The following is a 57,333-nucleotide window of genomic DNA, read 5'->3' as shown; positions in this document are numbered from 1 at the left end:
CCGAGGCACCGCCCGGGATACGACCGGCCGACGGAACGTTGACCGTGATCTTCGAACCGTCACGGCCCTCGGCATCGAAACCGCCCACCACCAGGTTGCCCTGGGCGATGGCGTAGACGTTACCGTCGATACCTTTGAGTGGCGTCAGCAGCAAGGTGCCGCCACGCAGGCTCTTGGAGTTACCGATGGAGGACACGGTGACATCGACCTGCTGCCCCGGCTTGGCGAATGCTGGCAGATCGGCGCTGATCGACACTGCCGCGACGTTCTTCAGTTGCACGTTGCCGGAACCAGGCGGCACCTTGATGCCGAACTGCGACAGCATGTTGTTGAAGGTCTGCAAGGTGAAGGGTGTCTGGGTCGTCTGGTCGCCGGTGCCGTTAAGCCCGACCACCAGGCCGTAGCCGATCAACTGGTTGGAGCGCACGCCGGAAATGCTGGCGATGTCCTTCAGCCGTTCGGCTTGAACGTTGCAGGCCGCCGAAAGCAACAGCGCGGCCAGCATGAGGCGTTTGAAATTCAACGTAGCCACCTAGAAAGGGAACAGCGGGCTGAGGAAGAAACGGTCGAACCAGCCCGGCTGGCTCGCATCGGCAAAGGCACCGGTACCCGAATAGGTGATGCGCGCATCGGCGACGCGGGTCGAGGACACCGTGTTGTCGGTGGCGATATCGTCGGCGCGCACCAGGCCGGCAATCCGCACCAGCTCGTCGCCGGTGTTGAGGGTCAGCCACTTCTCGCCGCGCACGGCGATGATGCCGTTGGGCAGCACATCGGCCACCGTCACGGTGATCGAACCGGTCAGGCTGTTGCTCTGGCCGGACTTGCTGTCGCCCTTGGTGGCCCGGTCGCCGCTGTAGCCGACATCGAGGCTCAGGTCGCCGCTACCCACCGGGTTATTGGTGTTCAGGCCGCCACCGAAGAACGAGGTCAGGCCGATGCCGGTCTTGCTGTTCTTGTCGACCTGGGAGTTGGCGTTCTTGCTCGCCTGGGTCCGCTCGTTGAGGGTGATGGTAATGATATCGCCCACGCGGAACGCCTTGCGGTCGCTGTACAGGTTCTGCTCGAAGCCGGCCTGGTAGATCGAGCCATTGTTGGCCGCGGCCGGCAACGGAGTACGTGGCAACACCGGAGCGTAATACGGGTCATTGGGCTTCGGCGTCGGGGCCACGCAGCCTCCGAGCACGACGAACCCACTCAGTGCGAGAACAGATACAAAGCGATTCATGACCCTACCTCATGGTGCTGCAGGCGGCCGCTGGGCCGCCCCTAGGACTTGATTACAGATTCTGCGTGACGAACGAGAGCATCTGGTCGGCGGTGGAGATCACCTTGGAGTTCATCTCGTAGGCGCGCTGGGTGGTGATCATGTTGACCATCTCCTCAACGGTGCTGACGTTGGAGGTTTCCAGGGTGTTCTGCAGGGTGGTGCCGAAACCGTTGAGGCCCGGGGTGCCGACTTGCGGCGCGCCGCTGGCGGCGGTTTCCAGGAACAGGTTGTTGCCCGTCGCTTGCAGGCCGGCCGGGTTGATGAAGTCGGCGGTCTGCAGGTTGCCGATCACTTGCGAGGCCGGGTTGCCGGCGGTGGTGATCGAGACAGTGCCGTCCTGACCCACGGTGAAGGTCTGGGCATCGTTCGGTACGACGATCGCCGGCTCCAGGGTAAAACCGTTGGCGGTGACGATCTGGCCGTTGGAGTCCAGGTGGAAGGTGCCGTCACGGGTGTAGGACGTGGTGCCGTCCGGTTGCAGGATCTGGAAGAAACCGCGGCCGTTGATGGCCATGTCCAGCGGCTGCTCGGTGGTCTGCAGGCTGCCGGCGGTGAAGTTCTTCTGGGTGCCGACGATGCGCACACCGGTACCCAGTTGCAGGCCCGATGGCAGCTCGCTGTCCTGGGTCGACTGGGCGCCAGGCTGGCGCTTGATCTGATACAGCAGGTCCTGGAACTCGGCGCGATCACGTTTGAAACCCGTGGTCGAAACGTTCGCCAGGTTGTTGGAAATGGTGGTCAGGTTAGTGTCCTGGGCGGACAGACCTGTTTTGGCAACCCATAGAGCCGGAAGCATTCGATTCTCCTCGTGCGCCTGTTTTACGGCGCGACGTACTGGTAATTAGCTGATCTGCAAGACCCGAGCCATGGCCTGGTCGTCTTCTTTGGCGGAATTCATCATCTTGATGTGCAGTTCGAACTGCTTGGAGAGCGCCAGCACCGAGGTCATTTCCTCGACCGCATTGACGTTGCTCGACTCGAGGAAACCCGAGACCAGTTGCACATTGGCGTCAGCCGCTGCCGGCTTGCCGTCCTTGGTATGGATCGAACCGTCCAGACCCTTGGTCATGTTCTTCAGGTCCGGGTTGACCAGCTTGATGCGGTCGACCTCGGCCATCACCCGTGGGCCTTCGCCCATGGCGCGGATGCTGATGGTGCCGTCCTGGCCGACTTCCACCTGCTGCTCCGGCGGCACGGCGATCGGGCCGCCGTTGCCGATCACCGGCATGCCGTTGCCGGCGCGCAGCACGCCCAGGGCGTCGATATTCAGGCTGCCGGTGCGCACGTAGCTTTCACCGCCATCGGGGCTCTGCACGGCGATCCAGCCATTGCCGCTGACCGCCACGTCGAGGTCGCGGCCGGTTTCCACCAGCGAGCCCGGAGTGAAATCGGTAGCCGGGCGCTCGGACATGGCAAAGGCCCGCGCCGGAAAGCTGTCGCCAAACACCGGCATCGAACGCGCCTGCTCCAGGTCGCGCTGAAAACCGTTGGTGGAGATGTTCGCCAAGTTGTTGGCATGCGCCTTCTGCGCCAGCGCATTCTGGCTGGCACCGGTCATGGCCACATAAAGGTACTTGTCCACAGTCTTTCCTCTGCCTGTCGGGCGTTTGCCGCCCACCGCTGTACTGCTGAGCCATAAGCAATAAGCGCACCAACTTGTTTTTCGGGCGGTCGAAGGCAGGAAATCCGGGAACTTGAGGGCGGTCGAAGGGAATCGGGCGATTGTGTCAAAGACGAAAAACCGGCGCAGATATGCCGCTTACGGCAAGGCTCCGCCTCTCGTCCCCGACACAATCCTTGGCGCGCTTATTCTTCCGGGCCGTTGCCCTTGCCCACTTCGTATTCGCGCAGCTTGTTGGCGATGGTGGTGTGCGACACGCCCAGGCGCTTGCCCAGTTGGCGGCTGCTGGGGTGCTCGGAATACAGGCGTTCGAGCACGGCCTTTTCAAAGCGTCCGACAATTTCGTCGAGGCCGCCTTCCAGGGAGAAATCGCCAAGGGGTTGGCGCACGCCGTAGTCCGGCAGGCGGATGTGTTCGGCCTTGACCGTGCCGCCGTCGCACAGGGACACCGCCTGGAACAGCACGTTTTCCAGCTGCCGCACGTTGCCCGGCCAGTGGTAATGGCTGAGGCGCTCCATGGCCGCCGGCGCCAGCTTGGGCAAGCCGCAGCCGATCTGCCGGCTGGCCTGGTCGAGGAAGTGCTCCACCAGTGGCGTCAGGCCGTCGAGGCACTCGCGCAGCGGCGGGATATGCAGGGACAGGACGTTGAGGCGGTGGTACAGGTCCTGGCGGAACTCGCCACGGGCGCACAGTTCCGACAGGTCGACCTGGGTCGCGCAGATCACCCGCACGTCCAGGTACACCTCTTCGTCGCTGCCGACCCGGCGGAAGCAGCCATCCTGCAGAAAGCGCAGGAGCTTGACCTGCAAGCGCGGGCTCATCTCCCCTACCCCGTCGAGAAACAGCGTGCCGCCGGCAGTCAGCTCCAGCAGCCCGAGCTTGCCTTCGGCCCGCGCGCCCTCGAAGGCCCCCGGCCCGTAGCCGAACAGCTCGGTCTCGGCCATGGATTCCGGCAGGCCGGCGCAGTTGAGCGCCATCAGCGGTGACTGCCCGCGCGGGCTGGCCAGGTGACAGGCCCGCGCCAGCAGTTCCTTGCCGGTGCCGGTCTCGCCCTCGATCAATAGCGGCGCGTCCAGCGGCGCCATGCGCCGCGCTTCGCGCACCACCGCGGCCATGACTTTCGAACTCTGGAAGATGCTATCGAACCCGCGCAGTTCCTGCTTGCGCACGTTATAGATGCGCTCGCCGACCCGGTCCGCGCGATGCAAGGTCAACACCGCGCCGGCCATGGCCTCGCTGTCGTCGTGCTCCGATTGCAGCGGCGCGATGTCCGCCAGAAACACGTCACCCTTGACCTTGACCCGCAGGCCGTTGATCCGCGACTTGTTGGCCCGCACCAGCTCCGGCAGATCGAAATCCTCGGCATACCGCGACAGTGGAATCCCCGGCACCTCGTCCACCCGCACCCCCAGCAACTGCGCCGCCGCGCGGTTGGCGGCGACGATGGAACCGCCCATGTCGATGGACAACACCGGGAACTCCAACGCCCCGAGCAGGGCATTGAGCTCCATGTGCCGCCGCTCGCTGGGCATCAGCCCGACCCGCTTGACCCCGAACACCCCGGCGATCGACTCGAACTTCGGCCGCAGCGCCTGGAACTGCAGATTGATCAGGTTCGGGCAATGCAGGTAGATGGCATTGCCATGCTCGCCGCCCACCTCGCCCCGGGCGACGTTGATGCCGTACTCCACCAGCAGGTTGAGAATGTCGCGCAGGATGCCGATGCGATTCTGGCAATGGACTTTGATACGCATAAAGGAAGGCCTGGAACAGGTAATGGAGGGCGTGAACGCCAGAAAGCGGCACTTTTGGCACCTCCTGGCACGAACTTTCTGCGGTGTGACGCAGATAATCGTCAAGATTATGTGACAGTCACCGGTCTTTTCAAATCGACTATTCTCAGTAATAGCGGCGCTGCGGCGCTTTCGTAACGAAAACTTTACGAAATCACCCCAAATCCGCCCATTACGTTCACGTCAACCTGCTGCATGGGCTGCAACCTTGAGTTATCTCTAGCGTCAACTGATAACAAGAACGCAGCCCCTGACAGGAGAGCAGCATGAAGCAGACGCAGTACGTGGCCCGCGAGCCCGACGCCCAAGGTTTTATCCACTACCCCGATGAAGAACACGCGGTGTGGAACACCCTGATCACTCGTCAGCTGAAAGTGATCGAGGGTCGTGCGTGCCAGGAATACCTGGATGGCATCGAGAAACTCGGCCTGCCCCACGACCGCATCCCGCAGCTGGGCGAAATCAACAAGGTGCTGGGCGCAACCACCGGCTGGCAGGTAGCCCGGGTACCGGCGCTGATCCCCTTCCAGACCTTCTTCGAATTGCTCGCCAGCAAACAGTTTCCGGTCGCGACCTTTATTCGTACCCGCGAAGAACTGGACTACCTGCAAGAGCCGGATATCTTCCACGAGATCTTTGGCCACTGCCCGCTGCTGACCAACCCCTGGTTCGCCGAATTCACCCACACCTACGGCAAGCTCGGCCTGCAGGCCACCAAGGAAGAGCGGGTGTACCTGGCGCGCCTGTACTGGATGACCATCGAATTCGGCCTGCTGGACACCCCGCAAGGCCAGCGCATCTACGGCGGCGGCATCCTCTCCTCGCCGAAGGAAACCGTCTACAGCCTGTCGGACGTGCCCGAACACCAGGCCTTCGACCCGCTGGAAGCGATGCGCACCCCGTACCGCATCGATATCCTGCAACCCATCTACTTTGTGCTGCCCAACCTCAAGCGCCTGTTCGACCTGGCCCATGAAGACATCATGGCCCTGGTGCACCAGGGCATGCAGATGGGCCTGCACGCACCCAAGTTTCCGCCCAAACCCAAGGCGGCCTGAGCGCCCTGCCCTCGCGCGGCGCTCATAAAACCCGTAATTTCCAACAAGAATCGATTTCAGGAACCCACCATGACCGCTCTCAACCAAGCCCATTGCGAAGCCTGCCGTGCCGATGCTCCACAAGTCAGCGACGAAGAACTGCCGGTACTGATCAAGCAGATCCCCGACTGGAACATCGAAGTGCGCGATGGCGTCATGCAACTGGAAAAAGTCTTCCTGTTCAAAAACTTCAAATTCGCCCTGGCCTTTACCAACGCAATGGGTGAAATTTCCGAGGCAGAAGGTCATCATCCTGGCCTGCTCACCGAATGGGGCAAGGTCACCGTGACCTGGTGGAGCCACTCCATCAAGGGCCTGCACCGCAACGACTTCATCATGGCCGCTCGCACCGACGAAGTGGCCAAGACCGCAGAAGGACGCAAGTAATGCATTTCGACGCCATAGGCCGAGTACCCGGCGACCCGATTCTTGGCCTGATGGAGGCCTATGCGTCGGACAGCAACCCACGCAAGTTCGACCTCGGCGTCGGTGTCTACAAGGATTCCCAGGGCCTGACGCCGATCCCGCAGTCGGTCAAGCTGGCCGAGCAGCGCCTGGTCGACCGGCAGACCACCAAGATCTACATCGGTGGCCACGGCGACGCGGCCTTTGGCAAGGTGATCAATGAACTGGTGCTGGGCGCCGATTCGCAGCTGATCGCCGAGCGACGCGCCGGCGCCACCCAGACCCCGGGCGGCACCGGCGCGCTGCGCCTGAGCGCCGACTTCATCGCCCACTGCCTGCCGGGCCGTGGCGTGTGGTTGAGCAACCCGACCTGGCCGATCCACGAAACCATCTTTGCCGCCGCCGGCATCCAGGTCAGCCACTACCCTTACGTCGGCAGCGACAACCGCCTCGACGTCGAGGCCATGCTCGCGACCCTGAACCAGGTGCCCAAGGGCGACGTGGTGCTGCTCCACGCCTGCTGCCACAACCCCACCGGTTTCGACCTGAGCCACGATGACTGGCATCGGGTGCTGGACGTGGTGCGCAGCCGCAATCTGCTGCCGCTGATCGACTTCGCCTACCAGGGCTTCGGCGACGGCCTGGAGCAGGATGCCTGGGCGGTGCGCCTGTTCGCGGCCAAACTGCCCGAGCTGCTGATCACCAGTTCCTGCTCGAAGAACTTCGGCCTGTACCGCGACCGCACCGGCGCGCTGATCGTCTGCACCCGGGATGCCGAAAAGCTGTTGGACGTACGCAGCCAACTGGCCCACATCGCCCGTAACCTGTGGTCCACCCCGCCGGATCACGGCGCCGCGGTGGTCGCCACCATCCTCGGCGACCCGGAGCTGAAAAGCCTCTGGGCCGACGAAGTAGAAGCCATGCGCCTGCGTATCGCCCAGCTGCGTTCGGGCCTGGTGGAAGCGCTGCAACCCTTTGGCCTGGCCGAACGCTTCGCCCACATCGGCGTACAACGCGGGATGTTCTCCTACACCGGCCTGACGCCGGAGCAGGTCGGCAAACTGCGTAGCCAGCACAGCGTGTACATGGTCAGCTCCGGCCGGGCCAACGTCGCCGGTATCGACGCCACCCGCCTGGACCTGCTGGCCGAAGCCATCGCCGAAGTCTGCAAAAACTGAAAAAAGCTATCGCGGGCAAGCCTTGCTCCTACGGATGTCACCTGACTCTGTAGGCGCGAGCGGGCGGCGATCCGACTTGCCCGCGATGCCGTTAAAAAATCCCCCGCTGCATGAAACACCTTTCATCCCAAAACCCCAGATAAAAATCTTTTTGTCATTTCCAGTGCTGTATCCTGCCCAGGCTTTTTAAAAGCGCGGATCTACCCAGCGATTTAAAAAACAGACCTTGCGAGGAGCAACGAACATGCACGAGATTCCTAATCTCCCCTTCCCAAGCCTGCACGAAACTGAGCAGACAACCCCGCAACAAGCTGGCGCCCAACAGCCCGAGCCGAAAGAAGCCGCCGCCGGCCACAAGGCCGACAGCGAAGACTGACCGCAACACCCAGACAGTGTGGAAAGCGCTCTTTGATGCGCTTTCCACACCGCCTGAAACCCGCTTTCGAGAACCGCCTCCATGACCGACGCCTTCAGCGAAACCCAAGCCAGCGTGCTGATCGGCACCGCCGAAAAGATGATCGAGATCTGGAACCGCCTGACGCCGGAAAAACAGGCCGCCCTGCTGGCGCGCTTCGGTACCCAGGAAAACGCCCTGGCCGCCCTGGTCACCACCCAATTGCTGGCACCCGCCCAGGCCTGAACCTGCGACGCGCAAAAAACTTGCGCCAGCCCATCGATTTCTCCACCTGAATCGTTTCAACCCTCGGTATCATAAGCAGCCTATCTATTTCTGCCGCGCCCGTGGACCTTTCCCATGCCAGATACCCAGCGCCCCTTGGCGGTCACGCTGCAAGTCGTCTCCATCGTCCTTTTCACCTTTATCGGCTACCTGAACATCGGCATCCCCCTGGCCGTGCTGCCGGGCTACGTGCACAGCGAACTGGGCTTCGGCGCGGTGATCGCCGGACTGGTGATCAGCGTGCAATACCTGGCCACCCTGCTCAGCCGTCCCTATGCCGGGAAGATCATCGACAACCTGGGCAGCAAGCGCGCGGTGATGTACGGCCTGGCCGGCTGCGGCCTGAGCGGCGTGTTCATGCTGCTGTCGGCGTGGCTGAGCAGCTTGCCGGTGCTGAGCCTGGCCAGCCTGCTGATCGGGCGCCTGGTGCTGGGCAGCGCCGAGAGCCTGGTTGGCTCGGGCTCCATCGGCTGGGGCATCGGCCGCGTCGGCGCGCAGAACACCGCCAAGGTGATTTCCTGGAACGGCATCGCCAGCTATGGCGCGCTGGCCGTCGGCGCGCCGCTGGGGGTGTTGCTGGTGGATCGCCTGGGGTTGTGGAGCATGGGCGTGAGCATCATCCTCCTGGCGCTCCTCGGCCTGGCGCTGGCCTGGCCGAAACTGGCGGCACCGATCGTCGCCGGTGAGCGCCTGCCATTCATCCATGTCCTGGGCCGGGTGTTTCCCCACGGCTGTGGACTGGCCCTGGGCTCGATCGGTTTTGGCACCATCGCCACCTTCATCACCCTGTATTACGCCACCCAGAACTGGTCCAACGCGGTGCTGTGCCTGAGCCTGTTCGGCGCCAGCTTTATCGGCGCGCGCCTGCTGTTCGGCAACCTGATCAACCGCCTTGGCGGCTTTCGCGTGGCGATCGCCTGTCTGTCGGTGGAAACCCTCGGCCTGCTGCTGTTGTGGCTGGCGCCGGATGCCCACTGGGCCCTGGCCGGCGCGGCGTTGAGCGGCTTCGGCTTCTCCCTGGTATTCCCGGCGCTGGGGGTGGAAGCGGTCAACCTGGTCCCCGCCTCCAGCCGTGGCGCGGCGGTGGGTGCCTATTCGCTGTTCATCGACCTGTCGCTGGGGATCACCGGACCGCTGGCCGGGGCGATCGCCGCCGGTTTCGGTTTTGCCTCGATCTTCCTGTTCGCCGCCCTCGCCGCCTGCAGCGGTTTGCTGCTGAGCCTCTACCTGTACCGCCAGGCACCGAAGTATCGCGAGGAACGTAGCGAGCGCTAGGTCCGTACTTGTCGTACAGAGCCTAGTAGTCGACCTTGCCGCGGCCGGCCTTGATGTTGCCGCGCTTGCTCTTGGACTCCAGGCGCCGGGTCTTCGAGCCCAGGGTCGGCTTGGTCGGCCGGCGCTTCTTCTCCACCTTGATGGCGCCGAGGATCAACTCCACCAGGCGCTCCAGGGCATCGGCGCGATTCTGTTCCTGGGTCCGGTATTGCTGGGCCTTGATGATAATCACCCCATCGCTGGTAATGCGACTGTCGCGCAACGCCAGCAGCCGCTCCTTGTAGAACGGCGGCAGGGACGAGGCCGGAATGTCGAAGCGCAGGTGCACCGCGCTGGAGACCTTGTTGACGTTCTGCCCACCCGCGCCTTGCGCGCGAATGGCGGTCAACTCGATCTCGGCATCCGGCAGATGCACGTTGTTGGAAACCCTCAGCATTGCGTTCTCATAGCGATTCCTAAAACCTCTCTACGCCCACAAACCCCTTGATTATTAGGGTTTAGGCGCTCTTCTATTACCTCAGTGTTTCACAATACAACGTGGCTTTTCAGGTAAAACGGGAAAATGGCCGAGCGCATTCGACTGACAGAAATGAAAGCCTACAACGTCAAAGACAAGAAATCTGAACCGATATGTACGCTGGTCTTTCGGCTTAAAACGCTACGCCCAGCCAGACCCTGTGCAGTTCCTTTGCAAAGTCTTGCACAAAGTGAAATGGGCTATGACCTACAAGGCCCCACGGCCAGTCTGGGCTAGCCCTCTGATTCCACTACCTCTGGAATTGCACAAAAAAATCACGCAGAGCACGTCGGCGGGAGGGGGGATAAGTGCTTTTTCATGCTGTTTTTTTCTTCCCCCAGATTTTGGCACCCTATGGGGCTAGCTAATGCGAGTCAGGCACGACACAAAAAATAAGCACCTTGCCAGCGGGTGCAGGTGAAGTCTGGGAGGTTTTGATGCATAGATTGAGCAGCGAGGAAAGAGAGTTAGGTAACGACTGGTGTTGTTACCCCCTATTCCACTAAAAAGCTCTTGTCGCTAAAAAAGGGGAGTTGCATTTTTTCGAACAATTATACTAATCTAATTTCACACAATCAGGAATATGATATTCATGAGCCTAGAAAATTTTCGTTACTATTTATCTGTATCCCTTTTGGTTTTCGGCTGCTCAATCCCAATTATGGGGATAATTGTTTGGGCCATAACAGAATTAATCCCACTAGATGGGCATGCGTTAAAAATCGCATACGTGACCACATACATTCTTGTCGTTATATTAGGTTTACGCTTCTATATCCCAAGACTACGTGGCGCGGCATAATATTTATTATGCCGCACGATATCACTTATTTTCCATCATTGGTCTTTCTTCTTTGACCATAGAGTTCAAAGTTATAGAGTCGACCAGCCCTTCGAAAAATAAGGCCAGCTTTCCGGCTTGTCGGTAGGCTTTTTCATTGTTGACAGGGTCGTATCTAAATAGTTGTACCGATCCTGGAGCTCGTACTGATCTGAACATGCCATACCCCGACAAAAACAAGTCTGTAGAGTAGTACGCCATATCACCTTTATACGTATCCCTGAAAAGGGTTTGATAAACGCGCCTCATAGGCCCTTGCGCGCTTAGCGCATTGGGGCCGTTATAGATATTCGCCACACCTTCGGCAATGTTGTTAGCCCCATGACCGACTAGAAGCGCGCCGGGCACAATCCCAATCCCACCCGATGCTCCTGTAATCGCGATACCTGCTTCAATTTGCATTCCCCCAGCCAAGACCCCTATACCGTTTTGGGCATAAAAAAGCGCCGTGGACGATAGTTCTGCATACTCGGCCCTGATCTCTTATAGTCCCTGCCACGCACTGATTACTCCATCATCAACAGCACGGATAATCTCATTAACATAGTCTGAAACAATCGAGCTAAATTGAAGTCGCGTAAACCCATCAAGGAAATGCGTCATACCTATATCGCATCCGACCGAAACTAGATCGGATGCAGCCTTTGTCACGTCGTGAATGTCACATGAAGTTTCATTCACGCTCATTTCCCCAAGTACTCTGCGCGCTTGTGCCCCCTGGAATATGCACCCAAGCAATATCTCTATACCGAATGGACACCCTTTCTTGCGGTTCCGCATCATTCATATGAATAGCGTGAGGGACCTGCTGGCTGATATGCGCAATACGCGCACCTGTAAGGCGTATTGAATAGTATTTTTCCTGCCCCCCTACCGGAGAAGTTCGGTAAAGATTGATCGTACACTCTACTTCTTCGCGCTCATGTAGCGCATTCGCCAATAATGGCGAGGCTTTGTCTATACCCTTGGTTATTATGATAGGCATATGCTGACCACGACCGCCCGCCACGCTGCCATCATTGCCCGTAATCATGTCGTGTGTGTAAGCCAGCACCATGATTTCGTCTTGGTGACCGATCTGGCATTTGTTACCGATAGAGCTTGGACCCGAGCAACCGGAAGAAATCAATCCTTGTCGTTTACCGGAAATGCTCATATAGCTATGACTTGCCATCCGTACCACTCCTTATCTTCGGAGGGCTAGACTGATAAAGAAAGCACCAAACCTGATATAGGAGAAGTCCTAATAAAAAGGTGCACTATCTCATTTATAAAAAGAAACGTAGGCTATGCCGCCGTCTGAGCACGAACAAAAAAGCTCCACCGAGCATCACACGGCGGGGCCTTTTTTTGGTCTTCTGGCTTTGTTCTGTGTACTTGACAGTGGATAGATACGGGATCAAAACGGGAAAAAATAAAAAGATACCAAACATTTTCCTCTCATCAAAAAACAATAAACCCTTATATTAAAGGGGCTTACGGTTTTTTTTTTACAAATCAGAGTAAGTGATTGGAAATCACCAGCATGGAAAAGGAATCCGCTTTCAGGGCGTTCAGGATACCGCGCCTACGGATTTGCAGCGCCCACAAAAAACCCGGCCGAAGCCGGGTTTTCCGTTATTGCGCGGACCTCACTTCAGCGAAGCGTTGGCCGCCTGCAGGTTGTTCTGCGCGCTGCGCTTGTTCTTGATGCCGTAGCAGACCCACATGAAGGCGACCCAGACAGGAATCGCGTACACCGAGATCTGGATGCCCGGAATCATCAGCATGATGCCGAGGATGAACACCACGAACGCCAGGCAGATGTAGTTGCCGTAGGGGTACCACAGCGCCTTGAACAGCGGCGATTGTTTCGTGCGGTTCATGTGCTGGCGGAACTTGAAGTGCGAGTAGCTGATCATCGCCCAGTTGATCACCAGGGTCGCGACCACCAGCGACATCAGCAGCTCCAGCGCATGCTGCGGGATCAGGTAGTTGAGCACCACGGCGACGAAGGTCACCACCGCCGAGGCCAGGATCGACATCACCGGCACGCCGCGCTTGTCGATCTTCGCCAGGACTTTCGGCGCATCGCCCTGCTCGGCCATGCCCAGCAGCATGCGGCTGTTGCAGTAGGTGCCGCTGTTGTACACCGACAAGGCCGCGGTCAGGACCACGAAGTTGAGGATGTGCGCCGCGGTGTCGCTGCCCAGCATCGAGAATACCTGGACGAACGGGCTGCCGCTGTAGGCATCGCCGGAGGCATTCAGGGTCTCCAGCAGGCTGTTCCATGGGGTCAGGGACAACAGCACAACCAGGGCACCGATGTAGAAAATCAGGATGCGGTAGATCACCTGGTTGATGGCCTTGGGAATCACGGTCTTCGGCTTGTCGGCCTCGGCCGCGGTAAACCCGAGCATCTCCAGGCCACCGAAGGAGAACATGATGATCGCCATGGCCATCACCAGGCCGCTGACGCCATTAGGGAAGAACCCGCCGTGTTCCCACAGGTTGCTCACCGAGGCTTGCGGGCCGCCGTGACCGCTGACCAGCAGGTAGCTGCCCAGGGCGATCATGCCGACGATGGCCACCACCTTGATGATCGCGAACCAGAACTCGGCTTCACCGAAGACTTTGACGTTGGCCAGGTTGATCAGGTTGATCAGCACGAAAAACGCCGCGGCCGAGGCCCAGGTCGGCACGTCCGGCCACCAGTAGTGCACGTACTTGCCGACCGCGGTCAGCTCCGACATGCCCACCAGGATGTACAGGATCCAGCAGTTCCAGCCCGAGAGGAAACCGGCGAAACCGCCCCAGTACTTGTGCGCGAAATGGCTGAAGGAACCGGCCACCGGCTCTTCGACGATCATCTCGCCGAGCTGGCGCATGATCATGAAGGCGATGAAGCCGCAGATGGCGTAGCCGAGGATCATCGACGGGCCGGCGGACTTGAGCACGCCGGCGGAGCCCAGGAACAATCCGGTACCGATCGCGCCGCCCAGGGCGATCAGTTGAATATGGCGATTTTTCAGGCCGCGTTTCAGCTCGCCTGAATGCGGGTTTTGTCCACTCATGAAAAGGGTCTCACGCAAGGTTTGATGATGTTCGATAGACGTTGCAGCCGACAGCAGGCTTAAGCAGCGCGGATCAAACCCCAGCGCAGGCACCAGGAGTTCAGCCTTTGTTTAACAGTCATGCGTCACCTGTTTGTTTTTATCTGTGACGAAATCGAACCCACCACGCTTGTGACGCGGCGGAGTGAACAAGGCGGATAGCCTTGAGATTATTGGCCTTGGGAGCGTGTTTCGAGCATTCGAGCCAGGGCTCGTCATGCGTTGAAACCAGTCGTTGGGGCGCAAAATGCGCGGATACGCAGTTGGGTCACAGTTAAAACGCCGCGCATTGTACACCCCTGACTCCCTGCCGCCAGACGCGGCTTATCAGCGCGTCGGGTGCCGGAATCGCACGGGGCCTGCTCGATGCTTGGCATCGGCGGCAAGGTTCGGGACAGACCCATCGGGGTCGTCGACGAAGGTACGACAGCAATCGCCCTTCGGAGGGAATCGGTTGAGGTGAGCCATGGCGTTCATTGCGCCTCCTTCTTGTTATGCACCTGCACACAGGCATGGGCTGCATCACACCTGCCTTGAGGCCGCGGAACAAGCGGCTTGGAGCCCGGCGGCGGGCAATATCCAGGCAGCGACGGAAGGTTTCTCTTACAGCGCTGGACGAAGCTCGATTCCATGACTCGATAGCGGGTTTTTCGTAAGCATTTCTTTACAAGGCGGAACGTATTTTTTCCACTTCAGATCGGCATCCGCGGCGACTGCAAATTGACGGCCAGTGGTTTTTTATCTGTCTGTTCGCTCAGCTTTTTGTTTTTTCTTGATAATTTTCCAGCGCAAAAACAGAACAAAAAGTTCAATAAAAATAATTCAATTATTTTTTTGCATTTCAAAAAGCCCTGGACTAGGTTTCCAGCCACTTGCCGGACCACACCCCCGACAAGTCGAGCGGCCACGTTGAGCAGCTGGGGGTTTCACGCACTCCTCCGTAGAACACCCGAGCCGCCTCACCGACTGCTTTTATCCGAAAAAGTCATCTAGGAGATTCACGATGCAAGCACTGGAAAAAGACTTGGACACTGAACTGCAACTGGACGATTGGTTTGAAGCAGCGACCCACGAGGCCGCGGTGGAAATGATGCAGGCCGACGCGGTAGTACCGTTCGGCACGGCGATGTGGCCTTTGTAAAAACGGCCATCAGGCAGGAGCGGCCCGGCGGCCGCCCCTGTCTCCACTCGCTGTCCGTCAGGGAGGATCCATGGACAACACCGCTGCCATCCGGCATTTTCTTTACTACCTCGAACACCATCCGGCCCTGGCCGACCGCCAGAGCGCAAGGGTCCTGATCGGCCACACCGCCGAATACACCGCCACCAGTGCCGCCATCATCGAACAGGCCGGTGAGCCCTTCCGCTTCACTGCCCTGCGCCTCGACCTCGAGCCCACCTCGGTGCTGACCCAGGCCATCGCCGACTGCGATCTGTATATCTTTTTCTACGACTCCTCCACCCTCTCGCCACCCCGCCCGCAAGGCCCGGAGTTCATCCAGGCGCTGCAGGGCGTGATGGCCGAGAACTGGAAGAAGTCGCTGCTGTTCAAGGACTACGGCGACTACTTCTACGACACCTTCAGCGTCGAGCCGCAACGCATCGCCGAGCTCAACGCAACCCTGATCCAGCATATGTCCGAGGCCACCACCCTGAGCTTTCGCGACGACCACGGTTCGTACTTCGAAGCGCCGCTGGACAGCATCAAGAAGTGGACCAACATCAACGGCGTGGGCAACTACGATCTGGCCCCCGGAGAAATCGCCAGCCACAGCGAGGCCATCAATGGCCGGGTGAAATTCGTCGGCACCTTCCTTGGCACTATCCCCTTCGCGCGCAAGTACGGCGTGCTGCAATCGCCGCTGGAACTGTGGATCGAGAACTCCACCATCAGCCGCATCGCCACCGACGTGCCGGGGCTGGCGGATGACTTCAACAAGTACCTGGATGCCAACCCGTCCAACCGGCGCATCGAGGAGCTGGGCATCGGCACCAACGAAGGGGTGAAAGACCTCTACGCGCGCAACTCGGGATTCGAGGAGCGCCATTGCGGCCTGCACCTGGGGCTGGGCGGCGGTGCCAAGGGTAGCCACCACCTGGACCTGATCTTTGCCAGCGGGGTACTGGCGCTGGACGACAAGCCGGTGTTCGATGGCAGGTTCGTGTTCTGAGCCGGTAGCCCTGTAGCCCTGTAGCCGCTGGCGCAGCCTGCGATCGGTCGCGCAGCGACCGCAAGATGCCTGAACGCGGATTGCCTGACAGATCACCGTTGCCGTTTGGCGGCTGCTACGCAGTCGATCGCAGGCTTCGCCAGCGGCTACATAGAGGCAAAAAAAAACGCCAACCCTGAGGTTGGCGTTTTTTCTTGTCGCTTACAGCTTGCAGCTCAAGGCTGCCTCACTCGGGCTTGCGGCGACCGAAACCCGGGCGCTGGCCGGAACCGGCCGGGGCGCCGCGGCGCTTGCCCGACGGTGCGTCCTTGTCGACTAGGACGATGCCCGGACGCTTGGACTTCGGCGCTGGCTTGGCCGGGCGCTTGGTGTCGCTCGGACGATCCGCCACTGGCGTACCGCGACCCGATTCACCACGACCGGCAGCCGGACGCGGCGCCCGTGGAGCGCGCTCGCCATCCTGGCGTGGCGCGGGTTTGCGGCCTGGACGCTCGCCTTCGATCTGCGGCTCGCGCGACGGGCGCGGGGCACCGGCGGCAGGCGCGCCATGGGCCGGGCGCAGGGTCCGCACGCGCTCGCTCTTGCCCACCGGGCGCGAGGATTTGCGCTGCATGCGCTCCAGCTTGTCCTTGCTCTTGGCGTTGAGCTGCGGCATCGCCACCGGCGTCAGGCCAACCTCGGCGCTGAGGACGTCCACTTCGTACTGGCTCATTTCGCGCCAGCGGCCCATCGGCAGGTCGGAGTTGAGGAACACCGGACCGAAACGCACGCGCTTCAGGCGGCTGACCACCAGGCCCTGGGATTCCCACAGGCGACGTACTTCACGGTTGCGGCCTTCCATCACCACGCAGTGGTACCAGTGGTTGAAACCTTCGCCACCGGGTGCTTGCTGGATGTCGGTGAACTTGGCCGGGCCGTCTTCGAGCATCACGCCGGCTTTCAGGCGCTCGATCATCTCGTCGTCGACTTCGCCACGCACACGTACCGCGTACTCACGGTCCATTTCATAGGACGGGTGCATCAGGCGGTTGGCCAGCTCACCGTCGGTGGTGAACATCAGCAGGCCGGTGGTGTTGATGTCGAGGCGACCGATATTGATCCAGCGGCCTTCTCGTGGGCGCGGCAGCTTGTCGAACACGGTCGGACGGCCTTCCGGGTCGTCACGGGTGCAGATCTCGCCGTCGGGCTTGTTGTACATGATCACGCGGCGGACCGATTCGGACGCTTCTTCGCGCTTGATCACCTTGCCATCGATGGAGATGGCGTCATGCAGGTCGACGCGCAGGCCAAGGGTGGCCTCTTTGCCATTGACCTTGATCCGGCCCTGGCTGATCCAGGACTCCACGTCACGGCGCGAGCCGACGCCGATACGGGCGAGGACTTTCTGCAGCTTTTCGCCTGCTGGGCCGATTTCCTGGTGGTCTTGCTGATCATGTTCACTCATCTGGGCACCTCCCGGTGTGTCGATTCAGGCTTGAGCGGCCTGAAGGGTAGTAAAAACAGGTCTTGTGGCGAAGGGATCGCCAAAGGGTCGCGAATCATACGCTCATGGCGTCGGTTGCGCATCAGAGACTAGCTGATAAGTGGCGGCCTACCGGTTTTTCCGCTGGCCGGTGGCAGCGCGGGCACTTGGGCGGCGGACCTGTAGGAGCGAGCGGGCGGCGATCCGACTTGCCCGCGATCGAGAACGACGCGACATGCCTGGCACACCGCATCAACGTTCATCGCGAGCAAGCTTCGCTCCTACAGAAGCGTGGCCTGATCAGTCTTCCTGTTCGCGTCTTTCGTTCTCGATGGCCTCGGCCAGCGCCAGGGCTTCGGCCTCTTCGTCGCTCAACTCTGGAGCCGGCGGTTCCAGTGCCGCCACGGCGGCCAGCAGCTTGGCCCGGGCTTCGGCGACGCCGAGCACATCGTCATCGACCTCGTGCTCCTGCTCGTCGCCTGCATCCGCTTCGAGTTCGGCCTCGTGCTCGGCTTCCAGCTCCGCGTCGTGCTCGACTGGCACTCCAGCTCCAGCTCCAGCTCCAGCTCCAGCTTCGGCTTCGGCTTCGGCTTCGGCTTCGGTACGAGTTTGCGTTTCGGGGTTGATCCCGGCGTCCACCTCGGCGTCGGCAACAAAATCGTCCCCGGACGAATCCACCGCGCCATCGCGATGCAGGTCGTCGAAGTCGGTCTTGATCCCCTCCTCCATCGAATCCAGCTCCAGCAGCAAGGTGTGGAAACTGGTCTCTTCCTTGGGCTCTTCCGGCTCGGCGCTGGCGTCGGCCAGGGCTTGCAGGCTGGCGGGCACCGGCGCGTCGTCGAAGTCGAGGACCGGCTCGGTTTCGATCTCGCGCAGCTCGGCCAGCGGCGGCAGGTCGTCGAGGTTCTTCAGGTTGAAGTGATCGAGAAAGGCCTTGGTGGTGGCGAACATCGCCGGCTTGCCCGGTACGTCACGGTAGCCGACCACCCGAATCCACTCGCGCTCCAGCAGGGTCTTGACGATCTGGCTGTTGACCGCCACGCCCCGCACATCCTCGATCTCGCCACGGGTGATCGGTTGGCGGTAGGCAATCAGTGCCAGGGTTTCCAGCATCGCCCGGGAGTAACGCTGGGGCCGCTCTTCCCACAGCCGGCCAACCCAGGGCGCGAATTTTTCCCGCACCTGCAGGCGATACCCGGAGGCCACTTCCTTGAGTTCGAAGGCTCGCCCTTCGCAGGATTTGCCCAGAATGGTCAGTGCTTTCTTGAAGACCGCGGGGTCCGGCCGCTCGCCTTCCTCGAAGAGCTCGAACAGGCGCTCCATGGATTGCGGTTTTCCTGAGGCCAACAGAAAGGCTTCAAGCAGCGGCGCCAGCTCGCGGGGTTCATTCAGATTCATTGTTTCAGCTCGTTATTCGGCTCGCGCCCGCACATGGATAGCCGTGAAAGGCTCATTCTGTACCAGCTCGACCAGGGATTCCTTGACCAGCTCGAGGACCGCCATGAAGGTCACAACCACCCCCAGGCGTCCTTCTTCCGCGGTGAACAGCTCGACAAAAGGCACAAAACCACCGCCCTTGAGCCGCTCCAGCACCTCGCTCATGCGCTCGCGGGTGGACAGCGCCTCGCGGCTGACCTGATGGCTTTCGAACATGTCGCCACGGCGCAGCACCTCGGCCATGGACATCAGCACCTCTTCCAGGGCGACATCCGGCAGCAGCTTGCGCGCCCGGGCTTCCGGGGCATCGAGCTTGGGCACTATGACGTCGCGACCGACCCGGCTCAGGCCATCGATACCTTCGGCGGCGGCCTTGAAACGCTCGTATTCCTGCAGACGGCGGATCAGTTCGGCGCGCGGGTCTTCCTCTTCCTCTTCCACCTCGGCCGAGCGCGGCAACAGCATGCGCGACTTGATCTCGGCCAGCATGGCCGCCATCACCAGGTATTCGGCGGCCAGCTCCAGGCGCACCGACTGCATCAATTCGACGTAGCCCATGTACTGGCGGGTGATTTCCGCCACCGGGATGTCGAGGATGTCGATGTTCTGCTTGCGGATCAGGTACAGCAGCAGGTCAAGCGGCCCTTCGAAGGCTTCGAGAAAGACTTCCAGGGCGTCCGGCGGGATGTACAAGTCCAGCGGCATTTCCATGACCGCCTGGCCGTAGACCATCGCAAAGGGCAGCTCCTGCTGCGCTCCGGCCTGGTCGTCAACGTGTTCCACTGCGGACATTCAGGCCTCGACCATGAAGGGAGCCGGGTCGCCGCAGCCGATACGGATCACTTCCGGCTCGCCATCGGCCAGGTTGATCACGGTGGAGGCCATGATGCCGCCAAAACCGCCATCGATGATCAGGTCGACCTGATGCTCGAGCAGTTGGCGCATTTCATAAGGATCGTTCATCGGCTCGGTTTCACCGGGCATGATCAGGCTGACGCTCATCAGCGGCTCGCCCAGTTCGGCCAGCAGCGCCAGGGCGATCGGATGGCTCGGCACCCGCAGGCCGATGGTGCGTTTCTTCGGGTGCAGCAACAGCCGCGGCACTTCGCGGGTAGCGTTGAGGATGAAGGTGTAAGGCCCCGGCAGATGAGCCTTGAGCAGGCGAAAGGTGCCGGTATCGATCTTGGCGAACAGGCCCAGCTGCGACAGGTCGCTGCAGATCAGCGCGAAGTTGTGTTTGTCATCCAGTTGCCGCAGACGCCGCACGCGCTCGACCGCGCTCTTGTCGCCGATCTGGCAGCCAATGGCGTAGGACGAGTCGGTCGGGTAGATCACCACGCCACCTGAGCGGATGATTTCGACAGCCTGTTTGATCAGGCGCGGTTGCGGGTTTTCCGGATGAATCTGGAAAAATTGACTCACATTCTCTACCTGTTCAGACGGCGGCAATAATTGGGTCATGTTTGAACCGACACCAGAGCGGCGGCAGATCCTCCGGAACAGGGCGATACTCGCCTATCTCGGACCAGCCTCCAGGGCCATGAAAATCACTGCCGGCGCTCACCAGCAGACCGAACTCCCGAGCAAGGATGGCCAGGCTGCCCACCTGCTCGGCGGGTTGGTGGCCGTTGACCACCTCGATCGCGTGGCCACCTGCTTGAATATAGTCGGCAATCAGGCGGCGACGTTTGCTGCGGGTGAAATCGTAATGCCAGGGATGGGCCAGGCTGACCCAGGCCCCCGCCGCGCGTAGCGTCTCGACGGTTTCCTCCAGGGTCGGCCAGTGCTGCTTGACGTCGCCCAGCTTGCCGGCCCCCAGCCACTTGCGAAAAGCTTCGGCGCGGTCCTTCACGAAACCGGCGCGCACCAGGTAATCGGCGAAGTGCGGCCGGGCCGGCGCATTGCCGCTGTCGCCCAGTTCCTGCTGGATCGCCCGGGCCCCTTCGAGGGCACCCGGCATGCCCTTGAGCGCGAGCTTGCGACTTATTTCTTCGGAACGCAGCCAGCGACCGTCGTGCAACTTGCCGATGGCCTCGACCAATGACGGCGCATTGACGTCGAAACCGTAGCCCAGCACATGAATGGTCGCCCCACCCCAGGTGCAGGACAATTCGACACCATTGACCAGTTGCATGCCCAGTTCCTGCGCCGCGAGGCGAGCCTCGTCAAGGCCTTCCAGGGTGTCATGATCGGTCAGGGCCAGGACTCGCACGCCTTTCTCGAACGCACGCGCAACCAGAGTCGCGGGCGCCAGGGCGCCATCGGAGGCCGTGCTGTGGCAGTGCAAATCAACATTCACGGGACTGTTCAACCTCAAGTCAGCTGGCGCTTTCGCTGCCATGGATGTTTGTTATTATGCCGCCACATCCTGCTTCTGGCTGCCACTGTGAAACAATTCATCGACTTCATCCCGCTGTTCCTGTTTTTCATCGTCTACAAAATCGATCCCCGAGTCGTCGACATTGCCGGTCAACAACTGACCCTAGGCGGTATCTACAGCGCCACGGCGGTGTTGATCATCAGCTCCCTGGTGGTATACGGCGCGCTGTTCATCTCCCAGCGCAAGCTGGAGAAAAGCCAATGGCTGACCCTGGTCGCCTGCCTGGTATTCGGCAGCCTGACCCTGGCCTTCCACAGCGAAACCTTCCTTAAATGGAAGGCGCCGGTGGTCAACTGGCTGTTCGCCCTGGCCTTTATCGGCAGCCATTTCATCGGCGACCGCCTGCTGATCAAGCGCATCATGGGCCACGCGCTGACCCTGCCGGACCCGGTCTGGACCCGCCTGAACATCGCCTGGATCGCCTTCTTCCTGTTCTGCGGCGCCGCCAACCTGTTCGTTGCCTTCACCTTCCAGAGCATCTGGGTCGACTTCAAGGTCTTCGGCAGCCTGGGCATGACCGTGCTGTTCCTGGTCGGCCAGGGCATCTACCTGTCGCGCCATCTTCACGACACCGAACCCACCACTTCGAAAACCGAGGACTGACATGCTTTACGCAATCATTGCTACAGACGTCGCCAACTCCCTGGAAAACCGCCTGGCCGCGCGCCCGGCGCATCTGGAGCGGTTGCAGCAGCTCAAGGCCGAAGGTCGCGTGGTACTGGCCGGGCCACACCCTGCCGTCGACAGCAATGATCCCGGTGCCGCGGGTTTCACCGGCAGCCTGATCGTCGCCGAATTCGACTCGCTGAGCGCCGCCCAGGCCTGGGCCGATGCCGATCCTTACGTCGCCGCCGGCGTCTATGCCAGCGTCCTGGTCAAGCCGTTCAAGCAAGTCCTGCCGTAAATCCTCTCCCGCGCGGTGAACCTTATCGGTTCATCGCGCTCTCAATCGCTCATTATTCTCGTTTGACTGCCGACAACTTGCCCAACACTCGATTGGAATCAGGAGTTCCGATGCGCCAAGGTCTGTTGTGCCTGTTGTTGGTCATGTTAACGATCGGGGCGAGCGCCTCCGCCGAAGAAACCACGGACCCGGGGCATTCGACGCCTTTGTCCCTGAGTGCCGGCAGCCAGATCAACGAATTGCAGCAGCGCCTGAAAGACAGCGAGCGCCAGCGCGAAGAGTTGACCCGGCAATTGCAGAGCGCCGACAGCGAACGTGAAAGCGCCCAGCTGAGCCGCCTGCGCCAGGAGAACCAGCGCCTCAAGCTGCAACTGCGCGAAGCCCAGGCCAGTTCCGTGCCGCGCCTGCTGACCGATCAGCAGCAGTGGTTCGTCACCGGCGCCGGAGTAGCGCTATTGGCCCTGCTCTGCGGTATCTTCGCCAGTGGTGGACATAGAAAGCGTCGACAATGGCTAAATTGAGTGATTCATGAGCGACCTGTTACTGATTGACGATGACCAGGAACTCTGCGAGCTCCTGACCAGTTGGCTGGGCCAGGAAGGTTTTCAGGTACGGGCCTGCCACGATGGCCACAGTGCCCGTCGCGCCCTGGCCGATCACGCTCCGGCGGCGGTGGTGCTGGACGTGATGCTGCCCGACGGCAGCGGCCTGGAACTGCTCAAGCAGTTGCGCAACGACCACCCGGACTTGCCGGTGCTGATGCTTTCGGCCCGCGGCGAGCCCCTGGACCGCATCCTCGGCCTGGAGCTGGGCGCCGACGACTACCTGGCCAAACCCTGCGATCCGCGTGAACTGACGGCCCGCTTGCGCGCTGTGCTGCGCCGCAGTCACCCGGCCGCGGTGTCCAGCCAGATGGAGCTGGGCGACCTGTGCTTCAGCCCGGTACGCGGCGTAGTCAGCATCGACGAACAGAACATCACCCTCACCGTTTCCGAAAGCCGCCTGCTGGAAGCCTTGCTCAAGCAACCGGGCGAGCCGCTGGACAAGCAGGAACTGGCGCAGATCGCCCTGGGCCGCAAACTGACCCTGTACGACCGCAGCCTGGACATGCACGTCAGCAACCTGCGCAAGAAGATCGGCCCCCACCCCGACGGCCGCCCGCGCATCGTCGCCCTGCGCAGCCGTGGCTACTACTACAGCCTCTGAACCTATCGCTGATCCCTGTAGCCGCTGCCGCAGGCCCTCCTGCATTCGCAAGATCCCTGCGACCGTACCGGTCGTTCGCAGGCTCGGCAGCGGCTACAGGGGATATGTCAGTTTCGCCAAAAAACGTCTTTACCCAAGCTTTACCCTTCGCTGACCGCCGCTGACCTTGATCTCCGTAATCTGCACACATCCGGAACTGACCGGGAATGAGACAAGGAGATACACCATGCGCAAGACCCTGATCGCTCTGATGTTCGCCGCCGCCCTGCCGACCGTGGCCATGGCCATGCCGGAAGGCGCAGGCCCCATGGGTCCGATGGACGGCCCGCGCCACAGTGAACACATGCGCGGTAAAGGCCCTTACAGCCAGCTGGACCTGAGCCGCGAACAGCGCCAGCAGATCCGCAAGCTGATGGGTGAGCAGATGCACGAGCGCAAAGAGCTGGTGCAGAAGTACCTGGAAAAACTGTCGCCGGCCGACCAGAAGGCAATGAAGGACGAGATCGCCGCCAAGCGCCAGAAAACCGAGGCGGATATCCGCGCCCTGCTCAAGCCGGAACAACAGAAAGAGTTTGACGCCATCCAGAAGAAACACGCCGAGCGCCGCGCCGAATGGGCCGAATTCAAGGCCTGGAAAGCGCAACAACCGCAAAAAGCGCAATAATGCTCGAGACTCTGTACGGAAAGTAGCCGAGCGGCGATCAGGCAAGGCAAAAACAGGCGAGGAACGGCCGGGGTCGCGGGCGACTTTAGGGGCCTAAATGAGCATTCCGAGCCTGTTTCTGCGTAGCGCCTTTGGCGCCCAGCGTGCAGCATGATCGACGCGCAGGCAGTTTACGCACAGAACCTAGCGCTTATCCCACAGCCCAGTGGCGCCCCACTGGGCTTTCCTTGTTTGAGGACTTCCCGTGCGTTCATTGTTCTGGCGCATCCTCGCCAGTTTCTGGCTGGCCATCGCCCTGGTTGCAGGGCTGTCGATTCTGCTTGGGCACATGCTGAACCAGGATGCCTGGATCCTCAGTCGCCATCCCGGCCTCAATACCCTGGCCGAGGAATGGACCCAGACCTACGAAGAACAAGGCGAGGACGCCGCGCAGGAGATCCTCCAACAACGCAAGCGCCAGTACCACATTGATGTGCAGGTACTCAACGAAAGCGGCGACCCGGTGGTCCGCGGTACCTTCCCGCGCCGCGCGGCGGCCTTCGAGGCCCGGCAGAACAACGACGACCGGCGTTTGCCCTGGCGGCGCCTGACCACCGAGTACACCAGCCCGAAAACCGGCGACACCTACCTGCTGATCTACCGCATCCCCCACCCGGAGCTGGGCGCCTGGCACCGCGACAGCCTGATGTGGCCGCTGAGCGCCCTGACCATCGCGCTGGTGGTGCTGACCCTGTTCAGCCTGCTGGTGACCCTGTCCATCACCCGCCCTCTCAGTCGTCTACGCGGTGCGGTGCATGACCTGGGGCAAACCACCTACCAACAGAACAGCCTGGCCCGCCTGGCCGACCGCCGCGACGAGTTCGGCGTGCTGGCCAAGGACTTCAACCGCATGGGCTCACGCCTGCAAAGCCTGATCGGCAGCCAGCGCCAGCTGCTGCGCGATGTCTCCCACGAACTGCGTTCGCCGCTGGCACGCTTGCGCATTGCCCTGGCGCTGGCCGAACGCGCCACGGCCGAGGAGCGCGAGCGCCTGTGGCCGCGCCTGACCCGCGAGTGCGATCGCCTGGAAGCGCTGATCAGCGAAATCCTGGTACTGGCCCGGGTCGATGCCGACAACGCCAGCGCCGAAGAGGTGGACCTCAACGCCCTGCTCGGCAACCTGCAGAAGGATGCCCAACTGGCCTGCCCGGAACAGCCGGTGAAAATCCAGGCTGAACCGCAGCTCAGCCTCAAGGGCTGGCCGACCATGATCGAACGGGCGGTGGACAATCTGCTGCGCAATGCCCAGCGCTTCAACCCGGCCGGACAGCCGATCGAAGTGCAGGCATTGCGTCAGGGAGACCGGATCCTGCTCAGCGTGCGTGATCACGGCCCCGGTGTGGAGGCCGAACATTTGCGCCTGTTGGGCGAACCTTTCTACCGCGCCCCAGGGCAGACCACACCGGGTCACGGGCTGGGCCTGGCCATCGCCCGGCGCGCCGCGGAACGCCATGGCGGCAGCCTGACGCTGGACAATCATCCCCAGGGTGGCTTTATCGCCAGCCTGGAGTTGCCCTTGGTGCCAGGCGTTAGCGCTCAGGCCTGAAAAGCATCGCGGGCAAGTCAGATCGCCGCCCGCTCGCTCCTATAGGTTGGTGCCGTTCGCTAGATGGGTGAACGACGCGAGTCTGTAGGAGCGAGGCTTGCCCGCGATTGGCTATCAGCTACTGCCCAATTTTAGGATCAGGCCTTGCCCGACCAGGCACTGACGAACTCCGCCGTATCCACCTTGGGCGCGACCCGTGGCTCGTTCAGCGGCGTGCCCAGGTACAGGAAGGCGATGATTTCTTCACCTTCGCCCAGGCCAAGGCCCTTAGCCACATGGGGCGAATAGGACAGCTCGCCGGTACGCCACACCGCACCGATACCCTGGGCGTAGGCCGCCAGCAGAATACCGTGGGCGGCACAGCCGGCCGCCAGCCGTTGCTCCGACTTCGGCACTTTGACGTGCTCCTGCAGGCGGGCCACCACAACCACCACCAACGGCGCGCGCAGCGGCATGGCACGAGCCTTGTCCAGAGCGGCCTGGGTCACTTCGCCGCCCTGCAATTGCACCGCCTCCACCAGCAGCTCGCCCAGCTGTTCACGGGTCGCGCCTTCCACCGTCAGAAAGCGCCAAGGTCGCAACTGGCCGTGATCCGGGGCACGCAATGCCGCTGCGAACAGCGCTTCGCGTTGCGCCGCCGTCGGCGCCGGGTCCACCAGACGCGGTACGGAAACACGGTTGAGCAATGCGTCGAGAGCCTCCATCGGCCACCTCCTGAAAAAAATGTCCGGCCATTCTACCGATAAGTGCCTTCCAGGTGCCGGTTTACATGCTCCGCACCGCAGGTAGAATGGCGCCCTCCTTATCAGCCCCGAGCGGACCTCATGGCGTTGCCGACCCTACGGATCATTGGTTTCATCATCGGCATTTTCCTGATCACCCTGGCCATCGCCATGGTCATTCCGATGGCGACGCTGGTCCTGTTCGAGCGTACCGGCGACCTGCCGTCGTTCCTCTGGGCCAGCATGATCACCTTCGTCGCCGGCCTGGCCCTGGTGATACCGGGGCGCCCGGAGCACGTACACCTGCGTCCGCGGGACATGTACCTGCTGACAGTGTCCAGCTGGCTGGTGGTGTGCATCTTCGCCGCCCTGCCCTTTTTGCTGACCCAGCACATCAGCTACACCGACTCGTTCTTTGAAAGCATGTCCGGCATCACCGCCACCGGCGCCACCGTGCTCAGCGGCCTGGACACCATGTCGCCAGGCATCCTGATGTGGCGTTCGCTGCTGCACTGGCTCGGCGGCATCGGCTTCATCGGCATGGCGGTGGCGATCCTGCCGCTGCTGCGCATCGGTGGCATGCGCCTGTTCCAGACCGAATCCTCGGACCGCTCGGAAAAGGTCATGCCGCGCTCGCACATGGTGGCGCGCCTGATCGTGGCGGCCTATGTCGGCATCACCATTCTCGGCAGCCTGGCCTTCTGGTGGGCCGGAATGAGCCTGTTCGACGCGATCAACCACGCGATGTCGGCGATTTCCACCGGCGGCTTCTCCACCTCCGACGCCTCGCTGGCGCACTGGCCGCAACCGGCAGTGCACTGGGTAGCGGTAGTGGTCATGATCCTCGGCAGCCTGCCCTTCACCCTGTACGTCGCCACCCTGCGCGGCAACCGCCGGGCGCTGATCAAGGACCAGCAGGTCCAGGGCTTGCTCGGCATGCTGCTGGTGACCTGGCTGGTGCTCGGCACCTGGTACTGGTGGACCACCCAGCTGCATTGGCTGGAAGCCCTGCGTCACGTCGCGCTGAACGTCACCTCGGTGGTCACCACCACCGGCTTCGCCCTGGGCGACTACAGCCTGTGGGGCAACTTCTCGCTGATGCTGTTCTTTTACCTGGGCTTCGTCGGCGGCTGTTCCGGCTCGACCGCCGGCGGGATCAAGATTTTCCGCTTCCAGGTCGCCTACATCCTGCTCAAGGCCAACTTGAACCAGCTGATCCACCCCCGCGCGGTGATCAAGCAGAAGTACAACGGTCACCGCCTCGACGAGGAGATCGTCCGCTCGATCCTGACCTTCTCGTTCTTCTTCGCCATCACCATTTGCGTCATCGCCCTGGCGCTATCGCTGCTGGGGGTGGACTGGATGACCGCCCTGACCGGCGCGGCCAGTACGGTGTCGGGTGTGGGCCCGGGCCTGGGCGAAACCATCGGCCCGGCCGGCAACTTCGCCACCCTGCCGGACGCCGCCAAGTGGATTCTGTCCCTGGGCATGCTGCTCGGCCGGCTGGAGATCATCACCGTATTCGTGTTGTGTATTCCGGCATTCTGGCGTCACTGATCGCTACCCCGGACTCCAGCAGCCGCGCCCGGTATTCGCCGGGCGTGGCATCGAACCAGCGGCGGAAAGCACGGAAAAAGTTGCTCGGGTCGGCAAACCCCAACAGATAGGCAATCTCCAGCAGGGTCATGCTCGGCTGCGCCAGGTACTGCTCGGCCAGCTCACGACGGGTGTCGTCGAGCAGGGTCTGGAAACTGGTGCCCTCCTCCTGCAAACGCCGTTGCAAGGTGCGCTGAGACAGATGCAGGGTCTGGGCCACGGCTTCGCGCTTCGGCTCGCCCTGGGGCAACAACCGGCACAGCGCCTGGCGCGCCTTGTGCGTCACCCGGCTTTCGGAGAACCGCGCCAGGTACTCACCGGCGAAGCGGTCATGCAGCAACGCCATGGCCTCATTGGCGGTCGGCAACGGCGCTTCCATATCGGCACGCTCGAAAATCAATGCATCGTAAGGCGCGTTGAACACCAGCGGCGCATGAAACGCCCGCTTGTAGGGCTCCAGATCGACCGGCACAGCCCCCTGCATCAGCACCTGGCGTGGCTGCAGCGTACGCCCGGTCAACCAGCCACACAGCGCCAGCGCACAGGCCAGCGAGGCTTCGGCACTTTGCCGGGTCGGCGGCAGATGATCGCCGTGCACCGTCAGAATCAGCGCATAACCTTCAGGTAAAAGTCGGAAACTCAGATCGGCGCTTTCCGCGATGATCCGCTGATAGCGCACCAAACGCTGGAACCCCTCGGACAGGGTACGACTGGACATCAGGGCATACCCGGCCACGTTGAAGGAGGCCGGTCGCACTACCTTGCCCATGTTCAGGCCGATCGCCGGGTTGCCGGACTGTTCCACCGCACGTTGCCAGAGACGCGTCATCGAGTCCTGGGGGAAGCGTGCGTCCGGGTCGTCCAGCGCGGCATAGTCGAGCCCGATCTGCTTGAACAATGCACGGCAATCCAGGCCGTCCATCTCCAGAGCTTTGACAATTCCCATCGCCCAGCTTGCAGAAGTCGTTCGTTCGCTCATGGTGGGTTCTTTTACATGATGAGCCGCATGCCACGGCCGATTTCCCAAGGATACTAAAGTGGCGCCCATTGTCACTGGCCCCGGCCACTGATGACTCTAGACTCAAATAAGCTCCCCGCAGAGCGTCCCGCTGGCAGAACAATAACCACAGAGATCGCAGTCGTGGATAACATCAAGCAATTCAACAGCTTCGCCGAGTTCTATCCCTATTACCTGAGCGAACACAGCAACAGCACCTGCCGCCGCCTGCACTTCGTGGGCACGACCCTGGTGATCTTCATCCTCGCCTTCGCCATCGACAAAGGCGCCTGGTTGTTGCTGCTGGCCCTGCCGGTGGCTGGCTACAGCTTCGCCTGGGTCGGTCATTTCTTCTTCGAGAAGAACCGCCCGGCCACCTTCCAGCATCCGCTCTACAGCCTTGTGGGCGATTTCGTCATGTACCGCGACATGCTGATCGGCAAGGTGCCGTTCTAGGCCTGGACGGACAGCAAGCCGTCCCGCGCAGCCAGTGCAGGATTGGATCCAAGGCATAGACTCCAATCGTTGCGCAAAAAACAACAAGAGGATTGCCGATGAACGCTCATGCCCGTTTCACCCACATGAAGGATGGCACCCAGGAAGACTGGGCGATCATCGCCGCGGATTTCAGTGCCTACGCCAAGCAGTTGCCGGCGCGCATCGTGGCGCACCTGAAGTTGCTCGAGGGCGATTTTGGCGGCTTCCCGGTGGACCGCCTGACCCACTCGCTGCAAACCGCCAGCCGGGCCTGGCATGACGGCCGCGATGAGGAATATGTGGTCTGCGCCCTGCTCCACGACATCGGCGACACCCTGGGTTCCTACAATCACCCGGACATCGCCGCGGCGATCCTCAGGCCCTTCGTCAGCCCTGAGAACCTGTGGATGGTGGAGAAGCACGGGATCTTCCAGGGCTATTACTTCTTCCATCACCTGGGCATGGACCGGCACCTGCGCGAGCAATTCAAGGACCATCCGCTGTATCTGCGGACCGTCGAATTCTGTGCCAAGTACGATGCCGCGGCGTTCGATCCGAGCTACGACAGCCTGCCCCTGAGCTTTTTCGAACCCATGCTCGAACGCCTGTTCGCCCAGCCGAAAAATTCGATCTACAAGGCGGCCACGCAGGAACACGCGCCGGCCTGACCGCTTTCGCAGGTCGTCGCGGGCAAGCTCGCCCTTGCTTCTGTAGGAGCGAGGCTTGCCCGCGATAACCTCAGATCAGGCGACCAAAGCCTCAAGCCAGCTCCGCCACCTTCGCCAGTTCGGCCTTGCGCTGCGCCTCCCGCGCCTGGGCATCGGCCAGGCGATACAGCTCGATGGTGCCGTCCCAGTGCTCGATCAGGGCGGTGCACGACTCGACCCAATCCCCGCAGTTGAGGTAGTCCACTTCGCCGACCTTGCGGATCTCGGCATGGTGAATGTGCCCGCACACCACGCCATGCAGCTCGCGCTTCACGCATTCGTGAGCGATGGCTTCCTCGAAGTCGCTGATAAAGCTGACCGCGGTCTTGACCTTGTGCTTGAGGTAGGCCGACAACGACCAGTAACCGTAGCCGTAGCGCGCCCGCCAGTGATTCAGCCAGCGATTGAGGGTCAGGGTGAACTCGTAGGCCGAGTCGCCGAGAAAGGCCAGCCAGCGATGGTAGCGGGTGATGACATCGAACTGGTCGCCATGGATCACCAGCAAGTGCCGGCCATCGGCGGTGACGTGCACCGCCTCGTCCACCAACTGGATATTGCCCAGGACCAGCTTCGAATAGCGGCGCAGGAATTCGTCGTGGTTGCCGGTGACATAGATCACCTCGGTACCCCGCTTGCTCATGGTCAGCAGGCGGCGGATGACGTTGGTGTGTGCCTGGGGCCAGTACATGCCGCCGCGCAGTTTCCAGCCGTCGATGATGTCGCCGACCAGGTAGATCCGGTCGGCGTGGTAACCCTTGAGGAACTGCGACAGATGCTCCGCCTGGCAGTCCCGGGTGCCCAGATGCACATCGGAAATCCACAAGGTGCGCACGCGTTGTTTACGGCTGGGTCTGGCGAGTTCGGCACTGGTCATGGGCACACTCCTGCATTTTCTGCGAGCTTGCACCCGGGCGATTAATCGCCTGTGACAGAAATACGGCAGTCCAATGACAGCGCTGGAGCCCGGGCCGTCGGTGTAGACTGCCGTTCTGCCAAGGAGACTGCGATGAGACCGATCCTCACGCTACGCCAATACAGCCACGACCTGATCGTCCACAGCCACGAACACGCGCAACTGGTGTTCGGCCTGTCGGGCCAGCTCGACTTCGAGGTCGACGGCCAGGGCAGCCAGGTGGTCCAGCAGAGCTTCGTGGTGGTGCCCTCCGGCGCCCACCATGCCTGCGGCAGCCCAAACGGCAGTCGCTGCCTGGTGCTCGACGTGCCCGACGAACATTGGCTGGTGCAGTCGCTGGGCGATCACGCCGATGCCAGTCGCCGCTTGCTCGACAACGCCGGGCGCCTGCCCCTGGATACGGCGCAGAGCCAACTGGTCAACTGGCTGGCCGGCAGCCCGGTCAACGACCCGCTGATTGCCCAGCAAGGCGCCGTGCTGTTGCTGGCCAGCCTCAACCAGGCCAGCCCCGTCGGCATCGGCGGCCGACGCCTGCCCTACGCCGCCTTGAATGCCCATATCGATCAACACGCCGCCCACCCGCTGCAAGTGGCAGACCTGGCGCGGATCGCCGGGCTGTCCAGCGCTCGCCTGCATGCGCGGTTTGTCGCCGAATGCGGGCAGACGCCGATGGACTACATCCGCAGCCGGCGCCTGCACATGGCCGTCGGCCTGTTGCGCGACTCGGCACTGCCCATCGGCGAAATCGCCAGCCGCGTCGGCTACAGCTCCCAGAGCGCTTTCGCCGCGGCGGTGCTGCGCGAGTTCGGCGTCTCCCCCGGCAAGCTGCGGCGTACCACAGGCCACCGCTAGGCTGTCGACAAAAAACGCGAGGATCGCGACAGACCGGATCCTGCCCAGGCTTTTAGACTGGCACCGCTCCGCTCAACTGTTTTGAAGGATTGAAATGACTCCGCGTACTGCCCTTGGCGCCCTGCATATCGGCGCATTGATGTTCGGCCTCACCGGTGTATTCGGCAAACTCGCCGCCGCTTCGCCGGCCATCATCGTCTTTGGTCGCGCGGTGTTCGCGGTGCTCGCCCTGGCGTTTTTCGCCCGCTGCGCCAGCAGCATCCGCTGGCAACGGCTGCAGGCCACGGACTGGTGGCGCCTGCTGCTCAGCGGCCTGCTGCTAGCCGGGCACTGGGTGAGTTTCTTCATCGCGGTGAAAGTCGCGGGCGTGGCCATCGCCACCCTGGGGTTCGCCAGCTTCCCGGCTTTCACGGTGATCCTCGAGGGGCTGATATTCCGTGAGCGGATCCGCCTCAACGAGATCGTCCTGGTGGTCCTGGTCAGCGTCGGCCTGGTGCTGGTCACGCCGGATTTCGACCTCGCCAGCCAAGCCACCAGCGGGCTGCTCTGGGCCGTGGGATCGGGCCTGCTGTTCGCCTTGCTGTCACTGAACAACCGCGCCAGCTCCGCGCGCATTCCGGCGGTACAGGCGGCACTGTGCCAGAACCTGGTGGTTGCCTTGTGCCTGCTGCCGGTGGCGGCCCCGGGGCTGAGCGAGGTCCGGGCCCTCGACTGGTTGTGGATCAGCCTGCTCGGCATCTTCTGCACCGGCCTGGCCCACAGCCTGTTCGTCGCCAGCCTTGCGGTGATCAAGGCCCGCACCGCGGCGGTGGTGTTCGCCCTGGAGCCGGTCTACGGGATTACCCTGGCCTGGCTGCTGTTCAGCGAAACGCCGACGCTGCGCATGCTGATCGGCGGCGTCTTGATCATCCTCGCCATCGTGGTCTCCAGCAGCCTGTCCGGCTCAAGCAAAAAAGCGGCAGTGGCGGAAGTCGCGTCTCACTGAGTACGATCGTTGTGGCCGAGGTCGCGCTGCGGATCGATCTGGTCGCGCACCCGCTGCTTGAGCACCTTGGCTTCGGGGAAACCGCCATCGGCCTTGCGCTCCCAGATCTGTACGCCGTCGCAGGTAATGCGGAAGGTGCCGCCGGTGGCCGGTTCCAGGGACACCTTGCCCAGGTCGTCGCTGAAGGTGCTCAGCAGTTCCTGGGCCAGCCAGGCGGCGCGCAGCAGCCACTGGCACTGGGTGCAATAGGTGATGACCACTTCGGGTTTACGTTCTGACATGGTGCTGCCGACTCCTGGGCTCAAGGGCGTCGTTATAATAGCCGCCTTTATCGCTCGCCCCGAGATCCATGATGCGTCGTTTGCTGTCTTGCCTGATCCTGTGTTTGCTCCCCGTGTTCCTGCACGCCGCCGAGGCGCCACGGCCGAAGATCGGCCTGGTGTTGTCCGGCGGTGCCGCCCGTGGCCTGGCGCATATCGGCGTGCTCAAGGCCCTGGAAGAGCAAGGCGTGAAGATCGATGCGATTGCCGGTACCAGCATGGGTGCGGTGATCGGCGGGCTGTACGCCTCGGGCTACAAGATCGACGAGCTGGAAAAGCTGGCCCTGGGCATCGACTGGCAACAGGCGCTGTCCGACGCCCCGCCCCGGGCTGACGTGCCGTTTCGCCGCAAGCAGGATGACCGCGACTTCCTGGTGAAACAGAAACTCAGCTTCCGCGACGACGGCAGCCTCGGCCTGCCACTGGGGGTCATCCAGGGCCAGAACCTGGCGCTGCTGCTGGAAAGCATGCTCGCCCACGCCAGCGATACCCGCGACTTCGACAAGCTGCCGATCCCCTTCCGCGCGGTCGCCACGGACATCGCCAGCGGCGAGAAGGTGGTATTCCGCAAGGGCCACCTGCCCCGGGTGATTCGCGCCAGCATGTCGATCCCCGCGGTATTCGCCCCGGTGGAGCTGGACGGCCGGCTGCTGGTGGACGGCGGCATGACCGACAACATTCCGCTGGATGTGGCCCGCGACATGGGTGTGGACATCGCCATAGTGGTGGACATCGGCACCCCGCTGCGCTCGCGCCAGCAGCTGGCGACCGTGGTCGATGTGCTGAACCAGTCGATCACCCTGATGACCCGGCGCAACTCCGAGGAACAACTGGCGACCCTGCACAAGAATGACGTGCTGATCCAGCCGCCCCTGGCCAATTTCGGGGTCACCGACTTCGGCCGCGCCCAGGAAATGATTGACGCCGGCTACCGCGCCACCCGTATCCTCGACGCACGCCTGGCGTCGCTGCGCCCGGCCGAACCGATGAATGCCGAACTCAGCGCCGCGCGCGCGCCCGGCCAGCGCACCCCGATCATCACCGCGATCCGGGTGGAAAACGATTCGAAAGTCAGCGACGACGTGATCCGTTACTACATCCGCCAGCCTATCGGCGAGCCTCTCAACCTGGGCCGGCTGCAGACCGACATGGGCACGCTGTATGGCCTGGACTACTTCGAGCAGGTGCAATACCGCGTGGTCCACAAGGGCAATGAGCACACCCTGGTGATCAACGCCCGGGGCAAGCGCAGCGGCACCGACTACCTGCGCCTGGGGCTGAACCTGTCCGACGACATGCGCGGCGACAGTGCCTTCAACCTGGGCGCCAGCTACCGGGTCAACGGTATCAACAGCCTCGGCGCCGAATGGCTGACCCGGGTGCAGATCGGCGATCAGCAGGAACTCTACAGCGAGTTCTATCAGCCGCTGGATGTAGGCTCGCGTTACTTCATCGCGCCTTACATCGGCATCGAATCGCAGAACATCGAAGCCGTGCTGGACAACGACCCGATCGCCGAATACCGCCTGCAGCGCTACGGTCTCGGCCTCAATATCGGGCGCCAGATCGGCAACAGCGGCGAGATCCGTTTCGGTGTCGGTGAGGCCTGGGGCAAGGCCGATGTGCGCGTCGGCGACCAGGACCTGCCCAGCGAAAGCTTCAACGAGGGCTACTACGAACTGCGCTACTCGTTCGACTCCCTGGACAATGTCTACTTCCCCCATGCGGGCGAGGACATCGGCCTGTCGCTGCGCCAGTTCGAACCCAGCCTGGGCTCGGACAAGCGCTACCGGCAGTGGGAGTTCAAACTGGACAAGGCCCTGAGCAGCGGCCCGAACACCTTCATCCTGGGCGGGCGGTATGGCCGGACCCTGGATGAGGCCGAAGTGGTGACTTCAAGCTTCGTGCTTGGTGGCGCCCGCCAGCTGTCGGGCTTTCGCGAGGACGCCCTCTCGGGCCAGAACATCAGCCTGATGCGGGGCGTCTACTACCGGCGGCTGACACCCCGCGCCTACCTGCCCCTGGACTTCCCGCTGTACCTCGGTGGCTCCCTGGAGCGGGGGCGTGCCTGGAACAACGACAACGAGTTCGACAGTGGCTACATCAACGCTGCAAGCATCTTCCTCGGTTTCGACACCCCGCTGGGGCCGCTGAATTTCAGTTATGGCATCAACGACGACAACCAGAAAGCGGTCTACCTCAACCTGGGCCAGACGTTCTGAGTCTCAGTGTCCAACTTGGCCTTGGTGTTGGAGCCTGGCTCGTCTGGTTCTTCCAGGCGCCAGACGATCGAGTCGGCATTGAAGGGCGTCGGTGCGGCGGCAGGAGACGGCGGCACGCCGGAGGGTTCGGATGGTGCGATCAGGTCCCAGTCGACATCGATCGACGGTTCGCGATCGGCCAGCCGATCCCCTGCTACAGGCGGGGGCTGTACCGGCGTAACTGGGGGCGTTGATCTGAACGACTCCTCGGCGGCAACAGTCATCACAGCACTGGCCAGCGTTCGCGTGGGCCGGCTCTCGGCGGGTATCTGTACTTCCGCTACGGCTGCTGACTGACGACGGCGACGCATGACCAGCACCACCAGCAAGGCCGTCAGCAGCAAGGCGGCAAGCATCAGCCAGGGATTCGAGTCCTCGGCCTCTGGCGCCTGTTCGGCTGGCGGGGATGGGCTGACGATGGTGGGTGTCGCAGGTGCGGAAGCCGGGGCAGGATGATCTGCGGGCTTGTTCTGGATCTCGGCCAACTGACGTTGCAGCTCCACCAGCTGTTGCTGCTGGCGCGCCAGTTGTTCGTCCCGTTGCTGCAATGTGTTCCGCAGCTCTTGGGACTGGTCCTGCAATTGCTGGTTGGCTTGCAGGGCTTGCGCCAATTGTCCAGCCGCAGGGTCGGTCGCCTTGGCCGCCGCAGTTGGAGCCTGGGTGGCAATCGCCGGTTCAGGTTTCGCGACCTCCCTGAGCGGGGCCGGCACTATCTCGGGGCTTCCCGGGGGATCTATCAGCAGCGTGTATTCGCGCAACTGCCGCCCATTGGCCTGGTTCACCTGCAGCAGGAAATCCAGGAACGGCTCGTTCACCGGCTTGCTCGACACCACCCGGATCACCCTGCGTTCACCCTGCAGGATCGGGGTAAAACGCAAGTCTTCGAGAAACGGCAAGCGCTCGACACCGGCCTGCTTGAACTCGCCGGTGGTCGCCAGGCTGACCGACAACTCGCCCTCCTCCAGACCTTGCGCCTGCACCAGGGCGATCTCCGCCTCCAGCGGCTGGTTCAGCGCCGAATGCACGGCGACTTCACCCAGGCCCACAGCCGAGGCCAGGGACGAATACAGGGTCGCCAGTACCGGCAGCAGGAGCCAGGGACGATGTTTCCCCAGGCAAGATGACCCGATGGAGCCGCGCAGAGCGGCCAGCAGACTCTGGAACATGAGCACCCTTTTTGAGGACCGAAAGCGACCACAGCGGCGATACGCTGGCTGCGCATGCCGCTGTGGACCTGGTATTTCTTATAGTCTGCCGGTGTCGGTAGCTCAAAAATCCGCGGCGCTAGTTATGCCTCAAGACTTTTCCAGATTGGCCAGGATATGCGCGTGAACCCGCATGCATACCCGCATATCCTCTTCATCGACACCAACGAACAATTCACTGCGCAGGGCGGTGGCGATGGTTTCGATCTGTTCGATCAAGGGCAGCGCCGGGGCGCACAGAACGATCTTCTTCGCCCGGCGATCCTCGACCACCGACTGCCGTTGCACCAGCCCCTGGGTTTCCAGGCTGTCGAGCAGCCGCGCCAGGGTCGGTCCTTCGACGCCGACACTCTGGGCAAGTTCACGCTGGGTCGGAGCTTCATCGAAACGGGCGAGGTGCAGCAGCACCAGCCAGCGGGCCTGGGACAGGCCAAGTCCGGCCAGACGGCGATCCAGTTCGGCGCGCCAGCCTCGGGACATCTGCGCCAACTGCATGCCAAAACGGTGTTGATCGGTTAACGGCATAAACAACTCATGAGTTAGTAGACTGAAAATTAAGAAAAACTAATTATTAGTCAGCTAAGCATGACAGTTGCCGAGTGGCAAGGTTTGGAATGAACTGAATCGTTACATCTTGCCGCCGGACAACTCACATTTCGAATTCCGACTCCAGTGCCGCACGCACGCAATACAGCACACCTTCCGGCACGCGACCGGCAAACAACTCGGCCACTTCGCTCACCGGGGGCAGCTCGCCTTCGCCGTCGAGAAAGGCATCCTGGATCTCGCCGAGCAGGTCTTCCGGCAGGTCCAGCGCCTGCTCCAGGGACAACTGCTGCTTGCCCACGGCTTCGGCGAGCATTGTGTAAACGTTCTTTTCCGAGCACTGCAATTGCCCGGCGATCTGCAGCGGCGTCATGCCGGCGCGAGCCAGGGTAATCAGCTCGTGGCGGATGTCGGCCACCACTTTCGGCGCTTCCGCCTGGCCGCCCAACACTTCGAGGAACGCCTCGCCGTAGCGCTCCAGTTTGCGTGCGCCAACACCACTGACCCGGGCCATTTCCGCCAGGGAACCGGGCTGGCTGCGGAGCATTTCCAGCAGGGTGGAGTCGGGGAAAATGACATAGGGCGGCACGCCGTGTTCTTCCGCCAGTTTGCGCCGCAGGGCGCGCAAGGCTTCCCACTGTTCGCGCTCTTCGCCACGTACCAGTTGGCTGGCCTGGCTAGTGCTGCTCTTGGCGGCAGTCTGCGGCTTTATGTCGCGGCGCAGCTCCAGGGTCACCTCGCCCTTGAGCAGCGGCCGGCAGCTGTCGCTCAGACGCAGGCCGCCATAACCTTCCAGATCGATATCGGCCAGGCCGCGGGCCACCAGTTGGCGGAACAGCGAGCGCCATTCGCCTTCGCTACGGGCCTTGCCCACGCCGAATACGGAAAGATGCTGATGGCCGAAACTGCGGACTTTTTCCGTGTCCTTGCCCAGCAGCACGTCCACCAGGTGGCCGACGCCATAACGCTGGCCGGTGCGATAGATCGCCGACAACGCCTGGCGCGCCGGCTCGGTGGCATCCCAGGTCTGCACGCCATCGACGCAGTTGTCGCAATGGCCGCACGGCTGCGGCATGTCTTCGTCGAAGTAGGCCAGCAGGGTCTGGCGCCGGCAACGGGTTTCCTCGCACAACGCCAGCATGGCGTCGAGCTTGTGCTGCTCCAGGCGCTTGTGGCGCTCGTCGCCCTCGGAGTTCTGCAGCATCTGCTTGAGCATCAGCACGTCCTGCAGGCCGTAGGCCATCCAGGCATCGGCAGGCAGGCCGTCACGCCCGGCACGCCCGGTTTCCTGGTAATAGGCCTCGAGGGACTTGGGCAGGTCCAGGTGCGCCACGAAACGCACGTTGGGTTTGTCGATGCCCATGCCGAAGGCGATGGTCGCGACCATGATCAGCCCTTCCTCGTTGAGGAAACGCTTCTGGTGATAGGCGCGCAGTTCGCTGGGCAACCCGGCGTGATACGGCAGCGCCGGGAAGCCTTGCTCGCAGAGGAATGCGGCAACCTCGTCGACCTTCTTGCGCGACAGGCAGTAGACGATGCCGGCATCGCTGCGCCGTTCGCTGAGGAACGCCAGCAGTTGCTTGCGCGGCTGCTCCTTGGGAACGATGCGATAGAAGATATTCGGACGGTCGAAACTGGAGAGGAAACGCTCGGCATCCTGCAAGTGCAGGCGATTGACGATTTCCTCACGGGTGCGCTTGTCGGCGGTGGCGGTCAGGGCGATGCGCGGCACCTGGGGGAACATTTCCGCCAGTTGGCCCAGCTGCAGGTATTCCGGACGGAAGTCATGCCCCCACTGGGACACGCAATGCGCCTCGTCAATGGCGAACAGGGCGATGTCGAGGTTCTGCAGGAACGCCAGCATCCGCGGCTGCACCAGGCGCTCCGGCGCCAGATACAGCATCTTCACTTCACCCCGCCGGATCCGCGCGGCCAGGTCGCGCTGCTGTTCGGCGCTCAGGGTGGAGTTCAGCGCCGCCGCGGCGACCCCGAGTTCCTCCAGGGTCGCGACCTGATCGTCCATCAGCGCGATCAGCGGCGAGACCACCACCGCCAGGCCGTCGCGCAGCAAGGCCGGAACCTGGAAGCACAACGACTTGCCGCCGCCGGTAGGCATCAGCACCAGGGCATCGCCGCCACTGGCCACGCGCTCAATGATCGCACCTTGGCGGCCACGGAAACTGTCGTAGCCGAAGATGTCCTTGAGGACGCGTTGAGCCTGTTCGAGCATGAAAAACTCCAAAAATCGCTGAAATCCCTGTGCGCAGGCTGGCCGAAAAGACCACGGTTTTCACTGACAAATCCGTTAGCGGACTTTTCCTGGACCGTTACGACGCCTGCCGGGCATCACAAAACGCGCAAGTATACCCGAGCACTTGCCGGCGAAGGGCGACGACAATGGACCGCTGGTAACCTTTAGAAGCGCGCAAATCTGCGCTGCGGCTGGCCTGAGCGCTCAAGAAGGCCTAGAATTCAGCATCGTTTATTCCCAAGGTAGTCCTTCAATGTCCTTCGCTGAGCAATTAACCCGCCTGCAAGCCTTCCTCGACGCCGATGAGCTGCATGACGAGGCGCTGGACTATGTGGCCGCCCACGGCTACCTGACCGCGCTGTCCATCTGTTCCGAAAGCGTTCCCGACCGTGAGTGGATCGACGCCCTGTTCGCCGAGGAGCCGCACTACAGCGACGCCGCCCAGCGCGAAGAGATCGAATCCACCCTGATCGCCCTCAAGGCCCACATCGCCCGCCAACTGGCCTCCGACGAAGAGTTCGAGCTGCCGTGCGACCTCGACCTCGGCGACGAGCCGGACGACTCCGACCTGCGCGGCTGGTGCATCGGCTTCATGGAAGGCGTGTTCCTGCGCGAAGCGGCCTGGTTCGAAACCGCCGAGGAAGAAGTCAGCGAGATGCTCCTGCCGATCATGGTCGGCTCCGGTCTGTTCGACGAACAACCCGAGTTCTCCGACATCGCCAGCGATGCCAACCTGATGGACGACATGATCGTGCAGATCCCGGAAGCCCTGACCGCGCTGTACCTGCTGTGCAACGCGCCGGACGAAAAACCGGCCATTCTCAAGCCCCGTCACCACTGAGTCGTTGCCTATGGCCAAGCCCATAGGCAACCGCCCCCTGATCCTGCGTTACGTTCTGCTGGCCATCGGCTGGCTGAGCGTAGTGCTGGGGGTGATCGGCATTTTCCTCCCGGTATTGCCCACTACCCCCTTCCTGCTACTGGCCGCCGCCTGCTTTGCCCGCAGTTCGCCGCGCTTCTATCAGTGGCTGGTGAAACATCCGCGGCTCGGCCCGTGGATCCGCGATTACCTGGACGGCCACGGCATCCCGCTCAAAGGCAAGGTCTACGCCATCGGCCTGATGTGGCTGAGCATCGGCCTGTCCTGCTACCTGGTGCCCCTGCCCTGGGCCCGTGGTTTCATGCTGACCAGCGCAGTGCTGGTGACGCTCTACATCCTGCGCCAGAAGACCCTGCACAAGCCTTGAGCCCGGCCCCTGCGCGCCTCCTTCCTCCGTTCGTGGCAACCCGACCAGTTGCCCATGCTCACAAAAAATACCGCCTAGACTTCAAAAACCTGCATTCGAGCAGCCTGCCATGTCCGCAAGCCCGCATCGCCCCGACTGGACACTGCTCCGGCTTCGGCTGGCCGGCTGGTCGCTGTTGCTGGTCTGTTTGTGGACCGACCCGGGCAATGTCCGGGCGAACTGGGAATTCGTTTCTGCCCTGAGCACCTTCGAGCTCCGCCATCAGGTCCTGGGCCCGCCCCGGGAACGTCTCGAGGCCTGGAACCAGTTACTGCAAGACGTGACCGGGCGACCGGAATACGAACAACTGAACGCCATCAACCGTTTCTTCAACCAGCAACTGAGCTTCAAGGAGGACCAGAGCACCTGGCAGCAGAGCGACTATTGGGCCACGCCGATCGAGGCCCTGCTCAAAGGCGCCGGGGATTGCGAGGACTATGCGCTGGCCAAGTATTTCAGCCTGCGCAGCCTGGGGATCTCCAGCGACAAACTGCGCCTCACCTACGTCAAGGCCAGACACGGCAACCAGCCGCACATGGTCCTGGCCTATTACCCCAGCCCCAGCGCCGGACCGCTGATACTGGACAACCTCAGCAGCGCCATTCGTTCCGCCGCCCAACGCCAGGACCCGAACCCGGTATACGCCTTCAATGCCGAGGGGCTGTACCTGCCCGGAGCGGCTGGCGACAAACGCAGCATCGATCCGAAAAAACTCTCGCGCTGGCAGGACGTGCTGAAAAAGATGCGGGACGAGGGCTTCACCGTGGGCAATGGCTGATCCGACAGGGAGTGCCGAATGTCGCTACTCAAGCAACTGTTTCTCGCCATCTGCCTGTTCCTGCTGGTGGCCTTCAGCGGCAGTTTTTTTGTCAGCCTGGAAAGCTCCCGCGAGCAGATGCTCAGCCAGCTGCGCTCCCATGCCCAGGATGCGGCCACCGCCCTGGGCCTGTCCCTGACCAGCCAGGTCGACGACCCGGCGATGATGGAGCTGATGGTCAGCTCGATCTTCGACAGCGGCTACTACAACAGCATCCGGGTGGTGAACATCGAAGACGAAAGCATTCTGCTGGAGCGTACGGCGTCTGCCAGCGTCGAGGGCGTACCCCAGTGGTTCGTCAGGCTGGTGAACCTGCACCCGCAAGGCGGCGACGCCCTGGTCATGCGTGGCTGGGAACAGGTGGCGCGGGTGGAGGTGCTGAGCAACCCGCAGTTCGCCCTGGCCAGGCTCTGGGACAGCAGCCTCGGCGGCCTGGTCTGGCTGCTGGTCTGCGGGTTGCTCAGTGCGGTGTTCGGCGGCTGGCTGCTGCGGCGCCAGTTGCGGCCGCTGGATGCCATGGTCAGGCAGGCCGAAGCCATCAGCCATCGTGAGTTCATCAGCCTGCCGAGAGTGCCGCGCACCCCCGAACTCAAGCGGGTGGTCCTGGCCATGAACCAGATGGTGGAGAAACTCAAAGCCCTGTTCGCCGAAGAGGCCGCGCGCAGCGAGAAACTGCGGGCCGAGTCCTATCAGGACAGCCTGACCGGCCTGGCCAATCGGCGCCTGCTGGACGAGCAGCTCAGCGATCAACTGCTGCTCAACGAGCAGAGTGGCGATGGTTATCTGCTGATGCTGCGGGTCAATGACCTCAGTGGCCTGAACCAGCGCCTGGGCGGCCAGCGCACCGACGCCCTGATCAAAAGCATCGGCGACCTGCTCAAACGCATCAGCGCCCAGAGCGATCGACGCCACTGGCTGGCGGCGCGCAATCGCGGCGGCGAATTCAGCCTGCTCACACCGGGCCTGGACAGCCGCGGCGCCGAGCGCCTGGCCATGGAAATCAGCGCCACCCTGGAAAACCTGCGCCTGACCGGGGCCAGCGACTGCACGCCGGTGGCGCACCTGGGCATAGTCGCCTACCGGACGGGCGACCCGCTGAGCGGCGTCTGGTTGCGCCTGGACCAGGCGCTGGCGCAGGCCCAGCAGCACCCCGAGCGCCCCTGGGCGTTGCTGCAGGACTTCGCCGCCGGCCCCAGCCAGCCGCAGCATGACTGGCGCGCCTGGATCGACGAGGCCCTGAATAACGGCAAGTTGAAGTTGTATTTCCAGCCGGTGGTGCAGTGCGCCGACACCAGCGAGGTGCTGCATCACAAGGTGCTGGCGCGTTTGCTCGACCCGCAGGGCGAAGCCATCGCCGCCGGGCATTTCCTGCCATGGATCGAGCGCCTCGGCTGGTCGGCGCGCTTCGACCTGGCCATGCTCGAACACACCCTGGACTATCTGGTCGAGCATGCCTGGCCGCTGGCCCTGAGCCTGTCCGGCAGCACCCTGCGCGACCCCGACGCCTTGCAGCGGATCCTTGCCCAGCTCAAGGCCCTGCCCGACCTGGCCAGGCTCCTGACCCTGGAGATCGACGAACGCCAACTGCCCTCGGCCAGCGAGCTGCAGCAACTGAGCCAGCGCCTGCGGGACAGCGGCTACCGAATCGGCCTGCAGCACTTCGGCGGCAACTTCAGCCAGATCGGCAACCTCGCCCACCTGGGCCTGGCCTACCTGAAAATCGATGGCTGCTACATCCGCGATATCGACCGGCAAAGCGACAAACAGTTGTTCATCGAGGCCGTATTTCGCGCCACCCACAGCATCGACCTGCCGCTGATCGCTGAACGGGTCGAAACCCAGGGCGAACTGGACACCCTCAAGGCCCTGGGCCTGTTCGGGGTCATGGGGCGGCTGATCGGCCCACCGGAACCGATGTAGCCCCTCCCCCGCATAGCTCCGGCGCCAGCCTCGGTCGAGGCTGGCGCCGGACCCGCCTGGCCTCAGACGTTATCGACCTTCAGCGAATGGTCGTTGAGCATGCCGTTGATGATGGTCGCGGTATCCACGCCACCCGCGATCACCCCGCCCGCACCCGGCGTCACCCCGTAATGCGCCGCCAGGTTGACTCCGGCCAGGTCGATGGTCTGGCTCGGCGTGGCCCCCGCCGCCGCGCTGACATCGATGCTGGTGACCAGGGACGGACCGCTGCCGGTGACCGTGAAGTGCAGGTAGTCATCCAGCGATGCGCTGCTGGCGTTCTCGCCTTGCAGCAGTTGCGACAGGTCGAGCTTGTCGGTGCCCGGCGTGAAGTCGGTGATCAGGTCATGCCCGCTGTTGCCCTGTTGCCACTGGAAGGTGTCGCTGCCGCTGCCACCGGTCAGGCTGTTGTTACCCAGCCCGCCGATCAACAGGTCGTCGCCGCCACCACCGTTGAGCACATCGTTGCCCAGGCCGCCAGTGATGATGTTGGCGTTGTTGTCGCCGGTCAGGCTGTCGTTGTAGTTGGAGCCCACCAGGTTCTCGATGGCGGTCAGGATGTCGGTACCGGCGCCACCGGTATTCTGCGCACCGAGCAGCCCGAGATTGACCGTGACCCCGGCACTGGCATGGGCGTAGCTGGCGGTGTCGTTGCCTGTGCCGCCGTCGAGCAGGTCGTTACCCGGCCCGCTGAACAGCAGGTCGTTACCAGCGTCGCCGTGCAGGGTGTTGTTGCCACTGCCAGCGATGAGCACGTCGTTGCCATCGCCGGCATTGATCAGGTTGTCGCCGCTGCCGGCCAGCAGCACATCGTCGCCAGCGGTGCCGGTCAGGGTATGGCCGCCCTGATAGCTGATGCTCACCGCCGCGCTGTCGCTGCCGCCATGGCTGTCGCTGGCGGTGTAGGTGCCGTGGTAATCCGGCGTGGAGTCCTGGCCGCCGGCGTAGTTGACGGTCATGGTCAGCTGGTAGTTTTCCGAACCGTTGGCGTTGCCGCCGCTGGGGTTGGTCAGGTTGGTGATGTGGATCTGGTAGGTGCCGTCCGCCCCCGCGGTGAAGTTTCCGCCGTCGGCGATCGCGGTGTAGGCCCCGCCATTGAAGGCGTACTCCATGCCCACCCGGCCCGCCGTCAGGTTGTGATCCAGGTTCAGGGTCTCGCCCTGTTTCAGGTTGACGCTGATCACATCCTCGTCGTTGTCATTGCCGTTGTTGATGCTGCCCAGGAAGCCGCTGATCACCACCGCGGCCGTCATGGCCGCAGTATTGGCATTGAACGAGGCCCGGGCGACGGTCAGGGTCTGGCTGGACCCTCCGGTGAAGCCGATGGTCTGCAGGCTGCCGGCGGTAAAGTCCGCCCCTGGGGACAGCCATCCGGTGTTGAAGCTGGTCGGCGCGGCCGTCAGCGGATCGCCGTTGGCATCGCTGTCGTTGGCCAGCAGGGCATCGGCCGGCACCAGGATAGTGCCCGACAGAATGTTGGTGATGATGTGGTCGTCGCCCGCCATCGGCGCCGCGTTCGGATTGACCTTGATCACCAGGGTCGAGCTGGCCAGGTCGCCGTCGTTGTCGCTGGCGGTGAAGCCGACCGTCTCGGTCAGCACCGCGCTGGTGATTTTCTGCGAGCTGTAGGTGTAATCGCCCGTGTCGAGTTTCACCACCAGCGTGCCGCCATTGTTGGTGGCGATGCTGAGGCTGTTGTCCAGGGTGTTGAAGGTGCCGTGGTTGACCCCGCCGCTGAAGCTCAGCGAACCCTGGTTGCTATTGCCTTTGGGGTCATAGGTGTAGGTGGTGCCATCGACCACCAGGGTCTTGATGAAACCGCCATCGGCGCCGAACGAGCCACCTTCGCCGAGCAGGCTGCCGGTGACCGGAGTGCCCTGTACCGTACCGGCCAGCACCGAGTCGAGCTGGTTCAGGTCGGTGACTACCACGGCATTGGTGTCGATATGGGTACTGCCGTCATAGGCCAGCGGGTCGAGGTTGCTGTTGCTGACGCCGCTGCCCAGGCCGATTGCATAGTTCTTGATGCCGTTGGCGTCGAGGAAGGCTTTCCAGGCGGTTTCGTCAGCGGTGCCGATCTCCTGGCCATCGGTGGGCTTGCCGTCGGAGAAGAAATAACCGACGTTCTGCGCGCCAGTGATCTGGCCACTGGTGACAAACGCCAGCTTCGCCGCGGCCACGGCCGCATCGTAGTTGGTGCCGCCGCCCGCGGTCAGGGAGGCGATGATCGACTTGGCCGTCGCCACATCGACCCAGATCGGCGTCTTGTCCGTGGCGCTGCTGCTGAAGGTGACGATCTGCACCTTCACGTCGCCCATGTCGTCGTACTTGTCGAGCAAGGCGCTGATCGCCTGCTTGGCCAGGTCCAGGCGCGACAGGCCCGGCACCCCGGACGGGTCAACCATGCTGCCGGAGACGTCGATCACCAGCAGCAGGTTGGAATCAACTTCCAGCGCGGTGACCGCACGCTCACTGGCGACCGCCTTGGGCACGTCGTCGACGATGCTGATCTGGATGGTGCTGGTGGTGGTATTGCCCACCGCGTCGGTGGCCTTGTAGGTGAAGCTTTCGCTCAGCACGTTCGGGCCGTCATTGGCATTGGGCTGGGTTTTCGGCGCCGAGGTCAGGGTGTAGCGGTAGGTGCCGTCGGGGTTGAGCAGGATCTGCCCGTAAGTGCCGGTGGCGCTGCCGACCAGGGTATAGGTAATCGCACCGCTGCCACCGGTGACCGAACCGACCAGGGTGCCGGTGGCGGTTTCGCCGGTGTTGCCCGGGTCGCTGCCGATCACCGTGCCGGCCGCCAGGTCCTGGCCGTCCTTGCTCAGATCCAGGGCCTTTTCGAAGACAGTGACATCCTGGTCAGTGACCGCCGTGAGCTGGTTGCCGCAGATCTGGATGGTGATGGTGGTGGTGCTTTCATCGCCATCCGCATCACGCACGGTGTAGACGAACACATCCTCCGAGTCGGGAGCGGTGACCGAGTTTGGATAGCTGTGATAGGTCGCGTTGCCGAAGGCGTCCAGGGTCAGCGTGCCATACAGGCCGTTGATGGTGGTATTCAAGCCGCCAATGGCCGAGGTCGAGGTATCGCTGCCGGCGCGCACGCCGACCACCGCGCCCGTGGCGGCCGGGCCATCGGCGCCCCCGATATCGTTACCCAGCACGTTACCGCTGATGGTCGTGCCCTGATCAGCCATCACCACGTCAGGATTCGCGGTGGGCAGGTCATCGACGATATTCACATCGATCACCCCGGAGGCGCTGCTGCCATCGCTATCGCTGGCCAGCACAGTGAAATGCTCGGCGATGCTGTTGGCCCCCAGCCCCGTCGGGTGGTTTTCATTGTCGAGCAGGGTGTAGCTGTAGCTGACGACGCCGGTGCTGGCGTCGTAACCGGTGATGGTCAGGGTATTGCCCAAGGCAGTCGTCATCGATTGCGGAAAGCCCGCGGCCGCCCCGCCGGTCACCACATTGATCCCGCCCACAGTCAGGGTTTGCAGGCCGTCCGGCGCGGTGACGATAAAGAAGCCGCTCTGGGTCAAGGCCGGGGCATTGGGGCTGGTGCCGTCGCTGAGGTGCTTCTCGTAGACCGTCAGTTCGCCGCCCGGGATATCCAGGCAGTCGAGAGTCACACCGTCGTCATTGTTATGGATACTCAGCACCAGGTTGGCGGTGCTGGGGTCGCCGTCGGCGTCGGTGATGGTGTAGGCGAAGGTCTCGGTACCGTTGCCATTACCGTGCAGCGCCTTGAAGTCGGCGTCCGCGGTGTTGAGGGTGTAGGTGTAGGTGCCATCGGCTGCCAGCACCAGGGTGCCGTAGGTGCCGGTGAAGGTACCAGCGGTGACGGGACCGCTGGGTACCCGGTCGGCGCCTTGCACGTCGTTGCTCAGCACATTGCCACTGAGCACCAGCTGGCTTTCCGAGGCGACGCCATTGCTGTCATTGACCGCCGTTGGCAAATCGTCCACCACGTTCACATCCAGCGAACCGCTGGCGGTGCTGCCATCGGTATCGGTGGCGACCACATTGAAGTGCTCACTGAGGCTGTTGGCGCCGTTGGCGGTTGGGTGATCCTCGTTGTCCGCCAGGGTGTAGCTGTAGCTGATCACCCCGGTAGCCGCGTTGTAGCCGGTGATGGTCAGGGTATTGCCCAGGTCGGTGGTGATCGATTGTGGGAAACCGGCAGCGACTCCACCGCTGATCACACTGATGCCACCCACGGTCAAGGTTTGCAGGCCGTCCAGGGCGGTGACGGTGAAGGTGCCGCTCTGGGTCAGCGCGCCCGCATTCGGGCTGCTGCCATCTGACAGATTCTTTTCGTAGACCGTCAGTTCGCCGCCGTTGCTATCCAAGCCATTAAGGGTCACATCGTCGTCATTGTTATGGATATTCAGCACCAGGTTGGCGATGCTGGGGTCGCCATCGGCGTCGGTGATGGTGTAGGCGAAGGTCTCGGTACCGTTGCCATTGCCGTGCAGCGCCTTGAAGTCGGCATCCGCGGTGTTGAGGGTGTAGGTGTAGGTGCCATCGGCTGCCAGCACCAAGGTGCCGTAGGTGCCAGTGAAAGTACCAGCAGTGACCGGGCCGCTGGGGACCCGGTCGGCGCCTTGCACGTCGTTGGTCAGCACATTGCCACTGAGCACCAGCTGGCTTTCCGAGGCGACGCCATTGCTGTCATTGACCGCCGTTGGCAGGTCGTCCACCACATTCACGTCCAGCGAACCGCTGGCGGTGCTGCCATCGACATCGGTCGCCACCACATTGAAGTGTTCGCTGAGGCTGTTGGCGCCATTGGCGGTGGGGTGATCCTCATTGTCCACCAAGGTATAGCTGTAGCTGATCACTCCGGTAGCCGCGTTGTAGCCCGTGATGGTCAGGGTATTGCCCAAGGCGGTGGTCACCGATTGCGGGAAGCCCGCGGCCACCCCACCGGTCACCACATTAATTCCGCCCACCGTCAGGGTCTGCAGGCCGTCCAGCGCGGTCACGGTAAAGCTGCCGCTCTGGGTCAGCGCGCCCGCATCCGGGCTGCTGCCATCTGACAGGTTCTTCTCGTAGACCGTCAGTTCGCCGCCGTTGCTGTCCAGACCATTAAGGGTCACGCCGTCGTCGTTGTTGTGCACCTGCAACACCAGGTTGGCGGTGCTGGTATCGCCGTCGGCATCGGTCAGGGTGTAAGTGAAGCTTTCCGTACCGTTACCGCCGCCCTTGAGCGCGAGGAACGCCGGATCGCTGGTATGGACCGTGTAGGTGTAGGTACCGTCGGCGGCCAGCACCAGGGTGCCGTAGGTGCCGTTGAAGGTGCCCGCGGTGATCGGCCCGCTGGGCACCCGGTCGGCACCCTGCACATCGTTGGTCAGCACATTGCCGCTCAGGGTCAGCTGGCTTTCGGAGGCGATGCCGGCGTTGCTGTCGTTGGCTGCCGTCGGCAGGTCGTCGACCACATTGATATCCAGCGAGCCGCTGGTGCTGCTGCCGTCGACGTCGGTGGCGACCACCGTGAAACTCTCACCCAGGGTGTTGCTGCCATTACCGGTCGGGTGCGCCTCATTGTCGACCAGGGTGTAGCTGTAGCTGACCACCCCGGTGCCGGGGTCGTAGCCGGTGATGGTCAGGGTATTGCCCAGGCCGGTGCTGATCGATTGCGGAAAGCCGGCGGCCACCCCGCCACTGACCAGGGTGATGCCGCCCACGGTCATGGTGCTCAGGCCATCGAGCGCCGAGACATTGAAGGTGCCGCTCTGGGTCAGCGCGCCCGCATCCGGGCTGCTGCCGTCCGCCAGGTTCTTCTCGTAGACCGTAAGCTCCGCGCCTTCGAGGTTCAGGCCCTGAATCACCACCGGGTCGTCATTGTTGTGCACCTGCAGCACCAGGTTGGCGGTGCTGCTGTCGCCGTCGGCATCGGTCAGGGTGTAGGTGAAGCTGTCCGTACCGTTGCCGCCGCCCTTGAGCGCGAGGAACGCCGGATCGCTGGTATGCACGGTATAGGTGTAGGTACCGTCGGCGGCCAGCACCAGGGTGCCGTAGGTGCCGTTGAAAGTGCCGGCGGTGATCGGTCCGCTGGGCACCCGGTCGGCGCCCTGCACGTCGTTGGTCAGGACATTGCCGCTCAGGGTCAGCTGGCTTTCCGAGGCAACGCCATTGCTGTCGTTGAACGCCTGGGGCACATCGTCGGTGATATTGATATCCAGCGAGTTGCTCGCCGAATCACCATTGCTGTCGCTGGCCAGCACGGTGAAATGCTCGCTCAGGTTGTTGGCACCGTCGGCGGCGGAATGGATTTCGTTGCCGACCAGGGTGTAGCTGTAGCTGACCGTACCCGTGGCAGGATCGAAACCGGTGACCGTCAGGGTGTTACCCAGGGCGGTGGTGATCGACTGCGGGAAGCCGGCGGCCACCCCGCCACTGACCACGGCAATCCCGCCCACACTGAGGTTGAGCAGCCCGTCGGGGGCAGAAACACTGAAGGTGCCGTTCTGCACCAGCGCCGCCGGATTGCTCGCCGAGCCTTGGGGCAGATTGGCTTCGCTGAGGGTCAACTCGCCATTGGCGACCGACAGGCCGCCCAGGGTGACCGGGTTGTTCGGTGGGGGCGGCGGCGCGATATCGCCGTCGTCGCTGGGCGGTACCGCGGCAATCCGCTCAGGCACGAACTCGGGGATGCCATTGAAGCCCGCGGTGGGGAAACCAATGATCGGCTCGACCCGCCCCGCGACTTCTTCAAGCAGTACAAAGGTGTGCCCGCCACCCAGGGCGCCAGCAGAGCCCCCCGTAGCACCGGGGCCGGCCGCGGTGGCTTCGCCGGTTTGCGTCGGGTCGGCGCCGGCAACGATGGCTTTCTGCAGTTGCTCGACATCGGTCAGTTGCGCCTCGCTGGGGGTCACGGCTTCAGGAGCCTGCACATGGGGCGCCTGGTTCGCCAGCAGTTGCGGGGTCATTTGCAGGCTGCTGTCACGCCCGAGGGTCAGTTCCTGGCCGTTCTGCAGATGCACGGCCACCGCGCCCTCCGCACCGGTCGCCAGTTGATCCCCAGCGAACAGACGATCGCCTTCTACCAGAACGCGTCGGCTGCCATCCGCCGCTACCGCTACCACCTGCCCGATTACCTTACTGACGACACCGATTAACCTAGCCATGAGCACTTCCTCCGCTGCCGACCGCTATCGGCATCTGGTTGCACGGAAAAGTGCTATGGCGTTATCGGGTCACCGACGGGAAACGCCAGCCTGAAGGTTCACTGATTGCTGCTCAGTCGAACCTGCGCACCGGCCTGTCCCTCTCGCTCGTCCCTCGCTGGCCTGCTGTTTCTGCCGAAGGCAAAACCGAATGCAATCAAACGCATTCAGGCTTCGGACAGCCCTCCCGCGAAAGTCGCGACATGGATTCAAACACTGCAAGTGACAAAAAAATGTCGCTGAAAAATCCGTATCGCACCCTCCCCACCGCTCCTCTCCCGCCCTATGTCGCAAATTTTTTTGAACCTTTTCAAGCCCCTGAAAAGCTCTCTAGAGCCTATAAATACGGGGCTTGCGAACTGAACAATGTGCTGGATTTCACAGAGTGCATAAGTTTTTTTCAGCATAAGCCTTATGAGAAATTCTTCTTAGCTTCCGCTCAGGATGTTCTTAGCTCTGTTGTTACAAGCCTGAAACGGTTTGACCTATAAAGTTCGTCATTTTTTTGGCGACTGCAAAGCACCATACATGGACCAGGGAGATGTACCTCATGCGCGTTTTCACCCCCCTCAGTAGCGCGATTTTATTAGCCGTGGCCTGCATTCATCAGGCCCAAGCCATGTCTCTGACGGAGGCGATTCAAAGCACGCTGGACAACCACCCGGAACTGCGGGCGAGCCAGAACAACCGTCTGTCGGCTGATGAGGACGTCAAGGTCGCCAAAGGGGGCTTCTATCCATCGCTGGACCTGAATGCTGCCTATGGCCGTGGCTACAGCGACAACACCACCACGCGCGCGCTGGGCAACCATCACACCGAGACGCTGACCTATACCCAGTCGGAGTTGCGCCTGCGGCAAATGCTCTTCGACGGCTTTAATACCGCCAACGAAGTCGGGCGTACCCAGTCGGTCTCCAACTCGCGGGCCTACTACACCCGCGGCACCGCCGAGAGCCTGGCCCTGCGCACCATCGAGGTGTACCTGGAAGTGCTCAAGCGCCGCGAACTGGTGACCCTGGCCAAGAACAACCTGCAGGCCCACCTGCGGGTCAACGACCAGATCGGCCTGCGCAGCGAACGCGGCGTCGGCAGCACCGCCGACCTCGATCAGTCCAAGGCCCGTCGCGCCCTGGCGGAAAACAACTACGACACCGCGCAGGTCGACCTGGCCGACGCCGAGGCCAACTTCTTCAGCGCCGTGGGCCGTATGCCCGACGAACTGGAAAGCCTGCCTTCGGTGCGTGGCGAGATCCCCGCCAGCCTGCCGGATGCCCGGCAGAGCATGCTGGAGAACAACCCCTACCTGAAATCGGCCCAGGCCGACGTGCACGCGGCCGAGAGCCAGTACGAGGTCGCCAAGTCGCCCTTCTACCCACGCTTCGACGCCGAGGCCGCGGTGGGCGCCAACGACAACGTGCAAGGCGACAAGGGCCACGACAATGAATGGCGGGTGGGCGTAGTGATGAACTACAACCTGTTCCGCGGCGGCAGCGACAAGGCGCGCCTGCAATCTGACGCGCACAAGATCAACCAGGCCATGGACATCCGCAACAACGCGCTGCGCATGCTCAACGAGAACATCACTCTGGCCTGGAACGCCATGGTCAACGCCAAGAAGCAGACCCCCACGGCCCGCGAATACGCTGAAACCACCACCCGCGTACGGGCCGCCTACCAGGACCAGTTCGGTCTCGGCCAGCGCACCCTGCTCGACCTGCTGGACAGCGAAAACGAGCTGTACAACGCCAACCGCCGCTACACCGAAGTGCGCTACACCGAGGAGTTCTCGATGTATCGCGTGCTGGCGAACATGGGCGAGTTGTTGAACAAGGAAAAAGTCGTGGTGCCGGCCGAAGCGATCGCCCAGACCGAAGTGAAGAGCGACGCCCGTCTGCCTGAGATGCGTTAAGTCCTCGGAGGACTTCAATGTGACCAGCATGGAACCCGGGAGCTCAAGCGTCGATCCGCGCCTGAGCTTTGATGACCCGTTGTTGGACGGATTGCTGATCCTCTGCAAACTGCACGACTGTACCGTCAGTCGTGCCAGCCTCAGCGCGGGGCTGCCCCTGGCCCAGCAGCGCCTGAGCCTGGACCTGCTGCCCCGCGCCGCGGCCCGCGCCAGCCTGCAGGCGCGCCTGCTGCGGCGTGAGCTGTCGGCGATCTCCAAGCTCAACCTGCCGGTGCTGCTGATCCTCAAGCATGGTCGCTGCGCGGTCCTGCGCCGCTGGGGCGATGACGGCCAGGCGCTGATCCTGCCCAGCGAAGCCGAAGGCGGCGAGCAGTGGGTCAGCCAGGCTGAGCTGAACGACGACTACAGTGGCCAGGCGCTGTTCGCCCGGCCACGCCATGAATTGGAGGAGCTGCGCAGCTCCCTGGTGCCGCGGGTCGAAGCCTGGTTCCGCGACACCCTGAAACTCTCGCGCTGGCTGTACAGCGACGCGATCCTCGCCAGCCTGCTGATCAACCTGCTGGGGCTGATGGTGCCGCTGTTCGTCATGCAGACCTACGACCGCGTGGTGCCCAACCAGGCCACCTCGACCCTCTGGGTGCTGGCCATCGGCCTGTTGATCGGCACCGGCTTCGAGCTGGTGCTGCGAGTGGTGCGCGCCCACCTGCTGGACAGCGCCGGCAAGCGCACCGACGTGATCCTCTCCGCCACCCTGTTCGAGCGCATCACCGGCATGGCGATGAAAGCCAAGCCGGCGACCATCGGCGGCTTTGCCCAGAGCATCCATGACTTCCAGGGCCTGCGCGAGTTTCTCACCGCCGTGACCCTGACCAGCCTGATCGACCTGCCCTTCGCCGTGCTGATGCTGCTGGTGATCGGCCTGCTCGGCGGCTGGCTGGTGGTGATTCCGCTGCTGGCGTTTCCCCTGACCATCCTCTTCGCCATGCTGATCCAGGTACGCCTGCGCGACACTGTGCAAAAGAGCCTGAGCCTGGGCGCCGAACGCCAGGCCCTGCTGATCGAAACCCTCGGCGGCCTGGAAACCCTCAAGGCCTGCAGCGCCGAAAGCGAACGCCAGCACCGCTGGGAAAGCACCCACGGCGCCCTCACCCGCCTCGACAGCCACGCGCGCAATCTCTCGGCCCTGGCCACCAACGGCACCCTGTTCATCCAGCAGTTCTGCGGCATGGCGACCATAGTCGCCGGGGTCTACAGCATCATCGCCGGCAACCTCAGCGTCGGCGCGCTGGTGGCCACCTACATGCTCGGCAGCCGGGTCCTGGCGCCACTGGGGCAGATCGCCGGGCTGATCACCCGCTACCAGCAGGCGCAGCTGACCATGCGCAGCACCGACGCCCTGATGGCCCTGCCCCAGGAACGCGATGCCCGCCAGCGCCCGCTGGAGCGCACGCAACTGCAAGGCGCGTTGGCGCTCAACCAGGTGACCTTCCGTTATCAGGGGCAGAATGCCGCGGCCCTGAGCAACATCAGCTTCAGCATGCAGCCCGGCGAACGCATCGGCATCATCGGCCGCAGCGGCTCCGGCAAGAGCACCCTGGGGCGCCTGGTCATGGGTTTCTATGCCCCCGAGGAAGGCCAGTTGCTGCTGGACGGCCTCGACCTGCGCCAACTGGACGTGGCCGACCTGCGCCAGCAGATCGGCTATGTCGCCCACGACCTGCCGCTGCTGGCCGGCAGCCTGCGCGACAACCTGACCCTCGGCGCCCACTACATCAGCGATGCACGCATGCTGGAAGTGGCCGAACTGACCGGGGTCACCGAGCTGGCCCGCCAGCATCCCCAGGGCTTCGACCGGCCGGTGGGCGAGCGTGGCCAGCTGCTGTCCGGCGGCCAGCGCCAGGCCGTGCTGCTGGCCCGGGCGCTGCTGCTGGACCCGCCGATCATGCTCCTGGACGAACCCACCAGCGCCATGGACAACAGCAGCGAAGACGCCCTGCGCCAGCGCCTGCACGCCTGGGTACAAGGCAAAACCCTGCTGCTGGTGACTCACCGCACCTCGATGCTCAGCCTGGTGGAGCGGCTGGTGGTCCTGGACAACGGACGGATCGTCGCCGACGGCCCGAAAGAAGCGGTCATCGATGCACTGCGCAAGGGCCGTGTCGGCTCTGCGACGGTCTAGGAGTCGCCCCATGCCTGCCTCATCGCAATCGCGCGGCTACTTCGCCAGCCTGCGCAAAAGCGCGGAAAGCGAGTTCATGCCCGAAACCGCCGGCGCCTCGTTGCAGGACTCGCCCCGCGGCTCGCGCATTGTCGTCTGGCTGACCACCGGGCTGCTCGTCAGTGCCCTGCTCTGGGCCAAGTTCGCGGTGCTGCAGGAAGTCACCACCGGCGAAGGCAAGGCCATCCCGTCGAGCAAGGTGCAGGTGGTGCAGAACCTGGAGGGCGGTATCGTCACCGAGATCTTCGTGCGCGAAGGGCAGATGGTGAACAAGGGCGACACCCTGCTGCGCCTGGACGACACGCGCTTCTTGTCGAACAAGGGCGAAAGCGAGGCCGACCGCTATGCCTTGATGGCCCAGGTCGAACGCCTCTCCGCCGAAGCCGAGGGTCGGCCGTTCAAGCCGTCCGACGAGGTGGTGGCCAAGGCGCCCCAGGTGGCGGAGGACGAACGCTCGCTGTACGAACAGCGCCAGCGCCGCCTGGCCAGCGAACAGCGGACCCTGAGCGAACAACTGCGGCAAAAGACCCAGGAACTGGCGGAGTTCCGCTCGAAACAGGGGCAATTCAGTTCCAGCCTGGCCCTGCTCAACCAGGAGATGAACATGTCGGCGCCGCTGGTGAGTACCGGCGCGGTGTCACCGGTGGAAATCCTGCGTCTGAAACGCAGCGCGGTGGAAATCCGCGGTTCGCTGAACGCCACGACCCTGGCCATTCCCCGGGCGGAATCGGCGATCAACGAGATCAGGAGCAAGATCGACGAGTCCGAACAAAGCTTCCGCTCCGACGCCGCCAAGGAGCTCAACGAGAAACGCACCGACCTGTCGAAAATCACCGCCACCAGCATCGCCATCGACGACCGGGTGACCCGCACCACCGTGACTTCGCCGGTGCATGGGGTGATCAAGCAGCTCAAGGTCAACACCATCGGCGGCGTGGTCCAGCCAGGCAGCGACATGGTGGAAATCGTGCCGCTGGAGGACAACCTGCTGATCGAGGCCAAGGTGCGGCCGCAGGACGTGGCCTTCCTCCATCCCGGGCAGAAAGCCATGGTCAAGTTCAGCGCCTACGACTACACCATCTACGGCGGCCTGAGCGCCAAGCTGGAACTGATCGGCGCCGACACCATTACCGACGACAAGGGCAACAGCTTCTATCTGATCCAGGTGCGCACCGACAAGAACCACCTGGGCGGCGACCTCAAGCCGCTGCTGATCATCCCTGGCATGGTCGCCACGGTGGACATCATCACCGGCGAGAAAAGCGTGCTCGACTACCTGCTCAAGCCGGTGCTCAAGGCGCGGACCGAGGCGATGCGCGAGCGTTAGGCCCTCGGATTTGTGGTGTACGGAGAAACGCTATCGCGAGCAAGCTTCGCTCCAACAGAGGGTTGTACATTCCCTGTAGGAGCGAAGCTTGCTCGTGATGAAGCCCTCAAGCCTTGCCCTCACCATGATTGCGCTGGAACACCTCTTCCCCCATCGCCGCGATCTGCCCGTCGATCAAGGCCTCGAAAGGTTTCAGCAAGGGCTCGAACGAGGTTGGCGCCTCCAGGGTCTGCAGGGCCTGGACGATAGCCTCGATGGTCGACAAGGCCCCCGGCCCGGGCGCCTTGCGCAGCCGGTAACGGGACACCGCGCCTGCGGCCAGGGTCACCCGTGGCAACGCCGCCAGCAGCGGATTGAGGTGCAGCAACTTGCGCGCCTTGCGCCAGGTGCCGTCGGGCACCACCAGCAGCAAGGGCTGTTCGTCCGGCGCGCTGGAGTAGGCCTGCAACGGCTGCGCGTCCTCCGCCGGGAACAGCAGGCGCGCCTGATACCCGGGGCAGTTCAACAGCTTCGGCAGATCGTCAAACACCTCGCCGACGATCAACTCGGCATTGTTCAACCCCAGCGCCGCCAGCCGCGCGGTGTTCAGCGCGTGGTTCACTTCGCTGGGATGCTGCAACAGCAGTACCCGGGTACGGCTGTCCAGCCGTGGAATAAGCGGGCACAGGCAATGGGTTTTCGGGCGCAGGCAACGCGGGCACTGGACTCTCGACATACTGGCCTCCTCAGACCTGGTTGAGCTGCGCCTTGAGCAGGTCGCGGAACGTCTGGATCAACGGTTCACGGCTACGGCCGCGGCGCACGATCATCGAAAACGGCGCCTGATAGCCGAAGGTGGCCGGCAGCAGCACGCGCAAGTCGCCCTTGTCGGCCCAGGCCTGGGCGTAATGCTCCGGCAGGTAGCCGATGTAGGCGCCGGACAGCACCAGGATCAGTTGCGCCTCCATGCTCTCCACCGTCGCCGCGCTGTGCTTGAAGCCGTGGCGGGCCAGTTCGGCCTGGCTCCAGTAGCCACGACCGACCATGCGCTGCTGGGTGATCACCTGCTCGGGGATGCGCCGCTCGTTGAACAGCGGGTGCCGGCTGCTGCAATACAGCCAGTGCTGCTCGCGGTACAGCGGCATATACACCAGCCCGCTCATGCGCGTGGAGAACGCGCCGATGGCCAGGTCCAGGCGGTTGTCCTGCACGCCGAGCTGCAATTCGTAGGGGCTGAGCACCGACAGGTGCAAA

General features: G+C 62.8%; 52 protein-coding genes (2 of these 52 cut by a window edge). 28 read left to right on the top strand and 24 right to left on the bottom strand.

Going from position 1 to position 57,333, the window contains the following annotated elements:
* The 5 genes from C4K38_RS08125 to C4K38_RS08105 form a co-directional block, all read right to left on the bottom strand.
* Positions 1–505: the start of a flagellar basal body P-ring protein FlgI gene (locus tag C4K38_RS08125; RefSeq protein ID WP_164487035.1), read on the bottom strand. 584 nt of this gene lie to the left of the window's left edge; 505 of the gene's 1,089 nt are visible here — the first part of the coding sequence; it begins with the start codon at positions 503–505; its stop codon lies off the left edge, out of view.
* 27 nt (positions 506–532) lie between these two features.
* Entirely contained in the window at positions 533–1,228 is a 696-nt protein-coding gene (flgH, locus tag C4K38_RS08120) for a flagellar basal body L-ring protein FlgH (protein WP_053277934.1), read from the bottom strand.
* Between the two features lie 52 nt (positions 1,229–1,280).
* A complete protein-coding gene (gene flgG, locus C4K38_RS08115; RefSeq protein ID WP_025805167.1) occupies positions 1,281–2,066 on the bottom strand; it encodes a flagellar basal-body rod protein FlgG in 786 nt (261 codons plus the stop codon).
* Between the two features lie 45 nt (positions 2,067–2,111).
* Positions 2,112–2,852 carry a flagellar basal body rod protein FlgF gene (locus C4K38_RS08110; RefSeq protein ID WP_053277933.1) on the bottom strand — a complete coding sequence of 247 codons (741 nt, stop codon included), beginning with the start codon at positions 2,850–2,852 and terminating at the stop codon, positions 2,112–2,114.
* Between the two features lie 224 nt (positions 2,853–3,076).
* Complete coding sequence (locus C4K38_RS08105) at positions 3,077–4,645, bottom strand: sigma-54-dependent transcriptional regulator (RefSeq protein WP_053277932.1); 1,569 nt, start codon at positions 4,643–4,645, stop codon at positions 3,077–3,079.
* 305 nt (positions 4,646–4,950) lie between these two features.
* Between C4K38_RS08105 and phhA the strand changes: the two genes are divergently transcribed.
* The 6 genes from phhA to C4K38_RS08080 all read left to right on the top strand — a co-directional run bounded on the left by phhA (position 4,951) and on the right by C4K38_RS08080 (position 9,318).
* Positions 4,951–5,742, top strand: a complete 792-nt coding sequence (gene phhA, locus C4K38_RS08100; protein WP_025805164.1) for a phenylalanine 4-monooxygenase — start codon at positions 4,951–4,953, stop codon at positions 5,740–5,742.
* 69 nt (positions 5,743–5,811) lie between these two features.
* Positions 5,812–6,168: a 4a-hydroxytetrahydrobiopterin dehydratase gene (locus tag C4K38_RS08095; protein WP_007930096.1), complete on the top strand. Its 357-nt coding sequence runs from the start codon at positions 5,812–5,814 to the stop codon at positions 6,166–6,168.
* Positions 6,168–7,364, top strand: coding sequence for an amino acid aminotransferase (locus tag C4K38_RS08090; protein ID WP_053277931.1), 1,197 nt, complete (start codon positions 6,168–6,170; stop codon positions 7,362–7,364). Before C4K38_RS08095 ends, C4K38_RS08090 begins: the two co-directional genes overlap by 1 nt.
* A 244-nt stretch (positions 7,365–7,608) precedes the next feature.
* Positions 7,609–7,740, top strand: a complete 132-nt coding sequence (locus C4K38_RS32705) for a hypothetical protein (RefSeq protein ID WP_269458494.1) — start codon at positions 7,609–7,611, stop codon at positions 7,738–7,740.
* 81 nt (positions 7,741–7,821) lie between these two features.
* A complete protein-coding gene (locus C4K38_RS08085; RefSeq protein WP_053277930.1) occupies positions 7,822–8,004 on the top strand; it encodes a hypothetical protein in 183 nt (60 codons plus the stop codon).
* A gap of 114 nt (positions 8,005–8,118) precedes the next feature.
* Positions 8,119–9,318, top strand: coding sequence for an MFS transporter (locus C4K38_RS08080; RefSeq protein ID WP_053277929.1), 1,200 nt, complete (start codon positions 8,119–8,121; stop codon positions 9,316–9,318).
* Between the two features lie 22 nt (positions 9,319–9,340).
* Here C4K38_RS08080 and arfB read toward each other — a convergent pair whose 3' ends face one another.
* The 4 genes from arfB to C4K38_RS08055 form a co-directional block, all read right to left on the bottom strand.
* On the bottom strand, positions 9,341–9,754 hold the full coding sequence (gene arfB, locus C4K38_RS08075) for an alternative ribosome rescue aminoacyl-tRNA hydrolase ArfB (RefSeq protein ID WP_053277928.1): 414 nt from the start codon (positions 9,752–9,754) through the stop codon (positions 9,341–9,343).
* A 904-nt stretch (positions 9,755–10,658) separates the two neighbouring features.
* Entirely contained in the window at positions 10,659–11,078 is a 420-nt protein-coding gene (locus C4K38_RS32530; RefSeq protein ID WP_231998561.1) for a DUF4225 domain-containing protein, read from the bottom strand.
* Positions 11,079–11,349: 271 nt separating this feature from the next.
* A complete protein-coding gene (locus tag C4K38_RS08065) occupies positions 11,350–11,850 on the bottom strand; it encodes an Hcp family type VI secretion system effector (protein ID WP_081001444.1) in 501 nt (166 codons plus the stop codon).
* Between the two features lie 457 nt (positions 11,851–12,307).
* Positions 12,308–13,729 carry an amino acid permease gene (locus C4K38_RS08055; RefSeq protein WP_053277927.1) on the bottom strand — a complete coding sequence of 474 codons (1,422 nt, stop codon included), beginning with the start codon at positions 13,727–13,729 and terminating at the stop codon, positions 12,308–12,310.
* 1,042 nt (positions 13,730–14,771) lie between these two features.
* Between C4K38_RS08055 and C4K38_RS32260 the strand changes: the two genes are divergently transcribed.
* Positions 14,772–14,909, top strand: a complete 138-nt coding sequence (locus tag C4K38_RS32260) for a hypothetical protein (RefSeq protein WP_007930088.1) — start codon at positions 14,772–14,774, stop codon at positions 14,907–14,909.
* A gap of 70 nt (positions 14,910–14,979) precedes the next feature.
* Entirely contained in the window at positions 14,980–15,939 is a 960-nt protein-coding gene (locus C4K38_RS08045) for a CgnE/CgnB domain-containing protein (protein ID WP_053277926.1), read from the top strand.
* A gap of 226 nt (positions 15,940–16,165) precedes the next feature.
* On the opposite strand, the gene rluB is transcribed toward C4K38_RS08045, so the two are convergent.
* From rluB to C4K38_RS08020, 5 genes are all read right to left on the bottom strand, one after another.
* Positions 16,166–17,383, bottom strand: a complete 1,218-nt coding sequence (rluB, locus tag C4K38_RS08040) for a 23S rRNA pseudouridine(2605) synthase RluB (RefSeq protein ID WP_025805159.1) — start codon at positions 17,381–17,383, stop codon at positions 16,166–16,168.
* A 318-nt stretch (positions 17,384–17,701) separates the two neighbouring features.
* On the bottom strand, positions 17,702–18,799 hold the full coding sequence (gene scpB / locus C4K38_RS08035; RefSeq protein WP_053277925.1) for an SMC-Scp complex subunit ScpB: 1,098 nt from the start codon (positions 18,797–18,799) through the stop codon (positions 17,702–17,704).
* Between the two features lie 12 nt (positions 18,800–18,811).
* Complete coding sequence (locus tag C4K38_RS08030; protein ID WP_053277924.1) at positions 18,812–19,630, bottom strand: segregation and condensation protein A; 819 nt, start codon at positions 19,628–19,630, stop codon at positions 18,812–18,814.
* Positions 19,631–20,260 (bottom strand): L-threonylcarbamoyladenylate synthase, encoded by a 630-nt coding sequence (locus C4K38_RS08025; RefSeq protein WP_009042694.1) that lies wholly within the window; start codon positions 20,258–20,260, stop codon positions 19,631–19,633.
* Between the two features lie 13 nt (positions 20,261–20,273).
* A complete protein-coding gene (locus tag C4K38_RS08020) occupies positions 20,274–21,137 on the bottom strand; it encodes a PHP domain-containing protein (RefSeq protein WP_053277923.1) in 864 nt (287 codons plus the stop codon).
* 87 nt (positions 21,138–21,224) lie between these two features.
* Between C4K38_RS08020 and C4K38_RS08015 the strand changes: the two genes are divergently transcribed.
* The 6 genes from C4K38_RS08015 to C4K38_RS07990 all read left to right on the top strand — a co-directional run bounded on the left by C4K38_RS08015 (position 21,225) and on the right by C4K38_RS07990 (position 25,577).
* Positions 21,225–21,821 (top strand): septation protein A, encoded by a 597-nt coding sequence (locus C4K38_RS08015; protein ID WP_053277922.1) that lies wholly within the window; start codon positions 21,225–21,227, stop codon positions 21,819–21,821.
* Between the two features lies 1 nt (position 21,822).
* Positions 21,823–22,122 carry a YciI family protein gene (locus C4K38_RS08010; RefSeq protein WP_025805154.1) on the top strand — a complete coding sequence of 100 codons (300 nt, stop codon included), beginning with the start codon at positions 21,823–21,825 and terminating at the stop codon, positions 22,120–22,122.
* 110 nt (positions 22,123–22,232) lie between these two features.
* Complete coding sequence (locus C4K38_RS08005; RefSeq protein ID WP_053277921.1) at positions 22,233–22,643, top strand: SH3 domain-containing protein; 411 nt, start codon at positions 22,233–22,235, stop codon at positions 22,641–22,643.
* Positions 22,644–22,650: 7 nt separating this feature from the next.
* Entirely contained in the window at positions 22,651–23,328 is a 678-nt protein-coding gene (locus C4K38_RS08000) for a response regulator transcription factor (protein ID WP_053277920.1), read from the top strand.
* A 226-nt stretch (positions 23,329–23,554) separates the two neighbouring features.
* Entirely contained in the window at positions 23,555–23,992 is a 438-nt protein-coding gene (locus C4K38_RS07995) for a Spy/CpxP family protein refolding chaperone (protein WP_053277919.1), read from the top strand.
* A 244-nt stretch (positions 23,993–24,236) separates the two neighbouring features.
* The gene (locus tag C4K38_RS07990; RefSeq protein ID WP_053277918.1) at positions 24,237–25,577 is read left to right on the top strand and encodes a sensor histidine kinase; all 1,341 of its coding nucleotides are present in this window, start codon (positions 24,237–24,239) and stop codon (positions 25,575–25,577) included.
* 137 nt (positions 25,578–25,714) lie between these two features.
* On the opposite strand, the gene C4K38_RS07985 is transcribed toward C4K38_RS07990, so the two are convergent.
* Positions 25,715–26,281, bottom strand: coding sequence for a nitroreductase family protein (locus C4K38_RS07985; RefSeq protein WP_053277917.1), 567 nt, complete (start codon positions 26,279–26,281; stop codon positions 25,715–25,717).
* Between the two features lie 120 nt (positions 26,282–26,401).
* Between C4K38_RS07985 and C4K38_RS07980 the strand changes: the two genes are divergently transcribed.
* Complete coding sequence (locus tag C4K38_RS07980; RefSeq protein WP_053277916.1) at positions 26,402–27,856, top strand: TrkH family potassium uptake protein; 1,455 nt, start codon at positions 26,402–26,404, stop codon at positions 27,854–27,856.
* On the opposite strand, the gene C4K38_RS07975 is transcribed toward C4K38_RS07980, so the two are convergent.
* Complete coding sequence (locus C4K38_RS07975) at positions 27,813–28,874, bottom strand: AraC family transcriptional regulator (RefSeq protein WP_081001443.1); 1,062 nt, start codon at positions 28,872–28,874, stop codon at positions 27,813–27,815. The two genes, C4K38_RS07980 and C4K38_RS07975, sit on opposite strands and share 44 nt — an antisense overlap.
* Before the next feature lie 162 nt (positions 28,875–29,036).
* On the opposite strand from C4K38_RS07975, the gene C4K38_RS07970 reads away from it, so the two are divergent.
* Both C4K38_RS07970 and C4K38_RS07965 read left to right on the top strand, forming a co-directional pair.
* Complete coding sequence (locus C4K38_RS07970; RefSeq protein WP_053277914.1) at positions 29,037–29,348, top strand: Mpo1-like protein; 312 nt, start codon at positions 29,037–29,039, stop codon at positions 29,346–29,348.
* Positions 29,349–29,446: 98 nt separating this feature from the next.
* Positions 29,447–30,037: an HD domain-containing protein gene (locus C4K38_RS07965; RefSeq protein WP_053277913.1), complete on the top strand. Its 591-nt coding sequence runs from the start codon at positions 29,447–29,449 to the stop codon at positions 30,035–30,037.
* A 91-nt stretch (positions 30,038–30,128) separates the two neighbouring features.
* Here the strand turns inward: C4K38_RS07965 and C4K38_RS07960 are convergent, their stop codons facing one another.
* Complete coding sequence (locus tag C4K38_RS07960) at positions 30,129–30,950, bottom strand: UDP-2,3-diacylglucosamine diphosphatase (protein ID WP_053277912.1); 822 nt, start codon at positions 30,948–30,950, stop codon at positions 30,129–30,131.
* A 132-nt stretch (positions 30,951–31,082) separates the two neighbouring features.
* On the opposite strand from C4K38_RS07960, the gene C4K38_RS07955 reads away from it, so the two are divergent.
* Positions 31,083–31,841, top strand: coding sequence for a helix-turn-helix transcriptional regulator (locus C4K38_RS07955; protein WP_053277911.1), 759 nt, complete (start codon positions 31,083–31,085; stop codon positions 31,839–31,841).
* A 94-nt stretch (positions 31,842–31,935) separates the two neighbouring features.
* Positions 31,936–32,826 (top strand): DMT family transporter, encoded by an 891-nt coding sequence (locus tag C4K38_RS07950; RefSeq protein ID WP_053277910.1) that lies wholly within the window; start codon positions 31,936–31,938, stop codon positions 32,824–32,826.
* On the opposite strand, the gene C4K38_RS07945 is transcribed toward C4K38_RS07950, so the two are convergent.
* Complete coding sequence (locus C4K38_RS07945; RefSeq protein ID WP_007929749.1) at positions 32,820–33,107, bottom strand: Rdx family protein; 288 nt, start codon at positions 33,105–33,107, stop codon at positions 32,820–32,822. The two genes, C4K38_RS07950 and C4K38_RS07945, sit on opposite strands and share 7 nt — an antisense overlap.
* Before the next feature lie 71 nt (positions 33,108–33,178).
* On the opposite strand from C4K38_RS07945, the gene C4K38_RS07940 reads away from it, so the two are divergent.
* A complete protein-coding gene (locus tag C4K38_RS07940) occupies positions 33,179–35,368 on the top strand; it encodes a patatin-like phospholipase family protein (protein WP_053277909.1) in 2,190 nt (729 codons plus the stop codon).
* Here C4K38_RS07940 and C4K38_RS07935 read toward each other — a convergent pair.
* From C4K38_RS07935 to recQ, 3 genes are all read right to left on the bottom strand, one after another.
* Positions 35,341–36,573 (bottom strand): type IV pilus assembly protein FimV, encoded by a 1,233-nt coding sequence (locus C4K38_RS07935; protein WP_053277908.1) that lies wholly within the window; start codon positions 36,571–36,573, stop codon positions 35,341–35,343. The genes C4K38_RS07940 and C4K38_RS07935 overlap by 28 nt on opposite strands.
* Positions 36,574–36,702: 129 nt before the next feature.
* Complete coding sequence (locus C4K38_RS07930) at positions 36,703–37,137, bottom strand: MarR family transcriptional regulator (protein WP_007929752.1); 435 nt, start codon at positions 37,135–37,137, stop codon at positions 36,703–36,705.
* 124 nt (positions 37,138–37,261) lie between these two features.
* On the bottom strand, positions 37,262–39,388 hold the full coding sequence (recQ, locus tag C4K38_RS07925) for a DNA helicase RecQ (protein ID WP_053277907.1): 2,127 nt from the start codon (positions 39,386–39,388) through the stop codon (positions 37,262–37,264).
* A 274-nt stretch (positions 39,389–39,662) separates the two neighbouring features.
* Between recQ and C4K38_RS07920 the strand changes: the two genes are divergently transcribed.
* From C4K38_RS07920 to lapD, 4 genes are all read left to right on the top strand, one after another.
* Positions 39,663–40,250 (top strand): UPF0149 family protein, encoded by a 588-nt coding sequence (locus tag C4K38_RS07920; RefSeq protein ID WP_007929756.1) that lies wholly within the window; start codon positions 39,663–39,665, stop codon positions 40,248–40,250.
* Between the two features lie 10 nt (positions 40,251–40,260).
* Complete coding sequence (locus C4K38_RS07915; protein ID WP_053277906.1) at positions 40,261–40,656, top strand: YbaN family protein; 396 nt, start codon at positions 40,261–40,263, stop codon at positions 40,654–40,656.
* Positions 40,657–40,765: 109 nt separating this feature from the next.
* Positions 40,766–41,473 carry a transglutaminase-like cysteine peptidase gene (locus C4K38_RS07910; protein ID WP_053277905.1) on the top strand — a complete coding sequence of 236 codons (708 nt, stop codon included), beginning with the start codon at positions 40,766–40,768 and terminating at the stop codon, positions 41,471–41,473.
* Positions 41,474–41,491: 18 nt separating this feature from the next.
* Positions 41,492–43,432: a cyclic di-GMP receptor LapD gene (gene lapD / locus C4K38_RS07905; RefSeq protein WP_053277904.1), complete on the top strand. Its 1,941-nt coding sequence runs from the start codon at positions 41,492–41,494 to the stop codon at positions 43,430–43,432.
* 62 nt (positions 43,433–43,494) lie between these two features.
* Here the strand turns inward: lapD and C4K38_RS07900 are convergent, their stop codons facing one another.
* Complete coding sequence (locus C4K38_RS07900; protein ID WP_053277903.1) at positions 43,495–50,607, bottom strand: retention module-containing protein; 7,113 nt, start codon at positions 50,605–50,607, stop codon at positions 43,495–43,497.
* 50 nt (positions 50,608–50,657) lie between these two features.
* Here C4K38_RS07900 and C4K38_RS07895 point away from each other — a divergent pair, with 50 nt between their 5' ends.
* The 4 genes from C4K38_RS07895 to C4K38_RS07880 are packed head-to-tail and all read left to right on the top strand — an operon-like array spanning position 50,658 to position 56,100.
* Positions 50,658–51,137: a hypothetical protein gene (locus tag C4K38_RS07895; protein WP_124345265.1), complete on the top strand. Its 480-nt coding sequence runs from the start codon at positions 50,658–50,660 to the stop codon at positions 51,135–51,137.
* Between the two features lie 59 nt (positions 51,138–51,196).
* Positions 51,197–52,555, top strand: coding sequence for a TolC family outer membrane protein (locus C4K38_RS07890; protein WP_053278334.1), 1,359 nt, complete (start codon positions 51,197–51,199; stop codon positions 52,553–52,555).
* Between the two features lie 19 nt (positions 52,556–52,574).
* Positions 52,575–54,734 (top strand): type I secretion system permease/ATPase, encoded by a 2,160-nt coding sequence (locus tag C4K38_RS07885; protein WP_053277902.1) that lies wholly within the window; start codon positions 52,575–52,577, stop codon positions 54,732–54,734.
* Between the two features lie 10 nt (positions 54,735–54,744).
* Complete coding sequence (locus C4K38_RS07880) at positions 54,745–56,100, top strand: HlyD family type I secretion periplasmic adaptor subunit (RefSeq protein ID WP_053277901.1); 1,356 nt, start codon at positions 54,745–54,747, stop codon at positions 56,098–56,100.
* 106 nt (positions 56,101–56,206) lie between these two features.
* Here C4K38_RS07880 and C4K38_RS07875 read toward each other — a convergent pair whose 3' ends face one another.
* Together C4K38_RS07875 and C4K38_RS07870 are read right to left on the bottom strand one after the other, a co-directional pair.
* The gene (locus C4K38_RS07875; protein WP_053277900.1) at positions 56,207–56,815 is read right to left on the bottom strand and encodes a tRNA-uridine aminocarboxypropyltransferase; all 609 of its coding nucleotides are present in this window, start codon (positions 56,813–56,815) and stop codon (positions 56,207–56,209) included.
* Positions 56,816–56,825: 10 nt separating this feature from the next.
* Positions 56,826–57,333 carry the 3' portion of a LysR family transcriptional regulator gene (locus C4K38_RS07870; protein ID WP_009047635.1) on the bottom strand. 386 nt of this gene lie beyond the right edge of the window, so only the last 508 of its 894 coding nucleotides appear in the window; its start codon lies beyond the right edge, outside the window; its stop codon occupies positions 56,826–56,828.

The organism is Pseudomonas chlororaphis subsp. piscium (genome assembly GCF_003850345.1).
GTDB lineage: Bacteria > Pseudomonadota > Gammaproteobacteria > Pseudomonadales > Pseudomonadaceae > Aquipseudomonas > Aquipseudomonas piscium.
This window is presented reverse-complemented; position numbering and strand designations above follow the sequence as displayed.

What these genes read in the sequence shown, in the direction of transcription:
- flgH (WP_053277934.1), bottom strand. Translation starts at nt 1,228, where the DNA reads ATGAATCGCTTTGTATCTGTTCTCGCACTGAGTGGGTTCGTCGTGCTC.
- flgG (WP_025805167.1), bottom strand. Translation starts at nt 2,066, where the DNA reads ATGCTTCCGGCTCTATGGGTTGCCAAAACAGGTCTGTCCGCCCAGGAC.
- C4K38_RS08105 (WP_053277932.1), bottom strand. Translation starts at nt 4,645, where the DNA reads ATGCGTATCAAAGTCCATTGCCAGAATCGCATCGGCATCCTGCGCGAC.
- phhA (WP_025805164.1), top strand. Translation starts at nt 4,951, where the DNA reads ATGAAGCAGACGCAGTACGTGGCCCGCGAGCCCGACGCCCAAGGTTTT.
- C4K38_RS08095 (WP_007930096.1), top strand. Translation starts at nt 5,812, where the DNA reads ATGACCGCTCTCAACCAAGCCCATTGCGAAGCCTGCCGTGCCGATGCT.
- C4K38_RS08090 (WP_053277931.1), top strand. Translation starts at nt 6,168, where the DNA reads ATGCATTTCGACGCCATAGGCCGAGTACCCGGCGACCCGATTCTTGGC.
- C4K38_RS32705 (WP_269458494.1), top strand. Translation starts at nt 7,609, where the DNA reads ATGCACGAGATTCCTAATCTCCCCTTCCCAAGCCTGCACGAAACTGAG.
- C4K38_RS08085 (WP_053277930.1), top strand. Translation starts at nt 7,822, where the DNA reads ATGACCGACGCCTTCAGCGAAACCCAAGCCAGCGTGCTGATCGGCACC.
- C4K38_RS08080 (WP_053277929.1), top strand. Translation starts at nt 8,119, where the DNA reads ATGCCAGATACCCAGCGCCCCTTGGCGGTCACGCTGCAAGTCGTCTCC.
- arfB (WP_053277928.1), bottom strand. Translation starts at nt 9,754, where the DNA reads ATGCTGAGGGTTTCCAACAACGTGCATCTGCCGGATGCCGAGATCGAG.
- C4K38_RS32530 (WP_231998561.1), bottom strand. Translation starts at nt 11,078, where the DNA reads ATGCAAATTGAAGCAGGTATCGCGATTACAGGAGCATCGGGTGGGATT.
- C4K38_RS08065 (WP_081001444.1), bottom strand. Translation starts at nt 11,850, where the DNA reads ATGGCAAGTCATAGCTATATGAGCATTTCCGGTAAACGACAAGGATTG.
- C4K38_RS08055 (WP_053277927.1), bottom strand. Translation starts at nt 13,729, where the DNA reads ATGAGTGGACAAAACCCGCATTCAGGCGAGCTGAAACGCGGCCTGAAA.
- C4K38_RS32260 (WP_007930088.1), top strand. Translation starts at nt 14,772, where the DNA reads ATGCAAGCACTGGAAAAAGACTTGGACACTGAACTGCAACTGGACGAT.
- C4K38_RS08045 (WP_053277926.1), top strand. Translation starts at nt 14,980, where the DNA reads ATGGACAACACCGCTGCCATCCGGCATTTTCTTTACTACCTCGAACAC.
- rluB (WP_025805159.1), bottom strand. Translation starts at nt 17,383, where the DNA reads ATGAGTGAACATGATCAGCAAGACCACCAGGAAATCGGCCCAGCAGGC.
- scpB (WP_053277925.1), bottom strand. Translation starts at nt 18,799, where the DNA reads ATGAATCTGAATGAACCCCGCGAGCTGGCGCCGCTGCTTGAAGCCTTT.
- C4K38_RS08030 (WP_053277924.1), bottom strand. Translation starts at nt 19,630, where the DNA reads ATGTCCGCAGTGGAACACGTTGACGACCAGGCCGGAGCGCAGCAGGAG.
- C4K38_RS08010 (WP_025805154.1), top strand. Translation starts at nt 21,823, where the DNA reads ATGCTTTACGCAATCATTGCTACAGACGTCGCCAACTCCCTGGAAAAC.
- C4K38_RS08005 (WP_053277921.1), top strand. Translation starts at nt 22,233, where the DNA reads ATGCGCCAAGGTCTGTTGTGCCTGTTGTTGGTCATGTTAACGATCGGG.
- C4K38_RS08000 (WP_053277920.1), top strand. Translation starts at nt 22,651, where the DNA reads ATGAGCGACCTGTTACTGATTGACGATGACCAGGAACTCTGCGAGCTC.
- C4K38_RS07995 (WP_053277919.1), top strand. Translation starts at nt 23,555, where the DNA reads ATGCGCAAGACCCTGATCGCTCTGATGTTCGCCGCCGCCCTGCCGACC.
- C4K38_RS07985 (WP_053277917.1), bottom strand. Translation starts at nt 26,281, where the DNA reads ATGGAGGCTCTCGACGCATTGCTCAACCGTGTTTCCGTACCGCGTCTG.
- C4K38_RS07980 (WP_053277916.1), top strand. Translation starts at nt 26,402, where the DNA reads ATGGCGTTGCCGACCCTACGGATCATTGGTTTCATCATCGGCATTTTC.
- C4K38_RS07975 (WP_081001443.1), bottom strand. Translation starts at nt 28,874, where the DNA reads ATGAGCGAACGAACGACTTCTGCAAGCTGGGCGATGGGAATTGTCAAA.
- C4K38_RS07965 (WP_053277913.1), top strand. Translation starts at nt 29,447, where the DNA reads ATGAACGCTCATGCCCGTTTCACCCACATGAAGGATGGCACCCAGGAA.
- C4K38_RS07960 (WP_053277912.1), bottom strand. Translation starts at nt 30,950, where the DNA reads ATGACCAGTGCCGAACTCGCCAGACCCAGCCGTAAACAACGCGTGCGC.
- C4K38_RS07955 (WP_053277911.1), top strand. Translation starts at nt 31,083, where the DNA reads ATGAGACCGATCCTCACGCTACGCCAATACAGCCACGACCTGATCGTC.
- C4K38_RS07950 (WP_053277910.1), top strand. Translation starts at nt 31,936, where the DNA reads ATGACTCCGCGTACTGCCCTTGGCGCCCTGCATATCGGCGCATTGATG.
- C4K38_RS07945 (WP_007929749.1), bottom strand. Translation starts at nt 33,107, where the DNA reads ATGTCAGAACGTAAACCCGAAGTGGTCATCACCTATTGCACCCAGTGC.
- C4K38_RS07940 (WP_053277909.1), top strand. Translation starts at nt 33,179, where the DNA reads ATGCGTCGTTTGCTGTCTTGCCTGATCCTGTGTTTGCTCCCCGTGTTC.
- C4K38_RS07935 (WP_053277908.1), bottom strand. Translation starts at nt 36,573, where the DNA reads ATGTTCCAGAGTCTGCTGGCCGCTCTGCGCGGCTCCATCGGGTCATCT.
- C4K38_RS07930 (WP_007929752.1), bottom strand. Translation starts at nt 37,137, where the DNA reads ATGCCGTTAACCGATCAACACCGTTTTGGCATGCAGTTGGCGCAGATG.
- recQ (WP_053277907.1), bottom strand. Translation starts at nt 39,388, where the DNA reads ATGCTCGAACAGGCTCAACGCGTCCTCAAGGACATCTTCGGCTACGAC.
- C4K38_RS07920 (WP_007929756.1), top strand. Translation starts at nt 39,663, where the DNA reads ATGTCCTTCGCTGAGCAATTAACCCGCCTGCAAGCCTTCCTCGACGCC.
- C4K38_RS07915 (WP_053277906.1), top strand. Translation starts at nt 40,261, where the DNA reads ATGGCCAAGCCCATAGGCAACCGCCCCCTGATCCTGCGTTACGTTCTG.
- C4K38_RS07910 (WP_053277905.1), top strand. Translation starts at nt 40,766, where the DNA reads ATGTCCGCAAGCCCGCATCGCCCCGACTGGACACTGCTCCGGCTTCGG.
- lapD (WP_053277904.1), top strand. Translation starts at nt 41,492, where the DNA reads ATGTCGCTACTCAAGCAACTGTTTCTCGCCATCTGCCTGTTCCTGCTG.
- C4K38_RS07900 (WP_053277903.1), bottom strand. Translation starts at nt 50,607, where the DNA reads ATGGCTAGGTTAATCGGTGTCGTCAGTAAGGTAATCGGGCAGGTGGTA.
- C4K38_RS07890 (WP_053278334.1), top strand. Translation starts at nt 51,197, where the DNA reads ATGCGCGTTTTCACCCCCCTCAGTAGCGCGATTTTATTAGCCGTGGCC.
- C4K38_RS07880 (WP_053277901.1), top strand. Translation starts at nt 54,745, where the DNA reads ATGCCTGCCTCATCGCAATCGCGCGGCTACTTCGCCAGCCTGCGCAAA.
- C4K38_RS07875 (WP_053277900.1), bottom strand. Translation starts at nt 56,815, where the DNA reads ATGTCGAGAGTCCAGTGCCCGCGTTGCCTGCGCCCGAAAACCCATTGC.